Source organism: Streptomyces sp. MAI_2237, assembly GCF_054189285.1.
In genome coordinates this window covers 854217-910612 of record NZ_JAJPGQ010000001.1, presented here as the reverse complement: position 1 = coordinate 910612, position 56396 = coordinate 854217, and the positions used below count along the sequence as shown (strand labels likewise).

56 protein-coding genes and 1 pseudogene (2 of these 57 cut by a window edge) are annotated in these 56396 nt (G+C 72.2%); 28 read left to right on the top strand and 29 right to left on the bottom strand.

Annotated features, from left to right (window positions below; genetic code table 11):
* From LN251_RS04260 to LN251_RS04230, 7 genes are all read right to left on the bottom strand, one after another.
* Positions 1-71: the beginning of a branched-chain amino acid ABC transporter permease gene (locus LN251_RS04260; protein WP_458243149.1), read on the bottom strand. Its footprint begins 1756 nt before the window's first position; only the first 71 of its 1827 coding nucleotides appear in the window; its start codon is at positions 69-71; its stop codon lies beyond the left edge, outside the window.
* A 5-nt stretch (positions 72-76) separates the two neighbouring features.
* Positions 77-1009: a branched-chain amino acid ABC transporter permease gene (locus LN251_RS04255; RefSeq protein WP_385239523.1), complete on the bottom strand. Its 933-nt coding sequence runs from the start codon at positions 1007-1009 to the stop codon at positions 77-79.
* A gap of 116 nt (positions 1010-1125) precedes the next feature.
* The gene (locus tag LN251_RS04250; protein WP_458243148.1) at positions 1126-2355 is read right to left on the bottom strand and encodes a branched-chain amino acid ABC transporter substrate-binding protein; all 1230 of its coding nucleotides are present in this window, start codon (positions 2353-2355) and stop codon (positions 1126-1128) included.
* A gap of 287 nt (positions 2356-2642) precedes the next feature.
* Positions 2643-3263, bottom strand: coding sequence for a Tat pathway signal sequence domain protein (locus LN251_RS04245; protein ID WP_458243147.1), 621 nt, complete (start codon positions 3261-3263; stop codon positions 2643-2645).
* Complete coding sequence (locus tag LN251_RS04240; RefSeq protein ID WP_458243146.1) at positions 3260-3679, bottom strand: hypothetical protein; 420 nt, start codon at positions 3677-3679, stop codon at positions 3260-3262. The genes LN251_RS04245 and LN251_RS04240 overlap by 4 nt, the downstream gene beginning before the upstream one ends.
* Positions 3680-3729: 50 nt before the next feature.
* On the bottom strand, positions 3730-4218 hold the full coding sequence (locus LN251_RS04235) for a PaaI family thioesterase (protein WP_058925934.1): 489 nt from the start codon (positions 4216-4218) through the stop codon (positions 3730-3732).
* Positions 4219-4270: 52 nt separating this feature from the next.
* The gene (locus LN251_RS04230) at positions 4271-6550 is read right to left on the bottom strand and encodes an FdhF/YdeP family oxidoreductase (protein ID WP_458243145.1); all 2280 of its coding nucleotides are present in this window, start codon (positions 6548-6550) and stop codon (positions 4271-4273) included.
* Between the two features lie 130 nt (positions 6551-6680).
* On the opposite strand from LN251_RS04230, the gene polA reads away from it, so the two are divergent.
* Positions 6681-9407 carry a DNA polymerase I gene (gene polA, locus LN251_RS04225; RefSeq protein WP_458243144.1) on the top strand — a complete coding sequence of 909 codons (2727 nt, stop codon included), beginning with the start codon at positions 6681-6683 and terminating at the stop codon, positions 9405-9407.
* A gap of 371 nt (positions 9408-9778) precedes the next feature.
* Entirely contained in the window at positions 9779-10054 is a 276-nt protein-coding gene (locus LN251_RS04220) for a hypothetical protein (RefSeq protein WP_458243143.1), read from the top strand.
* On the opposite strand, the gene LN251_RS04215 is transcribed toward LN251_RS04220, so the two are convergent.
* On the bottom strand, positions 10017-10877 hold the full coding sequence (locus LN251_RS04215) for a DUF4184 family protein (protein ID WP_458243142.1): 861 nt from the start codon (positions 10875-10877) through the stop codon (positions 10017-10019). The two genes, LN251_RS04220 and LN251_RS04215, sit on opposite strands and share 38 nt — an antisense overlap.
* 326 nt (positions 10878-11203) lie before the next feature.
* On the opposite strand from LN251_RS04215, the gene LN251_RS04210 reads away from it, so the two are divergent.
* The 3 genes from LN251_RS04210 (at position 11204) to LN251_RS04200 (ending at position 14254) form a co-directional block, all read left to right on the top strand.
* Entirely contained in the window at positions 11204-12943 is a 1740-nt protein-coding gene (locus LN251_RS04210) for a lytic transglycosylase domain-containing protein (RefSeq protein WP_458243141.1), read from the top strand.
* Positions 12944-13105: 162 nt separating this feature from the next.
* Positions 13106-13240 (top strand): SPW_0924 family protein, encoded by a 135-nt coding sequence (locus LN251_RS04205; RefSeq protein ID WP_249834692.1) that lies wholly within the window; start codon positions 13106-13108, stop codon positions 13238-13240.
* Between the two features lie 21 nt (positions 13241-13261).
* Positions 13262-14254, top strand: a complete 993-nt coding sequence (locus LN251_RS04200) for a DUF3068 domain-containing protein (protein WP_362992627.1) — start codon at positions 13262-13264, stop codon at positions 14252-14254.
* On the opposite strand, the gene hrpB is transcribed toward LN251_RS04200, so the two are convergent.
* Both hrpB and LN251_RS04190 read right to left on the bottom strand, forming a co-directional pair.
* Positions 14244-16871, bottom strand: coding sequence for an ATP-dependent helicase HrpB (gene hrpB, locus LN251_RS04195; protein ID WP_458243140.1), 2628 nt, complete (start codon positions 16869-16871; stop codon positions 14244-14246). The genes LN251_RS04200 and hrpB overlap by 11 nt on opposite strands.
* 4 nt (positions 16872-16875) lie before the next feature.
* Entirely contained in the window at positions 16876-17787 is a 912-nt protein-coding gene (locus LN251_RS04190) for a class I SAM-dependent methyltransferase (RefSeq protein WP_458243139.1), read from the bottom strand.
* 317 nt (positions 17788-18104) lie between these two features.
* Between LN251_RS04190 and rpsA the strand changes: the two genes are divergently transcribed.
* From rpsA to LN251_RS04170, 4 genes are all read left to right on the top strand, one after another.
* The gene (rpsA, locus tag LN251_RS04185) at positions 18105-19601 is read left to right on the top strand and encodes a 30S ribosomal protein S1 (RefSeq protein WP_137300444.1); all 1497 of its coding nucleotides are present in this window, start codon (positions 18105-18107) and stop codon (positions 19599-19601) included.
* Positions 19602-19856: 255 nt separating this feature from the next.
* Positions 19857-20795: a PAC2 family protein gene (locus LN251_RS04180; RefSeq protein ID WP_249834689.1), complete on the top strand. Its 939-nt coding sequence runs from the start codon at positions 19857-19859 to the stop codon at positions 20793-20795.
* A 63-nt stretch (positions 20796-20858) separates the two neighbouring features.
* Positions 20859-21488: a dephospho-CoA kinase gene (gene coaE / locus LN251_RS04175; protein WP_458243138.1), complete on the top strand. Its 630-nt coding sequence runs from the start codon at positions 20859-20861 to the stop codon at positions 21486-21488.
* 50 nt (positions 21489-21538) lie between these two features.
* Positions 21539-21925 (top strand): tetratricopeptide repeat protein, encoded by a 387-nt coding sequence (locus LN251_RS04170; protein ID WP_458243137.1) that lies wholly within the window; start codon positions 21539-21541, stop codon positions 21923-21925.
* Between the two features lie 41 nt (positions 21926-21966).
* On the opposite strand, the gene LN251_RS04165 is transcribed toward LN251_RS04170, so the two are convergent.
* On the bottom strand, positions 21967-22227 hold the full coding sequence (locus tag LN251_RS04165; protein WP_458243136.1) for a DUF6343 family protein: 261 nt from the start codon (positions 22225-22227) through the stop codon (positions 21967-21969).
* A gap of 65 nt (positions 22228-22292) precedes the next feature.
* Here LN251_RS04165 and LN251_RS04160 point away from each other — a divergent pair, with 65 nt between their 5' ends.
* Both LN251_RS04160 and LN251_RS04155 read left to right on the top strand, forming a co-directional pair.
* Positions 22293-23192: an acyltransferase domain-containing protein gene (locus tag LN251_RS04160; RefSeq protein WP_458243135.1), complete on the top strand. Its 900-nt coding sequence runs from the start codon at positions 22293-22295 to the stop codon at positions 23190-23192.
* Between the two features lie 87 nt (positions 23193-23279).
* Positions 23280-23720, top strand: a complete 441-nt coding sequence (locus LN251_RS04155; RefSeq protein ID WP_458243134.1) for a DoxX family protein — start codon at positions 23280-23282, stop codon at positions 23718-23720.
* Positions 23721-23781: 61 nt separating this feature from the next.
* Here LN251_RS04155 and LN251_RS04150 read toward each other — a convergent pair whose 3' ends face one another.
* Entirely contained in the window at positions 23782-24309 is a 528-nt protein-coding gene (locus LN251_RS04150) for an RNA-binding S4 domain-containing protein (protein WP_458243133.1), read from the bottom strand.
* Positions 24310-24384: 75 nt separating this feature from the next.
* Between LN251_RS04150 and LN251_RS04145 the strand changes: the two genes are divergently transcribed.
* Positions 24385-25077 carry a uracil-DNA glycosylase gene (locus tag LN251_RS04145; RefSeq protein ID WP_458243132.1) on the top strand — a complete coding sequence of 231 codons (693 nt, stop codon included), beginning with the start codon at positions 24385-24387 and terminating at the stop codon, positions 25075-25077.
* Positions 25078-25115: 38 nt separating this feature from the next.
* The gene (pip, locus tag LN251_RS04140; protein ID WP_458243131.1) at positions 25116-26078 is read left to right on the top strand and encodes a prolyl aminopeptidase; all 963 of its coding nucleotides are present in this window, start codon (positions 25116-25118) and stop codon (positions 26076-26078) included.
* 18 nt (positions 26079-26096) lie between these two features.
* On the opposite strand, the gene LN251_RS04135 is transcribed toward pip, so the two are convergent.
* Complete coding sequence (locus LN251_RS04135; RefSeq protein WP_458243130.1) at positions 26097-26759, bottom strand: GntR family transcriptional regulator; 663 nt, start codon at positions 26757-26759, stop codon at positions 26097-26099.
* 164 nt (positions 26760-26923) lie between these two features.
* On the opposite strand from LN251_RS04135, the gene LN251_RS04130 reads away from it, so the two are divergent.
* Genes LN251_RS04130 through LN251_RS04120 form a run of 3 tightly spaced genes read left to right on the top strand, consistent with a single transcriptional unit; the run spans position 26924 to position 30107 of the window.
* Entirely contained in the window at positions 26924-28387 is a 1464-nt protein-coding gene (locus LN251_RS04130; RefSeq protein WP_458243129.1) for an NCS1 family nucleobase:cation symporter-1, read from the top strand.
* Positions 28388-28392: 5 nt separating this feature from the next.
* Positions 28393-29133 carry an aspartate/glutamate racemase family protein gene (locus tag LN251_RS04125; protein ID WP_458243128.1) on the top strand — a complete coding sequence of 247 codons (741 nt, stop codon included), beginning with the start codon at positions 28393-28395 and terminating at the stop codon, positions 29131-29133.
* Between the two features lie 5 nt (positions 29134-29138).
* A complete protein-coding gene (locus LN251_RS04120; protein ID WP_458243127.1) occupies positions 29139-30107 on the top strand; it encodes an MBL fold metallo-hydrolase in 969 nt (322 codons plus the stop codon).
* Between the two features lies 1 nt (position 30108).
* On the opposite strand, the gene LN251_RS04115 is transcribed toward LN251_RS04120, so the two are convergent.
* The gene (locus LN251_RS04115) at positions 30109-30573 is read right to left on the bottom strand and encodes an N-acetyltransferase family protein (RefSeq protein WP_458243126.1); all 465 of its coding nucleotides are present in this window, start codon (positions 30571-30573) and stop codon (positions 30109-30111) included.
* Positions 30570-30983 carry a RidA family protein gene (locus LN251_RS04110; RefSeq protein WP_458243125.1) on the bottom strand — a complete coding sequence of 138 codons (414 nt, stop codon included), beginning with the start codon at positions 30981-30983 and terminating at the stop codon, positions 30570-30572. The genes LN251_RS04115 and LN251_RS04110 overlap by 4 nt, the downstream gene beginning before the upstream one ends.
* A 248-nt stretch (positions 30984-31231) precedes the next feature.
* Here LN251_RS04110 and LN251_RS04105 point away from each other — a divergent pair, with 248 nt between their 5' ends.
* Positions 31232-33091 (top strand): FUSC family protein, encoded by a 1860-nt coding sequence (locus LN251_RS04105; RefSeq protein WP_458243124.1) that lies wholly within the window; start codon positions 31232-31234, stop codon positions 33089-33091.
* Between the two features lie 5 nt (positions 33092-33096).
* On the opposite strand, the gene LN251_RS04100 is transcribed toward LN251_RS04105, so the two are convergent.
* Both LN251_RS04100 and LN251_RS04095 read right to left on the bottom strand, forming a co-directional pair.
* Positions 33097-33726, bottom strand: coding sequence for a response regulator (locus tag LN251_RS04100; RefSeq protein ID WP_458243123.1), 630 nt, complete (start codon positions 33724-33726; stop codon positions 33097-33099).
* Positions 33723-35114 carry a sensor histidine kinase gene (locus LN251_RS04095; RefSeq protein ID WP_458243122.1) on the bottom strand — a complete coding sequence of 464 codons (1392 nt, stop codon included), beginning with the start codon at positions 35112-35114 and terminating at the stop codon, positions 33723-33725. The genes LN251_RS04100 and LN251_RS04095 overlap by 4 nt, the downstream gene beginning before the upstream one ends.
* Before the next feature lie 166 nt (positions 35115-35280).
* On the opposite strand from LN251_RS04095, the gene LN251_RS04090 reads away from it, so the two are divergent.
* A complete protein-coding gene (locus LN251_RS04090; protein ID WP_458243121.1) occupies positions 35281-36054 on the top strand; it encodes a class I SAM-dependent methyltransferase in 774 nt (257 codons plus the stop codon).
* Between the two features lie 19 nt (positions 36055-36073).
* Here the strand turns inward: LN251_RS04090 and LN251_RS04085 are convergent, their stop codons facing one another.
* Positions 36074-37027: an endonuclease/exonuclease/phosphatase family protein gene (locus tag LN251_RS04085; RefSeq protein WP_458243120.1), complete on the bottom strand. Its 954-nt coding sequence runs from the start codon at positions 37025-37027 to the stop codon at positions 36074-36076.
* Positions 37028-37427: 400 nt separating this feature from the next.
* Here LN251_RS04085 and LN251_RS04080 point away from each other — a divergent pair, with 400 nt between their 5' ends.
* The gene (locus tag LN251_RS04080; RefSeq protein ID WP_458243119.1) at positions 37428-38117 is read left to right on the top strand and encodes a DUF899 domain-containing protein; all 690 of its coding nucleotides are present in this window, start codon (positions 37428-37430) and stop codon (positions 38115-38117) included.
* A 154-nt stretch (positions 38118-38271) separates the two neighbouring features.
* Complete coding sequence (locus LN251_RS04075; protein WP_200704200.1) at positions 38272-38457, top strand: hypothetical protein; 186 nt, start codon at positions 38272-38274, stop codon at positions 38455-38457.
* Between the two features lie 6 nt (positions 38458-38463).
* On the opposite strand, the pseudogene LN251_RS04070 reads toward LN251_RS04075, so the two are convergent.
* From LN251_RS04070 to LN251_RS04060, 3 genes and pseudogenes are all read right to left on the bottom strand, one after another.
* Positions 38464-40327 (bottom strand): annotated as a pseudogene (locus LN251_RS04070) (ABC transporter ATP-binding protein).
* A gap of 836 nt (positions 40328-41163) precedes the next feature.
* On the bottom strand, positions 41164-41598 hold the full coding sequence (locus LN251_RS04065) for a hypothetical protein (RefSeq protein ID WP_362992594.1): 435 nt from the start codon (positions 41596-41598) through the stop codon (positions 41164-41166).
* Positions 41595-42254 (bottom strand): ATP-binding protein, encoded by a 660-nt coding sequence (locus LN251_RS04060; protein ID WP_458243118.1) that lies wholly within the window; start codon positions 42252-42254, stop codon positions 41595-41597. The genes LN251_RS04065 and LN251_RS04060 overlap by 4 nt, the downstream gene beginning before the upstream one ends.
* A gap of 226 nt (positions 42255-42480) precedes the next feature.
* On the opposite strand from LN251_RS04060, the gene LN251_RS04055 reads away from it, so the two are divergent.
* Positions 42481-43341, top strand: a complete 861-nt coding sequence (locus LN251_RS04055) for a helix-turn-helix domain-containing protein (protein ID WP_458243117.1) — start codon at positions 42481-42483, stop codon at positions 43339-43341.
* The gene (locus LN251_RS04050) at positions 43342-43596 is read left to right on the top strand and encodes a DUF397 domain-containing protein (RefSeq protein WP_058925966.1); all 255 of its coding nucleotides are present in this window, start codon (positions 43342-43344) and stop codon (positions 43594-43596) included. It abuts the gene before it with no gap.
* Between the two features lie 279 nt (positions 43597-43875).
* Here LN251_RS04050 and pdxR read toward each other — a convergent pair whose 3' ends face one another.
* Positions 43876-45333: a MocR-like pyridoxine biosynthesis transcription factor PdxR gene (gene pdxR / locus LN251_RS04045; RefSeq protein WP_458243116.1), complete on the bottom strand. Its 1458-nt coding sequence runs from the start codon at positions 45331-45333 to the stop codon at positions 43876-43878.
* Between the two features lie 47 nt (positions 45334-45380).
* On the opposite strand from pdxR, the gene LN251_RS04040 reads away from it, so the two are divergent.
* Entirely contained in the window at positions 45381-45896 is a 516-nt protein-coding gene (locus LN251_RS04040; RefSeq protein WP_458243115.1) for a carboxymuconolactone decarboxylase family protein, read from the top strand.
* Positions 45897-45972: 76 nt separating this feature from the next.
* Here LN251_RS04040 and LN251_RS04035 read toward each other — a convergent pair whose 3' ends face one another.
* The 3 genes from LN251_RS04035 to LN251_RS04025 all read right to left on the bottom strand — a co-directional run bounded on the left by LN251_RS04035 (position 45973) and on the right by LN251_RS04025 (position 49064).
* Positions 45973-47460 carry a glutamate synthase subunit beta gene (locus LN251_RS04035; protein WP_458243114.1) on the bottom strand — a complete coding sequence of 496 codons (1488 nt, stop codon included), beginning with the start codon at positions 47458-47460 and terminating at the stop codon, positions 45973-45975.
* A gap of 269 nt (positions 47461-47729) precedes the next feature.
* Positions 47730-48209, bottom strand: coding sequence for an anthrone oxygenase family protein (locus LN251_RS04030; protein ID WP_458243113.1), 480 nt, complete (start codon positions 48207-48209; stop codon positions 47730-47732).
* A gap of 153 nt (positions 48210-48362) precedes the next feature.
* Entirely contained in the window at positions 48363-49064 is a 702-nt protein-coding gene (locus LN251_RS04025; protein ID WP_458243112.1) for a DUF2293 domain-containing protein, read from the bottom strand.
* A 181-nt stretch (positions 49065-49245) separates the two neighbouring features.
* On the opposite strand from LN251_RS04025, the gene LN251_RS04020 reads away from it, so the two are divergent.
* From LN251_RS04020 to LN251_RS04010, 3 genes are all read left to right on the top strand, one after another.
* On the top strand, positions 49246-49878 hold the full coding sequence (locus LN251_RS04020) for a uridine kinase (RefSeq protein WP_458243111.1): 633 nt from the start codon (positions 49246-49248) through the stop codon (positions 49876-49878).
* 78 nt (positions 49879-49956) lie between these two features.
* Positions 49957-50370 (top strand): PPOX class F420-dependent oxidoreductase, encoded by a 414-nt coding sequence (locus tag LN251_RS04015; protein ID WP_458243110.1) that lies wholly within the window; start codon positions 49957-49959, stop codon positions 50368-50370.
* A 130-nt stretch (positions 50371-50500) separates the two neighbouring features.
* A complete protein-coding gene (locus LN251_RS04010) occupies positions 50501-50929 on the top strand; it encodes a CBS domain-containing protein (RefSeq protein WP_362992572.1) in 429 nt (142 codons plus the stop codon).
* A 16-nt stretch (positions 50930-50945) separates the two neighbouring features.
* Here LN251_RS04010 and corA read toward each other — a convergent pair whose 3' ends face one another.
* A complete protein-coding gene (gene corA / locus LN251_RS04005; RefSeq protein ID WP_058925974.1) occupies positions 50946-52073 on the bottom strand; it encodes a magnesium/cobalt transporter CorA in 1128 nt (375 codons plus the stop codon).
* A gap of 269 nt (positions 52074-52342) precedes the next feature.
* Between corA and LN251_RS04000 the strand changes: the two genes are divergently transcribed.
* Complete coding sequence (locus tag LN251_RS04000) at positions 52343-53134, top strand: methyltransferase domain-containing protein (protein ID WP_458243109.1); 792 nt, start codon at positions 52343-52345, stop codon at positions 53132-53134.
* Positions 53135-53454: 320 nt separating this feature from the next.
* On the opposite strand, the gene LN251_RS03995 is transcribed toward LN251_RS04000, so the two are convergent.
* The gene (locus tag LN251_RS03995) at positions 53455-54414 is read right to left on the bottom strand and encodes a carbohydrate kinase family protein (RefSeq protein WP_458243108.1); all 960 of its coding nucleotides are present in this window, start codon (positions 54412-54414) and stop codon (positions 53455-53457) included.
* The gene (locus LN251_RS03990; protein ID WP_458243264.1) at positions 54411-55316 is read right to left on the bottom strand and encodes a pseudouridine-5'-phosphate glycosidase; all 906 of its coding nucleotides are present in this window, start codon (positions 55314-55316) and stop codon (positions 54411-54413) included. The genes LN251_RS03995 and LN251_RS03990 overlap by 4 nt, the downstream gene beginning before the upstream one ends.
* Positions 55317-55418: 102 nt before the next feature.
* Here LN251_RS03990 and LN251_RS03985 point away from each other — a divergent pair, with 102 nt between their 5' ends.
* A complete protein-coding gene (locus tag LN251_RS03985; protein WP_458243107.1) occupies positions 55419-55847 on the top strand; it encodes a VOC family protein in 429 nt (142 codons plus the stop codon).
* Between the two features lie 80 nt (positions 55848-55927).
* On the opposite strand, the gene fdhA is transcribed toward LN251_RS03985, so the two are convergent.
* On the bottom strand, positions 55928-56396 hold the 3' portion of the coding sequence (gene fdhA / locus LN251_RS03980) for a formaldehyde dehydrogenase, glutathione-independent (RefSeq protein WP_458243106.1). 758 nt of this gene lie beyond the right edge of the window; the window shows 469 of its 1227 coding nt (coding positions 759-1227); the start codon falls outside the window, past its right edge; it ends in the stop codon at positions 55928-55930.

Sequence of the window (56396 nt, the reverse complement as noted above, 5' to 3'; positions counted from 1 at the left end):
CCGATGAGGCCGGCCGGGGCGGGAGCGGCGGGGGTGCCCGGGGTCTCGGGCGCGGTGGTCTGTGTGGTCATCGGTGTCACGCCCTGTCCGCGACGCGCTCGCCGAGCAGACCCTGTGGCCTGAAGAGGAGCACGAGGATGAGGAGTACGAACGCCCAGACGTCGGCCCAGGACTGGCTGCCGAACTTTTCCATGCCCGGGATGTTGGAGATGTAGGCGGAGGCCAGGGTCTCGGCGATACCGAGGACGATGCCGCCGATCATGGCTCCGTAGATGTTGCCGATGCCGCCGAGCACGGCCGCGGTGAACGCCTTGAGGCCCAGGATGAAGCCCATCCGGAAGTTGACCTCGCCGTACTTCAGGCCGTACGCGACACCGCCGATGGCGGCGAAGGTGGCGCCGAGGGCGAAGGCGATCACGATGATGCGGTCGGTGTTGACACCCATGAGCTTGGCGGTGTCGGGGTCCTGGGCGGTGGCCTGCATACCGCGTCCGGTGCGGGTCTTCATGACGAAGTAGGCGAGGACGGCCATGCTGACGGGCGCGGCGACCAGCAGGAAGATGTCGCCGGTCTGGATGGTGACGTCACCGATGTGGAACGGCCCGCCGTCGATCTGCGGGAACGTCACGGAGGACTTCGCGTCGGGGTACCAGGCCCAGACCGCCTGCTGCAGGGCGAGCGAGAGGCCGATGGCGGTGATGAGCGGGGCGAGACGGGGTGCGTTGCGCAGGGGACGGTAGGCGAACCGTTCCGCTCCGACGGCGACCGTGACGGCGACGATGATGGCGCCGACGATCATCAGCGGCAGGGCGACCGCCATGGAGGTGCCGTCCGGCAGGACGTACAGATAGACCGTCAGAGCGCCGAACGCTCCGGTCATGAAGATCTCGCCGTGGGCGAAGTTGATGAGCTGGACGATGCCATAGACCATCGTGTAGCCGATGGCGACCAGCCCGTACATGGATCCCAGTAGCAGGCCGTTGACCAGCTGCTGCGGCAGTTCGTTCACCGCATGTCCTCCGAGACTATTCGGATGATTTTCGACGGATGGAGCCGGATGCGAGAACGCGCGGGGCGCCAGTGGAACAGCGCCCCGCGCGGCTCGTGAGTGGTGCGGGAGTGGGGTCAGCCGGTGAAGGTACCGGACTTGACGGCCGCCCAGGCACCGTTCTTCACGGCGTAGACGGTGAGCTGCTTGTTGGTGGCGTCACCGAACTCGTCGAAGGAGACCTTGCCGGTCACTCCGTCGAAGGAGACGTTCTGCATGGCGGCGGTGACCTTGGCGCGGGCGTCCGAGGGCAGCTTGCCGTTGTTGGCGTCGACGACCGACTTCACGGCCTGGATGATCGCCCAGGTCGAGTCGTAGGAGTAGCCGCCGTAGGCGCCGTACTCGTCCGAGTAGCCGCCCGCCTTGTAGTCCGCGACGAACTTCTTGGCGGAGGGCAGGGTCTCGACCGGGGCGCCGACCGAGGTGGCGAGGTCGCCGGTGGCCTTCGCGCCGGCCAGCTTGATGAAGGTCGGGTCGAAGATGCCGTCGCCGCCCGCGAGCGGGATGTTGGCACCGGCCGCCTTGATCTGCTTGCTGAGCGGACCGGCCTGCGGGTACTCACCGCCGTAGTAGACGGCCTCGGCGCCGGAGTTCTTCACCTGGGTGGCGACCGAGGAGAAGTCCTTGGTGTCGGGGTTGATGTGCTGGGTGCCGACGACCGTACCGCCGAGCTTCTTGAACTCCTGCGTGAAGGTCGCGGCGAGGCCGGCGCCGTAGGTCTTCTTGTCGTCGATGACGAAGACCTTCTTCTTCTTGGCCGTGTTGTAGATGTACTCGGCGGCGAACGGGCCCTGGATGGCGTCCGTGGTCGCGGTGCGGAAGTACGACTTGAACGGGCGGACCTTCTTGGTCTGCCAGGCGTCGCCCTGGGTGAGCGCGGGGTTGGTGTTGGCCGGGGAGACCTCGACCAGCTTCGCGTCGTCGAACACCTTCTGCATGGACTGCGCCACGGAGGAGTTCAGCGGGCCGACGACGCCCAGGACGCTCTTGTCGGCGACGAAGGCGGAGGCGTTCTGCTGACCGGAGGAGGCCTGCGCCTGGTCGTCCTTGGCGACGAGCTTGAAGGTGACGCCGCTGACGGTCTTGTCCTTGTTGGCCGTCTTGACGGCGAGGTCCGCGGAGTTCTTGATACCCAGGCCCAGCGCGGACAGGTCGCCGGTCAGCGGGGCGTCGACTCCGATGGTGACGGTGGTGCCGCCGCTGCCGGAGCTGCTCTTGTCGCCGCTGTCGCGCGAGCCGCAGGCGGTGAGGGTGAGTGCTCCCGCCGCCAGCGCGGCGGTGATGGCGATGAGCGAACGTTGACGCACGATCAGTCCTTTCCCTGGCACGGCCCTTCCCCGTGGAAGTGACCGAGTCCCTGCGCCGTGCCGAAGTGCTTTTTCGGCTGCACGGTGACTGGCCGTGACTCTAAGCGGGTGGGGGAACTTGCGAGGAGGGTCTGGGGGAGGCTGTGACTCCTTCGTTATGACACGAGGTAATGCAGAGCGGTGCTCTGTGGGCAGTACAGCAGAATTCAGGCCGATTCGCCCAGTCCGCATTCTGAGAACCTGCAGGACTCGCAGGCATCTGTCATGTGCTTCGAGGCTTTTGGTAATTACCTGGAACGGTGCTTGCAGATGCCTTGCAGGGCGATGGAGAGGTTCTGCGCATAGCGCTGCCCGAGGATGTAACTGTGGACTTCTATTGCGCGCTTATTACGCAGAGTTACGTCCAGGAAAGGCAGTCCTGCGCTTTCTGGCGCTTTCCGGCAATCCGTGACGTGCATCGTGATCACGACGTTCCGGGCCCCGCCCGCCCGTGCGGTGAACGGGGCAAGCGGTTCCGAGGTCAGTGAGATCCCCGGGTAGGGCTGGCTGATCGAACGCACGGTGACCGGCGGGCCGGACTCGACACTCAGAGCGACGGCGAAGCTGAAGCTCCGGGGGCGCACGCCCTTGGGGGTGGCCACCGGTTCGACGTAGGTGACGTCCGTGACCTGGGACGGGTACGGCGGCGCCGCCGGTGCCGGAGCGTGCGCGTGCGGCCGGGTCAGGTACACCGAGCCGCCGGTCGCGAGCAGCACGGTTGCCGCGGCCGCGGCGAGGGCGCCACGGCGGTGCCGGTCGTACCACTGCCCGACCCGGCCGCGGCGGCGGGGGAGCAGGGGCGCGTCGTCCTCGGCGAGGTCCCTGGCCCGGGTGCCCTCGCCCGGCTCGACGGGGCCGACGCCGCTCATGACCAGGGCCCGTTGCTCGGCCCGCCGGTGCGGTACCAGTCGCGGCAGCCGGCCCGCGCCTCGCGGCCGATCAGCTCGTCGGCCGCGCGGGCGCCGTGCTTCTTCTTCTCCGCCCGGGCGGAGTCGACGACCTCGCGCAGGATGTCGTACTGCCCGTTGGACAGGCCCATCGTCTGGTAGTCGCCGTAGGTGTGGCTGTCGAGCACCTCGCGGGACCAGTGGGCGACGATGCGGGTGCACAGGTCCTCGGGCGAGGTGGTCGTCGCGGCCGGCGTGGGCGAGGCCGAACGTCCGGCAGACGGTCGGCCCGCGGAGCCCGAGTCCCCGCACCCCGCGCACAGGCCGCCCGTCACCAGCATCAGCGCCACCCCGAAGCCGAACGCGAACCCCGCCCGGGTGGCTCCTCCCGTTCTCATGGCACGACGCTATGGCCTGATCGCCGCGTCGGGCCAGAGGCGAGCCGCCGTCAGCCCGCGGTGCCCGACGGCACCCCGTCGCCCTGCCGCAGGTCCCGCAGCAGGCAGGTCAGCCGTGCGGTGCACACCCGCCGCCCCTCCTCGTCGCTGATCACGATCTCGTACGTCGCCGTCGAGCGCCCCTGGTGCACGGGCGTCGCCACCCCGGTCACCAGCCCGGAACGCACACCCCGGTGGTGGGTGCAGTTCAGATCGACACCGACCGCGATCTTGGAGCTGCCGCCGTGCAGCATCGAACCGACGGAACCGAGGGTCTCGGCGAGGACGGCTGAGGCGCCGCCGTGCAGCAGCCCGTACGGCTGGGTGTTGCCCTCCACCGGCATCGTCCCGACGACGCGGTCCGCCGAGGCCTCCACGATCTGCACGCCCATGCGCGTCCCGAGGTGTCCCGCGGAGAACAGGGCCGGCAGGTCCACGCCGAGGGCGGCGTACTCGTCGATGACCTCCTGCGGGAACCTCACGTGCTGCTGCTCGCCCATGGGCCGTGCTCCGTTCGTCCGTGATCAGCCGTGCAACCTGCTGAGCAAACGCTCAGTCGGTCGACGATTGTTCCAGACGCACGATGACGGACTTGCTGGCCGGGGTGTTGCTGGTGTCAGCGGTGTGATCCAGGGGGACCAGGACGTTGGTCTCCGGGTAGTAGGCGGCCGCGCACCCCCGCGCCGTCGGGTAGTGCACCACCCGGAAGCCCGGCGCGCGCCGCTCCACCCCGTCCCGCCACTCGCCGACGAGATCCACATACGCACCGTCGGCGACACCCAGCCGCCGCGCGTCCTCCGGGTTGACCAGGACCACCCGGCGGCCGTTGCGGATGCCGCGGTAGCGGTCGTCGAGGCCGTAGATCGTGGTGTTGTACTGGTCGTGCGAGCGCAGCGTCTGCAACAGCAGCCGGCCCTCGGGCAGCTCGGGATACTCCACGGGAGCCGCCGTGAAGTTCGCCTTCCCGGTCTTCGTGGGGAAACGGCGCTCGTCGCGCGGGGCGTGCGGGAGCGCGAACCCGCCGGGACGCGCCACGCGCGCGTTGAAGTCCTGGAAGCCGGGGACCACCCGCGCGATGCGGTCGCGGACGGTGGCGTAGTCCTTCTCGAACTCCTCCCACGGCACCGTGCTGCTCTCGCCCAGGACACGGCGGGCCAGACGGCACACGATGGCGGGCTCGGACAGCAGATGCCGGCTCGCCGGCTCCAGGCGCCCGCGGGAGGCGTGCACCATGCCCATGGAGTCCTCGACGGTCACGAACTGCTCGCCGCCGCCCTGCAGATCACGCTCGGTTCGGCCGAGGGTCGGCAGGATCAGCGCACGCGCGCCCGTGACCACGTGCGAACGGTTCAGTTTGGTGGACACGTGCACCGTGAGACGGGCGCGCCGCATGGCGGCCTCCGTGACCTCCGTGTCGGGGGAGGCGGAGACGAAGTTGCCGCCCATGGCGAAGAACACCTTCGCCCGGCCGTCGCGCAGTGCACGGATCGCCTCGACGACGTCGAAGCCGTGCTCCCGCGGCGGCGCGAAGCCGAACTCCTTCTCCAGGGCGTCCAGGAAGGCCGGCGCGGGGCGCTCGAAGATGCCCATGGTGCGGTCGCCCTGCACGTTCGAGTGACCGCGCACCGGGCACACGCCCGCGCCGGGACGGCCGATGTTGCCGCGCAGCAGCAGGAAGTTGACCACCTCGCGGATGGTCGGCACGGAGTGCTTGTGCTGGGTCAGCCCCATCGCCCAGCACACGATGGTGCGCTTCGAGGCGAGCACCATGGCCAGCGCCCGCTCGATCTCCTCGCGCGCGAGACCGGTCGCGGCGAGCGTCTCGTCCCAGTCGGCGGCCTCGGCCGCGGCCGCGAACTCCTCGTAGCCATGGGTGTGTCCGCGGACGAACTCCTCGTCGACCGCGCCCTCGGTCTCGAGGATCAGCTTGTTCAGGAGCCGGAAGAGGGCCTGGTCGCCCCCGATGCGGATCTGCAGGAACAGATCGGTGAGCGCCGCCCCCTTGAGCACACCCTGCGGCGTCTGCGGGTTCTTGAACCGCTCCAGACCGGCCTCGGGCAGCGGGTTGACGGTGATGATCCGGGCGCCGCCCGCCTTGGCCTTCTCCAGCGCGGTGAGCATGCGCGGATGGTTGGTGCCCGGGTTCTGCCCGGCCACGATGATCAGGTCCGCCTTGTACAGGTCCTCCAGCAGGACGCTGCCCTTGCCGATGCCGATCGTCTCCGACAGCGCGGACCCGGACGACTCGTGGCACATGTTCGAGCAGTCCGGCAGGTTGTTGGTGCCGAGCTCGCGCGCGAACAGCTGGTAGAGGAACGCCGCTTCGTTGCTGGTGCGCCCCGAGGTGTAGAAGACCGCCTCGTCCGGGGAGCCGAGCGCGGCGATCTCCTCGGCGACGATGTCGAAGGCCCGCTCCCAGCTCACCGGCTCGTAGCGGTCCCCGCCCTCGGGCAGGTACACGGGATGCGTCAGCCGTCCCTGCTGGCCCAGCCAGTACCCGCTCCTGCCCGCCAGGTCGGCGACGGGGTGCGCGGCGAAGAACTCCGGGGTGACCCGGCGCAGGGTGGCCTCCTCGGCCACCGCCTTCGCGCCGTTCTCGCAGAACTCCGCCGTGTGCCGGTGCTCCGGCTCCGGCCACGCGCAGCCGGGGCAGTCGAAGCCGTCCTTCTGGTTGACGTTCAGCAGCGTCAGCATGGTGCGCCGCACGCCCATCTGCCGCTGAGCCATGCGCAGGGTGTGGCCGATGGCCGGAAGTCCCGCCGCCGCGTGCTGCGGTTCGGCGACCTGCGGCGCGTCCTGAACCGGATCGCTCTTGGGCGGCTTGGTGGCCATGGCGCCATCTCCTTCACCTGCACATGTGGGTACGCCTTCGATCCTCGCACGCGTCGCCGACAGTGCCGCCGAAGGTGCCGCGACCCCTGATGGCGGCCGACTGTCAGTGGCACGTGGCAGGATCGGGTCCGTGGCAGAGACAGCATCGAAGAAGACCGAGACGACCCCCGGCGGCAAGCGGCCCCGCCTCATGCTCATGGACGGGCACTCGCTGGCGTACCGCGCGTTCTTCGCGCTGCCCGCGGAGAACTTCACGACGGCGACGGGCCAGCCGACCAACGCGATCTACGGCTTCGCGTCGATGCTGGCCAACACCCTGCGTGACGAGGAGCCCACGCACTTCGCGGTGGCCTTCGACGTCTCCCGCAAGACCTGGCGCTCCGAGGAGTTCACCGAGTACAAGGCGAACCGCTCCAAGACGCCGGACGAGTTCAGGGGCCAGGTCGAACTCATCGGCGAGCTGCTGGACACGATGCACGTCTCGCGCTTCGCCGTCGACGGCTTCGAGGCGGACGACGTCATCGCCACCCTCGCCACCCAGGCCGAGGCCGAGGGCTTCGAGGTGCTGATCGTCACCGGCGACCGCGACTCCTTCCAGCTGGTCAGCGAGCACACCACCGTGCTGTACCCGACGAAGGGCGTCTCGGAGCTGACCCGATTCACCCCGGAGAAGGTCTTCGAGAAGTACGGCCTGACACCGGCGCAGTACCCGGACTTCGCGGCCCTGCGCGGCGACCCGTCCGACAACCTGCCGGGCATCCCCGGCGTCGGCGAGAAGACGGCCGCGAAGTGGATCAACCAGTTCGGCTCCTTCGCCGACCTGGTCGAGCGCGTCGACGAGGTCAAGGGCAAGGCAGGGCAGAACCTCCGCGACCATCTGGAGGCCGTGAAGCTCAACCGCCGCCTGACCGAGATGGTGCGCACGGTGGAGCTGCCCAAGGCGGTCACCGACCTGGAGCGGGCCCCGTACGACCGCAAGGCCCTCGCGATGGTCCTGGACACCCTGGAGATCAGGAACCCCTCCCTGCGCGAGCGGCTGCTGGCCGTCGACCCGGGCGCCGCCCAGGCCGAGGAGACCCCGGTGATCGCCGACGGCGTGGAGCTGGACGGCACGGTCCTCGGCACCGGCGAGCTCGCCCCCTGGCTCGCCGGGCACGCGGACGCGCCCCTCGGCGTGGCCACCGTCGACACCTGGGCGCTCGGCACCGGCTCGGTCGCCGAGGTCGCCCTCGCCACGGCCGACGGCCCGGCCGCCTGGTTCGACCCGTCCCAGCTGGACGAGGCCGACGAGAGGGCGTGGGTCGCCTGGCTGGCGGACGAGGCGAAGCCCAAGGTTCTCCACAACGTCAAGGGCGCCATGCGCGTGTTCGCCGAGCACGGCTGGAGCGTCGCCGGCGTCTCCATGGACACCGCGCTCGCCGCCTACCTGGTCAAGCCGGGCCGCCGCTCCTTCGACCTGGACGCGCTGTCCCTGGAGTACCTGGGCCGCGAGCTGGCCCCGGCCGCGGCCGCCGACGGGCAGCTGGCCTTCGGCGCGGACGACGGCGCCGAGGCCGAGGCCCTGATGATCCAGGCCCGCGCCGTCCTGGACCTCGGCGAGGCCTTCACCGGCCGCCTGCAGGAGGTGGGCGCCGCCGACCTCCTCCAGGACATGGAGCTGCCCACCTCCGCGCTCCTGGCCCGCATGGAGCGGCACGGCATCGCGGCCGACCGCGCCCACCTCGAGGCAATGGAGCAGATGTTCGCGGGCGCCGTCCAGCAGGCCGTGAAGGAGGCGCACGCGGCGGCCGGACACGAGTTCAACCTGGGCTCGCCCAAGCAGCTCCAGGAAGTCCTCTTCGGCGAACTGGCCCTGCCCAAGACCAAGAAGACGAAGACCGGATACACCACCGACGCGGACGCCCTGGCCTGGCTCGCCACCCAGACGGACAACGAACTGCCGGTGATCATGCTCCGCCACCGCGAGCAGGCGAAGCTCCGCGTCACGGTCGAGGGCCTGATCAAGACCATCGCGGCGGACGGCCGCATCCACACCACCTTCAACCAGACGGTCGCCGCCACCGGCCGTCTCTCCTCCACCGACCCGAACCTGCAGAACATCCCGGTCCGCACGGACGAGGGCCGCGCCATCCGCCGGGGCTTCGTCGTCGGCGAGGGCTTCGAGTCCCTCATGACGGCCGACTACAGCCAGATCGAACTGCGCGTGATGGCCCACCTCTCCGAGGACGCCGGCCTCATCGAGGCCTTCACCTCGGGCGAGGACCTGCACACCACGGCCGCCTCCCAGGTCTTCGCGGTCGAGCAGACCGCGGTCGACGCGGAGATGCGCCGCAAGATCAAGGCGATGTCGTACGGCCTCGCCTACGGCCTGTCGGCCTTCGGCCTCTCCCAGCAGCTGAACATCGAGGCCGGCGAGGCCCGGGCCCTGATGGACGCGTACTTCGAGCGCTTCGGCGGCGTCCGGGACTACCTGCGCCGCGTGGTCGACGAGGCGCGGGCCACCGGCTACACGGCCACCCTGTTCGGCCGCCGCCGCTACCTGCCCGACCTCAACAGCGACAACCGCCAGCGCCGTGAGGCGGCCGAGCGCATGGCCCTGAACGCCCCCATCCAGGGCACGGCGGCCGACATCGTCAAGATCGCCATGCTCCGCGTGGACGGCGCCCTGCGCGAGGCCGACCTCAAGTCCCGGATGCTCCTGCAGGTCCACGACGAAGTCGTCCTGGAGATCGCCCCCGGCGAGCGCACCCGCGTCGAGGAACTGGTCCGCCGCGAAATGTCCGACGCGGTCCACCTCAGGGTCCCCCTGGGCGTCTCGGTGGGCGCGGGCCCGGACTGGGAGTCAGCAGCGCACTGACAAGATCAGGCGTCCCCCCACGCTCCGCATCCGCGCACGCACGGGAGCGGGTCGTGGGGGTGCGGCGCAGCCCGCCGCGTACGCGTCCTGCACACGGTGCGCGTCTCAGCGGACAGACGCGCCGTCGACGGCGGGCTCGCCGCACCCCCACGACACCGCCCTACCCACCGGCCCTGGGCCCCGGCCCCACCACCGGACCCCACCACCCGGCCTCGGCCCACCTGCCCCCGGCCCCGCATACAGGCGCCCCCGCCCGCCCCCCGCCTGTCACCCGCGTGGCCCCCGCGAACACGCCCTCCGCCACCCCCGCCGTCAGGATGCGGGCATGGGTATACGCATGCTCAAGCGCCGCACGGCGACAGCGCAGGCAGATGCCGAACCGGCCCCCGCCGAGCCGTCCACGCCGGTCCCGGTCTTCGCGGGCCGACGCGAGCACCGCCCGCATCCCCACCGACCTGGCGACGGACCTCGCCACGGCCTTGTATAGCGCCGCGGCCCACCCCGCCGACCTGGCGACGAGCCTCGCCACGGCCTTGTATCGCGCCGCGGCCCACCCCGCCGACCTGGCGACGAGCCTCGCCAGGACCCTGCACCGCGCCGCGGCCCACCTCACCGACCGCTTCCGGCACCGCTCCGCCCCACGCTGACCGGCTCCGGGCCGCTGTCCCCGTCCAGTACCGGACGCCATACCCGCACGCCGATCGCGTACAGCAGCACCCCCAGCACCAGCCCCGCCCCCACTCCGAAGCAGAGCGTGGGAATCAGCTCCCAGGGCCGGGCCCGCGCCCCCCATGCCCCCCACCACACGGTGGCCCGCCGCACCCCGGCGACGACGGCACATCCCCCGATCAAGACGGCGGCCCACCACCGATCCCGCCCGCTCAGCACAGGCACCGAGGAACCCGCGGTCACCTCCACCCGCCGCAGAGCCCAGGCCACCCACACCCCGATCACGACGGCCGCCACCGCGGACCCCCCGTACTGCAGGTACCAGTACAGAGGCGACCCCGCGATCCGCGTGCCCAGCTCGGGAAACCACCGCATGCCCCACCGGTCCGCGTGCGTGAACGCGTCCCACACCACATGCGTCAGCGCCCCCAGAACAGCGGACGCGTACCACCGGGCCGCCACGCGCGTCCCCACCGGCGAGCGCGCCGCCCCGCAGTGCGACAGCGCGGCCGGCCGTGCCTGCCGGGCCCGCGGAAGCAACGCCACGAGCGGCTCCCGCACCAGCAGCCACAGCCCGACCAGCACCCAGGCCACGACCACGTCGACCGTGAAAACACCCGGAAAGGAATGGGTGAAGGAGCCGAACTCCATCGCACCGGGCACGGCACTCGCCGCGAAGTAGGTCATGTCGGGGGAGAAGGACCCGGCCACGAGCACTGCCGGAACCAGCCGCCCCCGCCCCCTTCCGTCGCCGCGGACAGCGGGCAGTACGGCCGCCGCATGGCTCAGGGTGAACGGCAACAGAGCTCCTCGGAAGGGACGTCGGCCGGTCTGGCACCGGCCGTAGATGGCCAACTGGTGAATGGCGGGCACGAACGGGTGCCCATGGCAAGCAAGTTGTCGTAGGGTCGCCTGGGTCGCAGCACCGGGCAGCGGACCGCCCGGAGAACGAAAAACCGTAAAACACAACAGAAGCACAGAAGCACAGAAGACCAGCGCCCAGCAGACGAAGAAAAGAAGAAGCAATCGCCCCACAAGGGCAACCAGCCCCGTGGGTCGATCGTCACATCAAGGCGAGCAGGCAGACAGAGAAGGGCGCTCGGGCGTCCACGGGAGGGGTTCACCTTATGGCGGCGCAGTTCGGCAGGAGGATGGCCAAGGGGGCGGCGACCGCCGCCGTGGCGGCGCTGGCGGTCGCGGCCCTGTCCGCGTCGCAGGCGCCCGGAGTCACGGTCGACGGCCACGGCAGACAGACCGCCTCGGACGCCACCCCGTCACCCGACGCGACCGCCGAGGCGGGTTCGGCGACCGGCGACTCTCCGTACTACACGGACCTGCCGCCGCTCCACAGCCCCAATCCCAGCCCCTCGCCGTCCGCGTCCGGCACCCCCGTGGTGCAGGGCAGCGGTGAGGCGGGCATCCCCGCGACCGTCCTCGACGCCTACAAGAAGGCGGAGACGGCCATGCGGGAGGCCAAGCCGGGCTGCAACCTGCCGTGGCAACTCCTCGCCGCCATCGGCAAGGTGGAGTCCGGACAGGCCCGCGGCGGCCGCGTCAGCGCGGACGGCACCACGCTCTCCCCGATCCTCGGCCCGCAGCTCGACGGCAACGGCTTCGCGCTCATCAAGGACACCGACGGCGGCAAGTACGACGGCAACAGCTCCTACGACCAGGCCGTCGGCCCCATGCAGTTCATCCCGTCCACCTGGGCCTGGGCGGGCCGCGACGGCAACGGCGACGGCAAGAAGGACCCCAACAACGTCTACGACGCCGCCCTCGCCGCCGCCCACTACCTGTGCCGAGGCGACTGGGACCTGTCGGACCAGACGGATCTCAACAGCGCGATCCTCAGCTACAACCACTCGCAGGACTACCTGAACACCGTCCTGTCGTGGCTGGAGTACTACCGCAAGGGCACCCACTCCATCCCGGACGGCACCGGCACGGTCCCCTCCCACCGCAGCGACACCGGCGGCGGCAAGAAATCCAAGCCGTCGACCCCCAAGCCGCCGACCACCAAGCCCTCCAAGCCCGCCAAGCCGGGTCCGGGCCCCAGCCCGACGCCGGGCGGCAACGGCGGCGGCAGCCCGAGCCCGTCCACCCCGCCGTCCCCGTCGCCCACGCCCACGCCCACCGACACGGTGGACCACCTGGCGGACGCGGGCACCGCGCAGCTCACCGCGATGGCGGGCGACGAGTTCACCAAGAAGATCAGCACCAAGGCCGTCACCAAGGCGGGCAAGGCCGTCGCCAAGGTCAGGGTCCGCTTCACGATCGTCGGCGACACCGACGCCACCTTCGCCGGCGGCGAGAGCGTGGCCACGGTCGTCACCGCCGGCTCCGGCGTGGCCGTGGCACCCGCGCTGCGGGCCGGCGAGAAGACCGGCGACTTCACCGTCCGCGCGACGGTCGTCGGCCGTACGGTCGCCGGCCTGGACTACCGGGCCACCGTCACCGAGCGCGTCGCCGACACGCTCGTCCGCACCGGCGACACCGCGCTCACCTGCACCCCGGGCGGCGCGTTCGCCGACCAGGTGGAGGTGAAGGCCACCTACAAGAGCGCCGTCGCGGACAAGGTGGCGGTCACCGCCACGCTGATCAAGTCCAAGGACGACGCCACCGAGAACGACAAGGGCCCCTACTTCAAGGACGCGGACGGCAAGACGGTCCGCACCCTCACGGGTCTTGCGACGGACGCCGACGGCAAGCTCCAGCTGCCCAAGATGTACGCGGACGACACCACAGGCACCTTCGTCCTGCGCATCACCACCGCGGGCGGCGCCACGCTCGACGTCCAGCTGACCGTGGCGGTGGCCGACACCTCGGCGAGCCCGTCGCCCAGCCCGTCGGCGAGCGCGAGTTCGTAGGCGACGTCACCACCCCGTCCCCGACGACGACCGACGGCGTCCCTCTTCGGAGGGGCGCCGTAGTCGTGTGCGACCTGTTCTCATCTCGCCCGCCCGTTGCTACGGTGCCGGACCTGACGATGTATCAGTCCAGGTTCCTCTCCAGTCCGTCGGGAGGCAGGCATGCGCGCCCTGATCGCCGCCGCGACCGGTCTCGCCGTCGCGTTCGCGCTGATCCTCACGATCACCGCGATGGGAACCCCGACCGGAAAGACGTCGCCGAAGCCGCTGCTGACGACGGTGCCCGCACACCCGTAGCCGTCCGCCCGGGAGGCCGAGATGCGCCGCAAGGCCAGTCTGGTCCTGCTCGCCTTCGCCGTGTTCTTCGCGGCCCTGTCCCCGCTGCTGCGCTGGTACGCCTTCCCGCGCCTGGCCAAGATCCCGGCCGGCCAGTACCAGGACATGGTCCTGGAGGCGAGGAACGCCACGCTCCTCGACTACGGCACGATGAAGGCGAAGAAGGTCTCCAAGGTCACCATCGTGCAGACCCTGAAGGGCGACGTCGAGGCCGCGAAGAGGATCGGTAAGGCGGCAGGCCGGGACGTGGTCGTCTGGGACGGCCTGTCCTACGTCCAGGGGCCCGACGGCAAGATGGTCTCCGAGATCCCCGAGCGCTACATCTTCGACGCCCACAGCCAGGCCCCGGTCCATGCCACCGGCGAGATGGTCGACGGCGACCCGGTGAGGCGCACCGGCATCGAGTTCAAATGGCCCTTCCTGACGCAGAAACGGGACTACGAGTACTTCGACGCGCAGACCCGCACCACCAACCCCATCCACTACAAGGGCACCCGGGACTTCCGCGGCGTGAAGGTCTACTACTTCGAGCAGACCATCCCCTGGACCAAGGTCGCCTTCCCCAAGACCATGCCCGTCAAGGGCATCACCCCCGAGTCGGTCGCCAAGACCGGCACCACCCGCTGGTACACCACCGTCCGCAGGTTCTGGGTCGAGCCCGTCACCGGTGCCCCCGTCTACGGCGAGGAGATCCACAAGGAGGAGCTGCGCGGCGGCACCCTGCTCGGCGGCCGGGACAAGGTGACGGCCTTCGCCGGCCACGTGAAGATGCGCGAGGACTACATCCGTCACACGGTCGCGCTGGTGAAGTCCAACCGCACCCTCGTCCTGACGATGACGTCGTACCTCCCGTGGGGCTTCCTGGTCCTCGGCACCCTGCTGCTCGCCCTCTCCCTGTGGCTGGAGGCCCGCGGCCGCCGCCCGGCCGACCCGGCACACGCCGAGTCCGCCGCGCCCGAACCCGTCAGCGCCTGAGCCGTGCGTTGGTGTGCCGCGTCGGCTCGGCGGTCGCCGGGTCCTCGGGCCACGGATGCTTCGGATACCGGCCGCGCAGCTCGGCGCGCACACCCTTGTAGCCGTCCTTCCAGAAGGAGGCGAGGTCGGCGGTGACGGCGACGGGCCGCCCGGCGGGGGAGAGGAGATGCACGAGCAACGGCACGCCCGCCACCGCGGGCGACGCGTGCAGACCGAACATCTCCTGCAACTTCACGGCGAGCACGGGCTGTTCGGGATCGCCGTAGTCGATCCGGATCCTGGACCCGCTCGGGACGGTGATGCGCTCGGGCGCCAGCTCGTCGAGCCGCCCGGCCTCCCCGGAGGCCCAGGGCAGCAGCCGGGCCAGCGCCTGCCCCGCGTCGATCCGCCCCAGGTCCGCCCGCCGCCGGGCCCGCCCCAGCTCGGGCTCCAGCCACTCGTCCACACGCGCGTGCAGCGCGTCGTCGCCGACGTCGGGCCACGGCTCCCCGAGGCGCAGCCGCAGAAAGGCGAGCCGCCGGCGCAGTACGACGGCGTCGGGCGACCACCGCAGCAGGCCGAACCCTTCTTCCCGCAGCCCCTCCAGAAGCGCCTCCCGTACGAGGCCGGGGTCGGCGTCCTTCAACGGCCGCACCGCCAGCTCGATCGCCCCCAGCCGCCGCACACGGCGCGCCACGACGTCCCCGTCGGCCCAGTGGACCTCCTGGGCTTCGGAGTACAGGAAACCGGCGGCGCGCCGGGCCAGGTCCTCGTCGATCACCGCCGCGAGCCGCACGCGCGCGTGCCCCTTGCCGACGGGGCGGTCCGCCACGGCGACCGCGATCCACGGCGCCCCACGCAGCGGACTGCCGTCACCGAGCTCGGCCCGGGTGCCGGAGGCCATGAGATACGAACCCCCGTCGGCCTTGGCCACCCGCTCAGGAAACGCGAGAGCGGCCACCAGCCCCACGAGCCGGTCGTCCGCCCCGCCGGCCGCCGCGCTCGTCCTGCCGCGGTCGCCCGCCGTGCCCGCGGTGCCCGCGGTGCCTGCGCGATCGTCGCGGCTCGACCCCGCCCGGTCGTCCATGCCGGGCGCCGGCCTGCCCGCCTCGCCCGCCCGCGTCCGGTCGTCCCCGGCCGCAGTCGGCGCACCCTCCGCGCTCGCCCGCAGCCGCCGCACCTCCGTGCGCCAGCGGGCGGCGTACGCGTCGTTGCCCCGGCGGGCGGCGCGGAGGGCGGCGGTGAGGTCGTCGCCGTACTCGCGGGGTGGTTCCTCCGACAGGAGGGCGACCGCCTCGGCGCCCCGGCCGGAGGTGTCCAGCAGGGCCCGGCCCAGGCGTGGGTGCAGGCCCAGGCGGGCGAGGGCGGTTCCCCGCCGCGTGGCGCGGCCGTCGGCGTCCACCGCGCCCACCGCCGTCAGCACCGCCCGTGCCGCCGCCATCGCGCCGCCCGGCGGCGGGTCCAGCAGTGCCAGCCCCGACGCGTCCGGGTCGCCCCAGCACGCCGTCTGCAGCGCGAACGCCGTCAGGTCGGCCACCTTGATCTCCGGCGCCGGGAAGCGCGGCAGCCGCGCGTCCTCGGCCTCCGCCCAGCAGCGGTACACCGCGCCCGGCGCCTCACGACCGGCCCGCCCCGCCCGCTGCCGCCCGGCCGCCTGCGAGGCCCGTACCGTCGTCAGCGCGCTCAGCCCGCGCGCGTGGTCGACGCGCGGCTCCCGGGCCAGCCCGGAGTCGACGACCACCCGTACGCCTGGAACCGTCAGCGACGACTCCGCCACCGAGGTCGCCAGCACCACCCGGCGCCGGGTGCCGGGGGAGAGCACCGCGTCCTGCACGGCGGCCGGTGCGCGCCCGTGCACCTGGAGCACCTCGGCGCCGCCCGCATCCCCCAACTGCCCGGCAACGCGCGCGATCTCGCCCACGCCCGGCAGGAAGCACAGCACGTCCCCGTCCCGCTCGGCCAGCGCCCGCCGTACCGTCGACGCCACGTGCGCGAGCAGCGCCGGGTCCACCCGCATGCCGTGCGGCGGCCGTACGGGCCGGGCCGGCGGCGCCCAGACGACCTCGACGGGGTGCGAGACGCCCTCCGCCTCGATCACCGGCGCCCCGCCCAGCAGCCGCGCCCACCCTTCCGCGTCCGTGGTCGCCGACGCCGCCAGCAACCGCAGCTCGGGCCGCAGCGTCTCCCGCACGTCCCACAGGAAGGCCGCCGCGGTGTCGGCGTCCAGATGCCGCTCGTGGCACTCGTCGAGGACCACCACGTCCACACCGGCCAGCTCCTGGTCCCGCTGCAGCCGCTGCAGCAGCACACCGGTCGTGACGACCTCCACGCGCGTGTGCCGCCCGACCACCCGCTCGCCGCGCACGGTGTATCCGACGCTCTCGCCCGTCCGCTCGCCCAGCAGCCACGCCATCCGCCGCGCGGCGGCACGGACGGCGATGCGGCGCGGCTCCGCCACGACCACGCGACGGGCCGGGCCCCGCCCGAGCAGCCCGGACAGCTCCAGCGGCACCAGCGTCGTCTTCCCGGTGCCCGGAGGGGCCACCAGAACGGCCGTGCCGTGCCCCTCCAGGGCGTCGTCGAGGGCGGGCAGCGCACCGCGTACGGGCAGCGCGTCCAGGGCGTCGTAACGGATCACACGCTCAGTCTCGTACGCAGACGAAGATCGCAGTCCCCGGGATCAGGTTCCCGCGCAGCGGCGACCAGCCGCCCCACTCCGCGGTGTTCCAGGCCGGCCACTCCGGCTCGACGAGGTCGACGAGCCGGAAGCCGCCCCCCACCACGTCCCGCACCCGGTCGCCGATCGTCCGGTGGTGCTCCACGTAGACCGCGCGGCCCTCCTCGTCCTGCTCGACGTACGGGGTGCGGTCGAAGTAGGAGGCCGACACGCTCAGCCCCTCCGGTCCCGGCTCGTCCGGGAAGGCCCAGCGGATCGGATGGGTCACCGAGAAGACGAACCGCCCGCCCGGGCGCAGCACCCGCCGCACCTCCTTCAGTACCAGGACCGGCTCGGCGACGAAGGGCAGCGCCCCGTACGCCGAGCACGCCAGGTCGAAGGAGGCGTCCGCGAAGGGCAGCGCGCCGGCGTCCGCGCAGATGAGGGGGAACCCGCCGCCGATGCGCAGCGCGTGCTGCAATTGGCGGTGAGAGATGTCCAGGGCCACCGGGCGGGCGCCCTGCGCGGCCAGCCAGCGCGAGCACTGGGCGGCGCCCGCGCCGATCTCCAGGACGTCCTGTCCTTTCAGTTCCTCCATCGGGCCCAGCAGCTCGGCCTCCACCTCGTCGAGGCCCTCCGGGCCCCACACGAACCGGTCGTCGCCGAGGAACGTGCCGTGCTCGACCTGGTACTCGTCGGCGTTGCGGTCCCACCAGCCCCGGTTGGCCCGGGCGCTCTCCGCGACACCGGCCGTGCGCCGGGTGGCCTCGGGCTCGACCTCGTGCCCGGAGTCGTGCCCGGACTCGGGGTCGTACTCGCGCTCGGAAGAAACGGACTCTTGGATGATCGGCTCCCTCGTCGTACTCTTCCCTCCAACCCGACGCCCACGGGGTGTCACGGAAGGGGTGTCGCAGGCCTGCGTGGCCTCGCGAGACAGTTCTTGTGCCGGGTATGGGGCGATCCGCCCCGGGTGTGCGCCTTCGCGCATTGACCCTGCCCGGCTGCCCCCGTATGCTACAAGTTGCGCTGCGGGCCTGCGCACCTCAGACGTAGCAGGCTGCGCTCGCATCTGTTGTATGTCCCCTCGGTTTTCGAGGCGCCATCACCGATTTCGGTGGGGCGCTTCCTTGGCTGTCCGGCTTCTTCAGAGCGAAACGGGCTCCCGGCGTAAGCAGTACCTACGACTTCAATGTCCGTACCGGAGCCCTTTCCCACATGACGAGCAGCACCGAGACCACCGCCACCACCCCGCAGGTAGCGGTCAACGACATCGGTAACGAGGAAGCCTTCCTCGCCGCGATCGACGAGACGATCAAGTACTTCAACGACGGCGACATCGTCGACGGCGTCATCGTGAAGGTCGACCGGGACGAGGTCCTGCTCGACATCGGTTACAAGACCGAAGGCGTTATCCCGAGCCGCGAGCTCTCCATCAAGCACGACGTCGACCCCAACGAGGTCGTCGCCGTCGGTGACGAGATCGAGGCCCTTGTTCTCCAGAAGGAGGACAAGGAAGGCCGCCTGATCCTCTCGAAGAAGCGCGCCCAGTACGAGCGTGCCTGGGGCACCATCGAGAAGATCAAGGAAGAGGACGGGATCGTCACCGGTACCGTCATCGAGGTCGTCAAGGGTGGTCTCATCCTCGACATCGGCCTCCGTGGCTTCCTCCCGGCCTCCCTGGTCGAGATGCGCCGCGTCCGCGACCTCCAGCCCTACGTGGGCAAGGAGCTCGAGGCCAAGATCATCGAGCTGGACAAGAACCGCAACAACGTGGTCCTGTCCCGCCGTGCCTGGCTGGAGCAGACCCAGTCCGAGGTCCGCCAGACGTTCCTCACGACCCTCCAGAAGGGTCAGGTCCGTTCCGGTGTGGTCTCCTCGATCGTCAACTTCGGTGCCTTCGTGGACCTGGGTGGCGTCGACGGTCTGGTCCACGTCTCCGAGCTGTCCTGGAAGCACATCGACCACCCCTCCGAGGTCGTCGAGGTCGGCCAGGAGGTCACGGTCGAGGTCCTCGACGTCGACATGGACCGCGAGCGCGTCTCCCTGTCGCTGAAGGCGACCCAGGAAGACCCGTGGCAGCAGTTCGCCCGCACCCACCAGATCGGCCAGGTCGTGCCCGGCAAGGTCACGAAGCTGGTTCCGTTCGGTGCGTTCGTCCGCGTGGACGAGGGCATCGAGGGTCTGGTCCACATCTCCGAGCTGGCCGAGCGCCACGTGGAGATCCCGGAGCAGGTCGTCCAGGTCAACGACGAGATCTTCGTCAAGGTCATCGACATCGACCTCGAGCGCCGTCGCATCAGCCTCTCGCTGAAGCAGGCCAACGAGTCCTTCGGTTCGGACCCGGCCTCGGTCGAGTTCGACCCGACGCTGTACGGCATGGCCGCGTCGTACGACGACCAGGGCAACTACATCTACCCCGAGGGCTTCGACCCCGAGACCAACGACTGGCTCGAGGGCTACGAGAAGCAGCGCGAGGAGTGGGAGCGCCAGTACGCCGAGGCGCAGACCCGCTTCGAGCAGCACCAGCAGCAGGTCATCAAGAGCCGCGAGGCCGACGCTGCCGCTGCCGCCGAGGGTGGCGACGCCGCCGGTGCGGCTCCGGCCGCGGGTGGCGGTTCGTACTCCTCCGAGGGTGCGGACACCTCCGGTGCGCTGGCTTCCGACGAGGCGCTTGCCGCGCTTCGTGAGAAGCTCGCGGGTGGCCAGAGCTGAACGCTCGCCGCTGAGGCTTAGCCGGTAATCAAGGGGCCGTACCTTTCGAGGTGCGGCCCCTTGGTGTTGCCCGGGCCGGTTGTCCGGTTGCCGGCCGGTGGGGGCTTGGCGCGCAGTTCCTCGCCCCGCTCTGGGGCGCGTTGCAGTGCCCTCGGCCAGGAAAGGCGGTGCGAGAGGGCTGATCAGGGGCGTGGGCGGGAATGACCCTGCTTCAGGGGGCGTTGATGTGTACGAACACGAGGAGGAGCGGTCACTGTGCTTGATCCGCAGGGTTTGTACGCATGGGAGCCGAAGGGCCTGGCAGTCGTCGACATGGCGCTCGCCCAGGAGTCGGCCGGCCTTGTCATGCTCTACCACTTCGACGGATACATCGACGCGGGCGAGACCGGCGACCAGATCGTCGAACGACTGCTGGACTCGCTGCCCCACCAGGTCGTGGCCCGCTTCGACCACGACCGGCTCGTGGACTACCGCGCCCGCCGTCCGCTGCTGACCTTCGAGCGCGACCGGTGGACCGACTACGAGGAGCCGAGCATCGACGTGCGGCTCGTCCAGGACGCCACCGGGGCGCCCTTCCTGCTGCTGTCCGGCCCGGAGCCGGACGTGGAGTGGGAGCGCTTCGCGAAGGCCGTCGAGCAGATCGTGGAGCGGCTCGGCGTCCGCCTGGCCGTGAACTTCCACGGCATCCCGATGGGCGTCCCGCACACCCGTCCCGTCGGCCTGACCCCGCACGGCAACCGCGGCGACCTGGTCCCCGGGCACCGCAGCCCCTTCGACGAGGCGCAGGTCCCCGGCAGCGCCGAGTCTCTCGTCGAGTACCGCCTCATGCAGGCCGGGCACGACGTCCTGGGCGTCGCCGCGCACGTCCCCCACTACATCGCCCGCTCCCCGTACCCGGACGCGGCCCTGACCGTCCTGGAGGCCATCACGGCCGCCACCGGCCTGGTGCTCCCGGCCATCGCGCACGGCCTGCGCACCGAGGCCCACCGCACCCAGACCGAGATCGAACGGCAGATCCGCGAGGGCGACGAGGAGCTCACCACCCTGGTCCAGGGGCTGGAGAACCAGTACGACGCCGTCGCCGGGGCCGCGAGCCGGGGCAACATGCTCGCCGAGCCGGTGGACATCCCCTCCGCCGACGAGATCGGGCAGGAGTTCGAGCGCTTCCTGGCGGAGCGCGAGGGCGACAACTGACCCGGGGGCTGACCCCGAGGGGGCCGGCACGCACGGCCTCAGGCGGGCCGTAAGCTTCGGGGCATGCTGAAGGTGGGCCTGACCGGGGGCATCGGTGCCGGTAAGAGCGAGGTGTCGCGGCTGCTCGTGGAGTGCGGGGCCGTGCTGATCGACGCGGACCGCATCGCGCGCGAGGTCGTCGAGCCGGGAACACCCGGACTGGCCGCCGTCGTCGACGCCTTCGGCTCGGACGTGCTCACCGCCGACGGCACCCTGGACCGTCCCGGGCTCGGCTCGATCGTCTTCGCGGACCCGGAGAAGCTCGCGCTGCTGAACTCGATCGTGCACCCCCTGGTGGGCGCGCGGTCCCGGGAGCTGGAGGAGGCCGCCGCCGAGGGCGCCGTCGTCGTCCACGACGTGCCGCTCCTCGCCGAGAACGGCCTGGCGGGGCTGTACGACGTCGTGATCGTCGTCGACGCGAGCCCTGAGACTCAGCTCGACCGGCTCGTGCGGCTGCGCGGCATGACCGAGCAGGACGCCCGCGCCCGGATGGCCGCCCAGGCGACCCGGGAGAAGCGCCGGGAGATCGCGGACGTCGTGATCGACAACGACGTACCCCTGGAGGAGCTGCGGCGCCGGGTGCGGGACGTGTGGGCCGATCTCGAGCGCCGGGCGCACGCCGCGGGGGGCCCGTCCCGGCAGCCCCGGGAATAGCACGCCCGTCCGGGCGCGTTGAACCCCTCCAGTGAGGGAAGGACTGTGCCGTGCCCGACACCAGCGGTTCGACCGGACGTACTCCGGAGACGCATGTCATCGACTTCCGTGCCGCCGAGCAACTGCTCAGCGCACGGGACCCGCGGGGCGCGGTGAAGCTGCTCGACGGTGTCATCGCCGCGCACCCCGAGAACACCGCCGCCCGTCTGCTGCGCGCGCGTGCCTTCTTCGCCGCCGCGCAACTGCGGCCCGCGGAGCTGGAGTTCACGATCGTCCTGGAGCGCGAGCCGGACAACTCCTTCGCCCACTTCGCGCTCGCCCGCACCTATGAGCGCCAGGGTCGCGGCGACCAGGCCAAGCGCCACTTCCGCCTCGCGGCCGCGCTGGACCCGAACCCGCAGTACCTGAAGGCGGCCCGCTTCGACGAACCGGCCTGAGCCAGGGCCCGCCGTGCGGAACGGCCCGGCCCCGCGGGGCCCTACCGCCTGCCCGGTGGCCGGTACGGCGGGACGTCCGGGCCCGGCTGGTAGTGCGGGCCCTGGCGCATGTGCCGGACGATGAACGTCAGGTCGACGGTGATCACCAGCCACAGCACCCCGCAGGCCGCCGCCCATCCGGGCCGTCCCACCAGCGCGAACGCGGCCGTGCCGAAGACCGCCCAGACCAGCCCCCACACGCTCAGCCAGAACCGCGCCCGCAGGGCACTGCGCGCGGTCATGGGTTCACTGCCGGTACGCATCGACTGATCACCGATCCTTCCTGCAACGTACTCTTCGATGCGGACGTTCACCAAAGGGGGTTCCTGTGCTGCCGGCTGCGGACGAACTGGCCGAGATCCTGCTCGATCTCGCGGTACCCCATGAGGACATCGGCGCACTCGTACGGATGAGCCGGCGGGTCACCGACGACCCGGAGCTGCGGCAGGCGCTGGAGGCGTCCGTGGCCGAGCTCGTGCGGGGCATGGGCGAGATCGGCACCGGCCTCGACCTGCCCGAGCTCGACTGGGCCTCGGGCCCGCTGCAGCGCTGCTTCCCCGTGTACGTGTTCGTGGCGGCACTGCCGTACACGCGCGCCTACCACCGCGGCCGGGGCGTCCCGGACGAGGTGTCCCGGCGGACCCTGGCCGACCTCGGGCGGCACATGGCGGTGCACCGGCGGCGGTACGGCCTGGCGGGCGTGCACGCCGTCTGGTGGTTCGGCCACCACTTCCGGGGCGAGCTGTACCAGCTGGGCAGGCTGCAGTTCGAGCGGGCACGGCTGGGGCGGCGTACGGGCACCGCGCTCGCGGCGGCGGGACTCGACGTCGGTCCGGGCACGCCGTGTCTGAACCTGCACATCCCCGACTTCCTCGGCCCGCTCACGCCGGCCGCCTGCGACCGCTCGCTGGCGCTGGCGGAGGGGTTCTTCGCCCGCTGCTTCCCCGACGAGAAGTACCGGGTCGCGACCTGCCACTCCTGGCTGCTGGACCCGCAGCTGGCGCGCCAGCTGCCGGCCGGCTCCAACATCGTCCGGTTCCAGCAGCGGTTCCGGCTCGCCCGCGAGGACAAGGAACCGGCGGACACCGACCCGGTGGAGTTCGTGTTCGGCGACCCGCATCTGCCGGTGGAGACGCTGCCCCGGCGCAGCGCCCTGGAACGGGCCGTCGGGGACCATCTGCGGGCGGGCGGACACTGGTACCACGGGCACGGCTGGTTCGAGCTGTGAAGAGGGCGCCGGGAGCGATGAGTTCGGGCGGGCGCCCCGGTCTACCCCTGTGACAGCGACACCGACCGCTCACCGCAGGAGAACCCCATGTCCGAGACCACCGTCCCCGTCACCGCCGCCCCCGCCGCTTCCGTGTCCGTCCGCGGCCGCCGCGCCCGGATCGCGCTGCGGACCGTGCAGGTGCTGCTCGCCCTCTTCTACGGCGTCGCGAGCGCCCTGCCGAAGCTGATCGGCAACCAGTACGCCGTCGACGCCTTCGACAAGCTCGGCTGGGGCAGTGTGGGGATGTACACCATCGGCGCGCTCGAACTCGCCGGTGCCGTGGCCCTGCTGATCCCGGTGCTGCAGTCCGTGGCCGCGGTCGCGCTCAGCGCGCTGATGGCGGGCGCGTTCTTCGTCCAGATGATCGTCTTCGGCGGGGAGAACGCCGCGACCCCGCTGATCCTGATCGTGCCGCTCGCCGTGATCGCCTGGGCGCGGCGCGGGTCGAACAGGGATCTGCTGGATCTCGTACGACGACGGGGCTGAGCCCCGGCTACGGAGAGGGGCGTCCGGCCCGCGCCGGACGCCCCTGTCCGTGTGTCCGCAGTCAGTGCCCGTCCGGTCGTGCCGTGCCGCCGCCCAGGAGCCCGCGCAGTCGCTCCAGCTCGCGGCGGTCGCGCTTGGTCGGCCGTCCCGTGCCGCGGTCGCGGATGCCGATGGGGGCGACGGCCTCGCGCGGCGGCGGGGGAGGGGAGTTGTCGACGTAGCACTGGACCGCCACGGGGGCGCCGACCCGCTTGCGGATCAGCCGCTTGACGATCACGATCCGTTCCCGGCCCTCGTGGCGCAGCCGCACCTCGTCGCCGACACGGAGGCTGTGCGAGGGCTTCACGCTCTGGCCGTTCACCCGTACGTGCCCGCCCTTGCAGGCGGCGGCACCGAGCGAACGGGTCTTGATCAGCCGGACGGCCCAGATCCAACTGTCGACGCGCACGCTCTCGCCGCTCGCCGGCCCGGCCGCCTCGGCGGCGGCGATCGCGGCGGCGACCTCGGGGTCGGCGGCCGGCTCGGCGCCGGCCTTCCGGACGGTGTCCTGCGGGCCGTCGGTTTCGTCCTCGTCAGCGTGCGGAGCCATGTCCCCGACCTTAACCCCCTCGCGCCGGGTGCTCCGCGCGGTTTTCCGACGGGACCGGCGACGTACCGTTGCTCCATGGACAGCCTGGTCGAACTCGACTCCCGGATCGCCGGATGCGCCGCGTGTCCTCGGCTCGTGGAGTGGCGGGAGGAGGTCGGGCGGACCAGGCGGGCGGCCTTCCGGGACTGGACGTACTGGGCGCGGCCGGTGCCCGGGTTCGGTCCCTCCGACGCCTCGCTGCTGATCGTCGGCCTCGCCCCCGCCGCGCACGGCGGCAACCGCACCGGCCGCATGTTCACCGGCGACCGCTCCGGGGACGTGCTGTACCAGGCGCTGTACGACGTGGGGCTGGCCTCGCGGCCCACCTCCGTCGCCGTCGACGACGGCCTGGAGCTTCTCGGCGTCCGCGTCACCTCGCCGGTGCACTGCGCCCCGCCCGAGAACAAACCCACCCCCACAGAACGGGACACCTGCCGGCCCTGGCTGGTCCAGGAGCTGCGGCTGCTGCGGCCCACGCTCCGCGCGGTGGTCGTGCTCGGCGCGTTCGGCTGGCAGGCGGCACTGCCCGCGTTCGCCGAGGCCGGCTGGGCGGTTCCCCGGCCGCGGCCCGTGTTCGCGCACGGTGCGCGCGTGCCGCTGGACGGCCTCGACCTCTTCGGCTGCTTCCACGTCAGCCAGCGCAACACCTTCACCGGCAGACTCACCCCGGACATGCTGCGGGACGTGCTGCGCACGGCGGGGGAGGCGGCGGGCCTGCCCGTGAAATGAGCGGGCGGTCACGGCCGTCGCGGGGTTACCGTGCCCGGATGCCCCTCTATCCGGAGATCGAACCGTACGACCACGGCCTGCTCGACGTCGGCGACGGCAACCGCGTGTACTGGGAGACCTGCGGGAATCCGCGGGGCAAGCCCGCCCTGGTGCTGCACGGCGGTCCGGGCTCCGGCTCCAGCCCCTCCTACCGGCGCCTGTTCGACCCGGCCGCCTACCGGATCGTCCTGCTCGACCAGCGCGGCAGCGGGCGGTCGGTGCCGCACGCGAGCGCCTACGACACCGACATGAGCGTCAACACGACCGCTCACCTCATCGCCGATCTGGAGCTGCTGCGGCGGCACTTGGGGATCGGGCGGTGGCTGGTGTGGGGAGTGTCGTTCGGGTCGGTGCTGGGGCTGCGGTACGCGCAGACGCACCCGGGCGCGGTGTCGGAGGTGGTGGTGACCGGGGTCGCGACCGGCTCGAACGCCGAAGTGGCCTTGCTGACCAGGGGAGTCGGCCGGTTCTTCCCCGAGGCGTTCGAGCGGTTCAAGGCCGCCCTGCCCGCCGCTGATCGGGACGGCAACCTCGCCGCCGCCTGCAACCGGCTGCTGGAGTCGCCCGACCCGGAGGTGCGGGCGAGGGCGGCGCGGGCCTGGACCGACTGGGAGACGGCGACGGTTCCCGCGCCACCGCGGTCCGTCCCGCGGTTCGAGGACCCGGAGTTCCGCTACGGCTTCGCCCGCACCGTCACCCACTACTGGGGCAACGACCACTTCCTCGGCGAGGGCAACGACGAAGGCGTCGTCCTGCGCGACGCCGCTGTGCTGAAGGACGTCCCGGGCACCCTCGTCCAGGGCAGCCTCGACTTCGGCAACCTGCTCGGCATCTCCTGGCGGCTCCATCACACCTGGCCCGGCAGCGAGTTGGTGATCGTGGACGACGTCGGCCACAGCGTGGGCGGCCCCGGAATGGCCGAGGCGCTGGTGGCCGCGACGGACAGGTACGCCCGCCGCTGATCCGGTCGTGCCCCGGAATCAGGCGTCCGCGTCGCCGAACAGATGCCGCACCGTGGAGCGGTAGTTGGTGCGCACGTGGGTCAGCGCGTGCGTGCGGGCGCGCTCGGGGTCGCCGGAGGCGATGGCCTCGTACAACTCGCGGTGTTCCACGAGAAGTTGGGGCCACTCCTCGTTTCGCCGGGTCATCCAGCGCAGTCGGCCGGCGACCGGCTCCAGGGCGGCGGTCAGCAGGCTGTTGCCCGCCATCGCCACGATGCGGTCGTGCAGCCGGCTGTTGATGTCCGTGATCAGCTCGGCGTCCCCGGCCTCGGTCGCGGCGGCCGCACGCCGAAGGAGCTCCTCGACCTCGGCCAGGTCCTCCGGGGTGGCGTTCGACGCGGCGAGTCCGGCCGCGTAGACCTCCAGCGCCTCGCGCAGTTCGAACAGTTCCCGGACGTCGTTCGGTGTGAGCCGGCGGACGACCGTGCGGCGCGGTGTCTCGAAGTGCACGAACCCCTCGGCGACCAGTGCCCGGATCGCCTCGCGGACCGGCACCCGGGAGACGCCGTAGCGGTCGGCGAGCTCCCGCTCGACCAGCCGGTCTCCGGGCAGCAGGCGGCCCGCGATGATCTCCTGCCGCAGGTTCGCCAGGACGCGCTCACGGACCGCGCCCAGGGGTTCGGTCTTCGTGGGGGAGCTCATGGAGCCATTGTCCCCGGTGGGGGCGCCCACTCCGGCCCGCGGGGTGTTTTACGGAGCGTTAACGGCGACGACATCGGTCGGAACCCTTGACGGCGGGACTATGACCGCAGTTTGGTATACCAAACGGCCGCACCCGTTCCTCCCTCCCCCGTTCTGGAGGCCCCGTGTCCCTCGCCGACCGCGCCGCAGCCACCGGCGCCCCCGCGTTCGTCCCCGATCCCCGCCTCACCAACGAAGACCTCGCGCCCGCCGGGAAGAGGAACTGGAAGGTCTTCGACCTGTTCGCCATGTGGATGTCCGACGTCCACAACCTCGGCAACTACACCTTCGCCGCCGGCCTGCTGGTCCTCGGCATGAACGTGTGGCAGGTCTTCACCGCCCTGCTCGTCGGCTTCGTGCTCATCTACGTCGGCATGAACTGGATGGGCCGGATCGGCCAGCGGCACGGCGTGCCCTTCCCGGTCGTCAGCCGCATCAGCTTCGGCGTCTGGGGCGCCAACATCCCGGCCCTGATCCGGGCCGTGATCGCCATCATGTGGTACGGCATCCAGACCTATCTGGCCTCCGTCGCCGTCAACGTGATGCTGCTGGCCGCCTTTCCGGAGCTGGTGTCCTGGACGCACCACTCCTTCCTGGGACTCGACGCCCTCGGCTGGTGCTCCTTCGTCGCCCTGTGGCTGGTCCAAGCGCTGATCATCAGTCAGGGAATGGAGTCCGTGCGGAAGTTCCAGGACTTCTGCGGTCCCGCGATCTGGCTGGTGATGATCGCGCTGGCGGTGTGGGTGCTGTGGAAGGCCGACTGGAGCATCTCGCTCACCTCCACCCCGCACCCGGTGCCGGTCGGCGAGCAGTGGCGGCAGTGGTTCGGCGCGATCGGCCTGATCCTCGCGACCTACGGCACGCTGATGCTCAACTTCTGCGACTTCTCGCGCTTCGCACCCGACTACAGGACCGTGCGGCGCGGCAACTTCTGGGGCCTGCCCATCAACTCCACCGCCTTCGTGGTCGTCTCGGTGATCGTCACGGCCGGCTCGCTGGAGGCGTTCGGCACGGCCATCACCGACCCGGCCGAACTCGTCGCCAAGATCGGCAACACCTGGGTGCTGGTCGTCGCGGCCTTCACCTTCGCCGTGGCCACCATGGGCGTCAACATCGTCGCCAACTTCGTCTCACCGGCGTACGACCTGGCCAACGTCTGGCCGCAGAAGATCACGTTCAGGATCGGCGGCATGATCAGCACGGTCGCCGCGCTGGTGGTCACGCCCTGGAACCTCTTCTCCAACCCGACCGTCGTCAACTACTTCCTCGGTGGCCTCGGCGCCTTCCTGGGCCCGCTGTTCGGCGTCATCATGGTCGACTACCACCTGGTCAAGCGCGGCCGCGTGAACGTGGACGAGCTCTTCGACGCCCGCCCCGGCTCCCGCTACTACTACCGCAAGGGCGTCAATCCCAAGGCGCTGTGGGCGTTCCTGCCCTCGGCCGCCGTCGCGGCGGTGCTCGCGCTGGTGAAGTCCTTCAGCGACGTCGCCCCGTACTCCTGGTTCATCGGCACGGCCCTCGCGGCCGGTCTCTACCTGCTGATCTGCCGGACCGAGCGCGCGTCCGAGCCCGCCGCCGTGGAGGTCTGACGAACGTGCGGATCGTCGTCACCAACTGCAACACCACGCAGGAGATGACCGCGGAGATCGTACGAGGTGCCCGGGCCGCCGCAGGCCCGGGCACCACCGTGCGCGGCCTCACCCCCGCCTGGGGGCCGGAGTCCGCCGAGGGCTGGCTCGACAGCCACCTCTCGGCCGCGGCCGTCATCGACCTGCTGCGGACGTACGAGGGCCCGGCGTACGACGCCGTCGTACTGGCCGGCTTCGGCGAGCACGGGCGGGAAGGCGTCCGGGAGTTGGTGGACGTACCCGTCGTCGACATCACCGAGGCCGCGGCCCACCTGGCCTGTCTGCTCGGGCGGCGGTACGGGATCGTCACCACCCTGGAGCGGTCCTGCGGGCAGATCGAGGACAGCCTGGAACTGGCCGGGGTGGGCCGCAACTGCGCCGCCGTCGTCGGAACCGGCCTCGGCGTGCTCGACCTCGGCGACGCCGACCGCACGGAGGCCGCCTTCCTGTCGGCCGCCGAACGGGCGCGCGAGGCCGGGGCCGAGGTGCTGGTGCTGGGCTGCGCGGGGATGACGGGGCTGCAGCGGGCCGTCGGGGAGAAGCTCGGGCTGCCGGTGGTGGACGGCGTCGGCGCGGCGGTGAAACTCGCGGAGTCGCTGGTGGCGCTGGGGCTGACGACGAGCCGGGCGGGAAGCTATGCGAAGCCGGTGCCGAAGCGGCGGGTGTGGGGGCGGGTCCCCGAGGATGATCGTTCTCGCCCACAATGAGCGGCATGAACCTTCCCGACGCACTCACCCCGGTGGCCGACGGCCTCCACCTGTGGGCCCCGCCCCACACGGGCACCTGGGGCTTCGCGAACTGTCTGCTCATCACCTCCGGCGAGCGGGCGGCCCTGGTCGACACGCCCTACGACCGGCCGATGACCGAAGCGATGATCGCCGCCGCCCGCCCGGTCCTGCCGGCCGGCGCGGCGGGGGTCGGGACGATCGTCAACACCCATGTCAACGGCGACCACACCTTCGGCAACGGCCTCTTCCCGGGCGCCGAGATCATCGCCACCAAGGCGAGCGCGGAGCACCTGTGCCGGGAACCCTCGCCCCAGCAGATGCACTTCCTCACCACCGGAACCCCGGCCGACCAGCCCCTGGGCTGGTACGCCCGCGAGCACTTCGGCCGCTACCGGTACGAGGACGTCGAGGCCGTGCCGCCGACGGTCACCTTCAGCGGCCGGTACGACCTCAGGGTCGGCGACATCAGGGCCGAACTGATCGAGGTGGGCCCCGCGCACTCCGCCGGTGACCTCATCGTCCATCTGCCCGAACAGGGGGTGGTCTGCGCCGGGGACGTGCTGTTCGCCGACGACCACCCCGTGCACTGGGACGGACCGCTCGCCCGGATCGCCGCCGCCTGCGAGACGATCCTCGCGCTGGAGCCGGAGACCGTGATCCCGGGGCACGGCCCGGTGATGGGCCCCGAAAACGTCCGGGACTACATCACCTACCTCCGGCGGCTCGAAGCCCTGGTCCACGCCCGCCACGCGGCCGGCGTCCCGGCGGGCGAAGCGGCCGCGGACATCCTGGACAGCGGGTTCTACGACCACCTCGGCCTGCGGGAACGGATCGTCATCCTCACCGCGGTCGAGTACCGGCACCTGAACGGCGAGACGGGCGAACCGGATCTCGTCGGTCTGGCGGCGCAGGCCGCGGCCTGGGCGTTCGGGCGGCGGGAGGCCGCAGCCTGACTCACGGCCGCCAGGCGTAGCGCACGTCCGGCTCCCGCTCCTCGTTGCCGCTGCCGTCCGTGTACTCGACGGCGACGAAGCCGTGCCGCTCGTAGAACCGGTGGGCGGACTTGTTGACCTGGAAGGTCCACAGCTCCAGGCCGCCCGGACTGCGCTCCTTGGCCAGCGCCACGAAACGGTCGCCGATGCCGCGCCCGCGCCAGTCGGGGGAGAGGTAGAGCTGGGAGAGCTCGTCACCGGCGAGCACCATCACTCCCACGACCCGGTCGGCGGCCTCCGCCACCCAGGTCTCGCGCGACGGCACCACCACGTCACGGAAGTAGGCCCGCACCTCGTCGGCGGAGCGCGGGCTGACGACCGTCGGCAGCGCGGCGGCGAAGGAGTCCAGCCAGACGTCGGCGGCGGCGAGCGCATCGGGGGCGGTGGTGGCCCGGCGGAGGACCGCCGGCGGCTGCGACGGACTCATGACGACACCGCCTCGGGCACGACCGCGGTGGCCGTGATCTCGACCAACTGGCCGCTGTAACCCAAGCAGTTCACGCCGAGCAGCGTCGAGGAGTGCGGTCCCAGGCTAAGCCCGGACGCCTCGACGACGTCCCAGACGGCGGACAGCACGGAGGTGTCGCCGCTCACCACGTACACGTCGGTCGCCACGACCCGCGCGAAGTCACTGCCCACGGCGCGCAGTTGCTCCTCCAGATTCACCAGCACCTGCTCGGCCTGCCGTACCGGATCGCCCTCGCCGATCAACTTCCCCTCGGAGTCGAGCGGCACGGCCCCGGCGAGGAACGCGAGCCTGCTCCCGGCCTCGACGACGGAGGCGTGGGAGTAGCGGGGTGGCGGAAAGAGGGAGGGGGAGGTGACACGACGGATCACGGGGGGCGGCTCCTCGGTCGGACACGGGACGGTCACGTCGATGGTCCAGGCCCGACCGCCGGCAGCGCACCCCATTTTCCCGCCCGCCCTTTGCGTTCATAAAGAACCCGGCCCACCGCCCGACCTTCACACCGCCGAAACACCTTTGCGCCGTCCGTCACGGCAACGCCCCGTACTGTGGAGAGCACACCCCAAGCCCGGCCACCGTCGCCCGAAGGCACACCCCGCCCTCGTCCGTCAGGAGCCCCGTGTCCCGCCCCGCCCTCGCGTTCCGTCCTCCGCCCTGGCTCGCCCATGCCCTCCGTGCCCAGCGCGGGCCCGTCTCCTGGAGTGCCGTCACGCGCGGTGCGCTGTCGGCCGGGCCGCTCCTCCTGACCGCCGTGCTCCTCGACCGCACCGCACTCGGCGTCATCGCCGCCATCGCCGCCATGCTCGCCGGGATCAACGACCGCCCGGGCAGCCGGCGGGCATCGGTGAGGCGGCTCGGGCTGCCCGCGCTCGCCGGGGCCGCCGGCCTGCTCGTCGGGACGTACGCCGGGGTGCACGCCCACCCCGTCGCCCTCACCCTCCTCTTCACCGGGATCGGGCTCCTCGCCGGGGGCGTCAGTGCCGTGGGGCCCGTGGCCTCCGGTGCCGGGACGCAGCTGCTCGTCGCCTCGGCCGTCGGGGCCGGGATGCCGGCGCCCGAGGCCGGCTGGGCGCGGGCGCTCGCCTTCGTGCTCGGCGCGGGCTGGCTCCTCGGCCTGCGGCTGCTCCTGCCCACATCCGGCGCCACCGCCGGCGACTTCCGGTTCGACGGGGAGCGGGTCGCCGTGGCCGCGGTGTACGACGCCGTCGCCGACCTGCTCGACGCCGCAGGCACCGAGGCGGCCGTCGCCCGCCGCGTCGCGCTGACCGCCGCCCTCGACCACGCGCAGGACGCCCTCGCCGGACCCCGGCTGCGGCGGTACGCCAGTTCCTCGGCCGAGCGGCGGCTGCACGCGCAGTACGCCGCCGCGCTGCCGCTGGCCGAGGCGGCGACCGCGCTCGCCTGGGCCGGGGAGCCCGTCACCGGGCGGACCTCCGAAGGGCCCCGCCGCCTCGCCGCCGCCGTACGCGAGAACACGCATACCGGGCCGCTGCCCGCACCCCACCGGTCCGTGCCCGCCCTGCGCGCCCTCGACGACGCCCTGCTGCACGCCGCCGACGCCTTCGACCGGGGCAGCGGCGGCGACCTGCACACGCGCAACCGGTCCGTCCGGGACCTGCTCCGGGTCGCCTTCGGGGCGGGCGGACGCGAGTACGGTCTGCGGGTCGCCCTGTGCTTCGGGGCAAGCGCCGCCGTCGCGCAGGCACTGCACCACGCCCGCTGGTACGGGCAGCACACGCACTGGTACTGGCTGCCCGCCACCGCCGTCTTCCTCGTCAAGCCCGACCTCGGACCGCTCGCCTCCAGGGTGCTGAGCCGGGCCGCGGGCACCGTGCTGGGGGCGCTGCTGTTCGCCGGGTTCGCCGCCGTGCTGCCCCGCCCCGAGGGACTCGTCGTCCTCGTCACCCTCTGCGGTGCCCTCATCCCCGTCTCCACCCGGCACTTCGCCGCGCAGACCACCGTCGTCACCGTCCTGGTGCTGGCGCTGGTGATGGTCGGCGGCGAGCCGCAGGCCTCCGTCAGCCGGATCGGCGAGACCCTCCTGGCCTGCGCGATCGTGCTCGTCGTCGGCCATCTGCCGATGCCGGGGCAGCGGGGCGGGGGAGTGCGGGCCCGGCTCGCGGCGGCCGGCGACGCCACGCAGGCGTATCTCGCCCACGTACTGAGCGAGTCGGCGGACCGCGCCACCCGCTGGACACTGCGCCGCGAGGCCTACCGGGCGCTCGCCGAGGCCCGCACCGCGATCGCCCTCACCGCGGCCGAACTGCCCCCGCTCGCCCGGCACTCGGAGGGCGCGGACGAGGTCGTCGCCTCGCTGGAGCGGCTCGCGGACGCCACCACCGCCTGCGCCGTCCACCTCGACGACTCGGGACACCTCTCGGCCCACGACCGGGAGCAGATCGCCGCGCTGCTGGCGGAACTGGCGAAGGACGGCGAGCGCGCCCGGCTACGGCTGCCCGAGGTGCCTTTGGCCGGGTAGCGGTGTCAGCCCAGCAGCCGTCGTTCCTTCGCCACCGCCACCGCGCCCGCCCGGGTCTCCACCCCCAACTTGCCGTAGATACGGCCCAGATGGGTCTTCACCGTCGCTTCGCTGATGAACAGGGCGCGGGCGATCTCCCGGTTGCCCAGGCCGCGGGCCAGCTGGCCGAGGATCTCCCGCTCGCGCGTGGACAGCACCGGGTGCGGGCTGCGCATCCTGGCCAGCAGGCGGTCGGCGACGGGCGCCGACAGCGCCGTACGGCCGCGGGCCGCGCTGTGGACGGCCGCGAACAGCTCCTCCGGGCGCTCGGCCTTCAGCAGGTAACCGGTGGCGCCCGCCTCGATGGCCCGGGTGATGTCGGCGTCGGTGTCGAACATCGTCAACACCAGTACGCGCGGCGGTGACTGACCTGCCGTCAGCTGCCGGATCGCGGCCACTCCGTCCATGCCGTCGCCGAGTTGCAGGTCCATCAGGACCACGTCCGGGCGCAGCCGGGCGGCCAAGGCGAGCGCCTCCTCCCCGCTGCCCGCCTCGCCGACCACCTCGATGCCCTCGGCGCTGGCCATCAGGGCGCGCAGCCCGGCGCGGACCACGGCGTGGTCGTCGCAGAGCAGCAGACGGACGGGCCCGCTCACGCGGCCGGCTCCGGCGTCGGGCCGTACGCCGTCCCCGCTCGTGCCGCCTCCGCCGGAGCCAGCGGGATCGCCGCCGTCACGACCGTCCCCTCGCCCGGCGCCGACTCCACCATGAGGGTGCCGCCCGACTGCCGGGCCCGGATGCGCATGGCCGGCAGCCCGTGGCCGCGGGTCCGTCCCGGGGCGGCGGTCGGCGGGGCGGCCGGGGACACCAGGGTGGCCGGGCGGGTCGGGGCCGGATCGAAGCCCCGTCCGTTGTCGGCGACGTCGAGACAGATCTGCTCGTCCAGGCAGGTCAGGGTGAGCGCGGCCCGGGTCGCGGCGGCGTGTTCCCGTACGTTGGCCAGCGCGCCCTGGGCGATCCGCAGGAGGGCCGCCTCGGTGCGCTCGGGGAGCGGGACGGGCGGGTCGCCGACGAGGTGGAAGCCGACGGTCAGTCCCGGCCCGCTCTCCCGTTCGGCGAGGGCGGCGAGGGCCGCGGGCAGGGACTGGCCGGCCAGGTCGGCGGGGGCGAGGTCGTGGACGAACCGGCGGGCCTCGGCGAGGCTGCGGGCGGTGACGTCGGCCGCCTCACGCACATGCGCCCGGGCCGTCTCCGGGTCCGTCGGCCAGACGCGCTGCGCGGCCTGCAACAGCATCCGCTGGCTGGACAGGCCCTGCGCGAGCGTGTCGTGGATCTCCGCCGAGAGCCGCTGCCGCTCCGCCAGGACGCCCGCGCGCCGCTCCGTCGCCGCCAGGTCGCGGCGCGTGCGGACCAGGTCGTCGATCAGCGCGCGCTGTCGCGCCCCCTGTCGCTGCAGATGGACGAAGACGGCCGTGGCGACCGCGGCGACGGCGATCGGCGCCACGACCATATTGGGGTTCAACGGCCCTTCGGCCGCCCGGACTTCGGAGACCACGACCAGCGCCGTCAGTACGGCGGCCAGCGGCACCGCGATCCGTGGCGGCAGGGCGTACAGGCCGGCGAACAGCAGCGGCATCGCACACCAGGTGGCGCTCGGCGCGACAGCCAGCAGGGCGGCCCAGACCGCCGACACCGAGGCCAGCCAGACCAGGTGACGTGCGCCGGGCGGGGTCCCGGCACGCGGGGGTGGGGCGAGGAGGTGGCCGAGGGCGTACAGCAGGGCGAAGACCGCGAAGAGCCCCGCCACCCAGGCGGTACGGGACCCTCCCTGGTCGCGGGTGAGGAAGCGCGCGAAGGAGGAACCCAGCAACAGCAGGAACGCGGCATGCACCACCACGAGCAGACGCCGCTCGTCCCCGTCGGAGGCACCGGCACGCTCAGCACCGGGACGGCCTGCGTTCCCTCGCGTGTCCGGACTGTCGGCGCTGCCCGTGCCCGGCCCTTCGGCTTCCCTCATGCCCGGCGGCCCTTCGCTGTTCTCCATGGTCCGTGTCTAACGCGGCCCGCCCCGTCCCGCATCAACCGATCGGCTGACATCGTCCTCGTCCGAACCGGCCCGCGGACGTGGGCTGTCGGCCGACCCGGACGTCCCGTCCCCGCCCCGAGGCTTGCAGCAGCCCCTCGCCCCTCCGCCTCGGAAAGGCCGGACCATGCCCGCCAGGAACCTCACCGCCAACCGTGCCGCGCTCGGCCACCGCCTCGGCTACGCACTGCGCCACCCCGACCGGGTGCCCCGCCATCTGGCCCGTGCCGCAAGGGACTTGTGGCTGAGCCACCGACACCCCGACCACGTCGACTACTACCGGGCCGTGATGCGGTCGGACACCCGCGACAGCCCGGACGCGGCCGTCGGCAGCCGCACCCGCGAGCGCTGGCTGGCACTCGGCGCGATGCAGTTCGACTACCTCGTCGGCCACGGGCTGCGCCCCGCGCACCGCATGCTGGAGATCGGCTGCGGCAACCTGCGCGGCGGCTGGCGGTTCATCCGGCACCTGGAGCCCGGGCACTACTACGGCATCGACATCTCACCGGACATCCTGTTCGCCGCGCAGGACACGATCGTGGAGATGGGCCTGGAGAAGCGGCTGCCCACCCTGACCCCGGTGCGCGACCTCACCTTCCGCTCCCTGCCCGACGCGCACTTCGACGTCGTGCACGCCCACAGCGTCTTCTCGCACTCGCCCCTGCACGTCATCGAGGAGTGCCTGGCCCATGTCGGGCGGGTGCTGGCACCCGGCGGCTGGTTCGACTTCACCTTCGATCGCACGGAGGCGGAGGAGCACCACGTGCTGCGGGAGGACTTCTACTACCGGACGCGGACGCTGGTGCAACTGGCCGGAAAGTACGGGCTGCGGGCCCACTTCATGGAGGACTGGGAGGCCCTGCCGCACGGGCAGTCGAAGATCCGGGTGACGGCGAACTGAGGAACCGAGCCCGCCGCCCCTACTGGCCCACCCGTGCCCACACCGGCGCGTGGTCCGACCCGGGCTTGCCGCGCCGCTCCGCGGGGTCCGGGCCCACCGACGGCAGGTGCGGGGTGCCGCCGCCGGGCAGGCCCGTGCCGGCCGCGGTCACCCGGTGGACCAGGCGATGGCTCAGCAGGATGTGGTCGATGAGCTCACGGCGGCCCGAGTTGATGCGGGAGTAGCGCTGCTCGGGCGGGATCAGCGGGGCCACGTCCCACAGCCGCTCGGCGTCGCCCTGGTCCGGGCGGTCGTAGCCGGTCGTGCCGATCTCGGAACCGGGCGGCCCGAGCAGCATCTGCGTGGTCGCCGCCTGCACCTCGTCGTTCATGTCGCCCAGCACGGCGACGTCCCGCGCGCGGCCGTCCCCGTCCAGCAGCTCGTCGGCGAGGGCGCGCAGGGTGGCGGCCTCGGCGGCGCGGCGGTAGAGGGCGTAGGCGCCGTAACGGGCGCGTTCCCCCTCGTCATGGGGGAAGAAACGGTTCCCTGGATACTCCAGCAGCTTCGACTTCAGATGGGCCACGGCCACCCGCAGCGGGCCGGCGTCGGTCGTGACCTCCACGGCCAGGAAGCCGCGCCCCGCCGCCGACAGCTCCGTGCCCGAGTCGTTCACCTGCACGGGGTGCAGCCCCGGCGGGAAGGAGTTGGTGTCGGCCAGCACCCGCAGGGGCGCGCGGCTGACGACGCCGACCCTGATGTGCCGGCCGTCCTCGTGCTTGGAGAGCGCGGTGTGCCAGTCCCCGCCGACCAGGTCCAGCAGGTCCTGCAGCGCGTCCGGGTCGCCGACCTCCTGCACGCCGAGCAGCGCCGGATCGAGCTCCGTGACGACGGCGGCGAGCGCGGCGAGCTTCGTGCGGTACGTCGCCTCGTCCGGGGGCCCGCCGGGGTCGCCGGGACGGAACAGGTTCTCCAGGTTCCAGGTGCCGAGGAGCATGACAGGCCCCTTTCCAGAGCCGTCGGGCGAGCCGGTGAGCCCAGGATCCTCGTCCGGCCGATCGCGCGGTAGAGCGACGACGCGATGCGCGGTCCGGCTCACGCACCCCGACAACCGCGGCATACGTCGACGGGACGACCGAGCCTCCCGCCGTCTCATCATCACCGCATGCGCCACCCCCGCGCACGACGATCAAGGACGGATCGGCCTCGAGGAGCCGCCGTAGGAGTATGCGCCAGGATGCCCGCCGCGTTGGGGTGCCGCTCGGACGGGAGCACGGACGGCGCATCCAGGAGCGGGCGACTTGGCGAAGTGGCGGTGAGAAAGTCCGTGCGGCGGCGATGAGTTCCGCCCCTTCCCTCGGTCACCACACCGGAGGGACCGTTGCGCAGGAGGGGTCATGTCGCTTCCGGAGATCGTTTCGCGTGAGCAGTGGCGCGCGGCGCGCGCCACTTTGCTCGTCCAGGAGAAGGCCGCCACCCGCGCGCGGGACGCGCTCAACGCCGAACGGCGCAGACTGCCCATGGTCGCGGTGGACAAGGAGTACGTCTTCGAGGGCGGCGACGGCAAGGCCACCCTGGACGACCTCTTCGAGGGGCGGCCCCAGCTGATCGTCCACCACTTCATGTTCGCGCCGGAGTGGGACGCCGGCTGCCGCTGCTGCTCCGCGTTCCTGGACCAGATCGGGCATGTGGCCCACTTGGCGGCGCGGGGAACGACGTTCGCGGTCGTCTCCAGGGCGCCGTACACCAGGATCCTTCCGTTCAAGGCGCGGATGGGCTGGAGCCTGCCCTGGTACTCGTCCTCGGGCGGTGACTTCCAGCACGACTTCGAGGCGACCCTGGAGCGGGACGGCGAGCTCGTCGAGCGAGCCGGTGTCAGCTGCTTCCTGCGGGACGGGGAGCGGATCTGCCACACGTACTCGACGTACGGGCGCGGGCTCGACGGCCTCGGGTCGACGACGAGTCTGCTCGACCTGACCGCGCTGGGCCGGCAGGAGGAGTGGGAGGAACCCAAGGGACGTGCGTCGGCTCTTGGGACCCCTGTGAACAGCGCATCCGTTCGCTATCACGATGAGTACGAGGACTGATACGGAAAGCGACTGAGATGATCGCAAAGTTACGGGATCCTCACACTCCGCGCTGAACAAGTGTCAACTACGTCTCAGTCCCGCAACTGAGCGAGGCCTTTCGGCCCCCGAAGGCGTTAACTCCTACAAGCACAACGCTTTCTGGAGGTGCGAGATGGTGAACGGGCGAATGGTGCTCGAACGCTTTCCCGCAGGTGGGCCGCGAGGCTCGTGGCCGGCGGAGGAGTTCGCGCACGCGCGACGACTGGAAGGACTGGCCGCCGAGGTCGTCATGGACCTCGCGACGGACATGTTCCTGGTGATCGTGCGGGGTGACACGGCCGCGGACGCGGTCGCCTGAGACGCGTCAGCCCGCCTCGGGGGCGGGCACCGGCGCGGTGAACTGTTCCGCCTGGAGCGAGTACAGCTCCGCGTAGATGCCGCCACCGGCCAGCAGCTCCTCCGGAGTGCCCGACTCCGCCAGCCGCCCCTGGTCGAGCACGTGCACCAGATCGGCGTGCCGAACGGACGCCAGCCGGTGGGTGATCAGGATCACGGTCTGGCCGGCCGACGCCAGGGCGCGGATCTTGTCGAAGACCTCCAGCTCGGCCCGGGCGTCCAGAGCCGCCGTCGGCTCGTCCACGACCAGGATCCGGCCGCGCCGGTAGGCCGCCCGCGAGATCCCCAGCCGTTGCCACTGACCGCCGGACAGCTCGTGCCCGCCGCTGAACTGCCGGGCGAGCAGGGTGTCCAGGCCGCGCGGCAGACCGGCCACCACACCCTCGGCACCGGCCTCGGCGAGCGCGGAGGCCATGCGCTCCTCCGTCAACGGCGCCGAGGAACGCCCGATCGCCACGTTGACGCGGGCCGTGAACGGCCAGCGCTTGAAGTCCTGGGCGACCATCGCGACCCGCTCGGCCAGCTGGTACCGGTCCGCGGTCGCCGCGTCCACGTCGTCCCACAGGACGCGGCCGCTGTCCGGCCGGTACAGGCCCGCCAGCAGCTTGACCAGGGTGGTCTTGCCGGAGCCGTTCTCGCCGACCAGGGCCACGATCCGGCCGAGCGGAAGGCTCAGGGTGACGTCGTCGAGGGCCGGGCGCGCGGACTCGCCGGGGTAGCTGAAGCTGACATGCTCGAAGCGGATCTCCCGGGGGTCCTCGGGCAGGGCGTCGCCGCCGACGGGGATCGCCCGCTCGGCCGCCTCGACGTACAGCCGCTGCAGGTCGCCCACGAACAGCGCGTCCTCGTGCAGCGAGTTCACCGCCACCACCAGGTTGTCCAGGCTCGACGAGCCCGTCCGGATCGCGATGACCGCCGTGCCCGCCACCGACAGCGCCATCGCCCCGGCCAGCAGCAGCCCGGCGAGCGTCGCGTACGTCGCCACGGTCGTCACGCCCGTCCAGGGCCGACGCGATCACCCCGGTACGCGCCGCCAGCCGTGCCAGCCGCGCCTGCTCCGCCTCCGCGGTCTCCGCCATGGCGCGGTAGTGCCGCAGCAGGAAGGGTCCGACGCCGTGCACCCGGATCTCGGGGGCCGCCTCCGGCTCGGTCAGCAGGCCGCTGACCAGGCGACTCGCCCGGGCGTGCTGCACCCAGGTGTGCCAGGACTCGTAGCGCCGCCGGGCGTTCGTCAGCGCGCCCCAGGCCGTCGGCAGCGTCATCGTCGCCAACAGCGGCAGCAGCACCGGATGCAGCACGGTCAGCACGCTCGCCGCCGCGACCAGCGATATCAGGGCGCTCACCACACGCGTGGCGTACGAGATCATCCGGCGCGCCGATCCGGCGCCGTACTGGGCGGTGTCCAGCAGTTTGTGGAAGGCGTGGTCCTCGATCGCGGCCAGCTCCACGGCGGCCGCCCGCTCCAGGTACAGCTCGGTGGCCACCCGCTCCACCTTGGGCTCCAGGCGCCCGGTCGCCCACGTGGACGCGGCCCGCAGCAGCGCCCCGACCAGGGCCACGGCGCCCATGACCGCCAGCACCGGTACGGCGTCGCGCAGCCGGTCCTCGATCGCGCCGCCGGCGATCAGCCGCCCCAGCACGCTGTTCATGGCCAGCAGGCCGACCGCCTGCGCCACGCCCCGGCCCACCTCGGCCGCGACCACCGCGCGCGCCGCCCGCCGGTCGGCCTGCCAGGCCAGCCGGCAGCTCGCCCCCAGCAGCTCCGGCAGCCGCGTGACCATGGCCCGCAGACTCAGCTCCAGGAAAGCGTCGTTGTGCCGGTTCCAGCCCATGTCGTAACGCAGCGGGCCGCCGAACAGCAACCGCTCCGACTCGGACAACCCGGGCTCGCCCGCACCGGCACGCTTCCGCCTCCGCCCGAGGACCCGCACCCTCCCACGCCGCCCCGAGGGACGGCCCGTCCCGTCCCCGCCGGAGTCCTGCGCGCCCGCGCCGCTGTCCTGGCTCCGGGCGTCCCCGTCCAGGATCGGTCCCCGCTCCTCCGCGCGCCCCGCGTCCTGCGTTCCGTCGGAGTCACGAGTCCCCGCGCCGCTGTGGGGGCTCCGGGCGTCCGCGCCCCGTGTCGGTCCGCGCCGCTTCCCAGGTCCCTCGGAGTGCCGTGTCCCGGCGCCCCCGTCCGGCCCCTGGGCTCCCTCGCGGGCGTCCGCCCCCGGCATCCGTGCCTGCTCCTCCGCGCCCCGCGCGTCCTCCGGTCCGTCCGCGTTCCGCGTCTTCGTCACCGCCGGCTTCCCCCTTCTCCTCGCCGGACGGCCACTATCGCGGGACGGCGTTCGCGGGGGCAGGGCGTGGGTGGGAGAAGGCCGAGCGCGCGGGCGTACGCCCCAGGACGGTGCACGGGTCGCACACAACCGATGTTAGGTCGGCACGGGTGGGGGACCGGGTCCTTATGAGGGTGCATGGTCCGTGCGGCACTGGCACCGGGCCGGCACGGTGGGGAGCGGGTCCCTACGAGGGTGCATGGTCCGTGCGGCACTGGCACCAGGCCGGTTCCGGTGGCCGGTCGGGTCCCCACGACGGTGCATGGTCCGTGCGGAACCGGTACCGGGCCACCGCCGGTGGCAGACGGGGCACCCCGCCCGATGTTTACGCAACCACGGGCCTCAGGCCGTCACGCGATGACGGGGCGGGACCAGGTCGGTGTCGTTCCCGTGACCCGGCACAGGGCCAGGTACAGCGGTATCGGCGGGGTGTAGGGGAGTGTGCCGTCCGGCTTGTGGATCAGGCCGGGGACCGCCGGGGCGTCCGGAACTACCGCCCCGGCGGCGTACAGGGCGGGGGCCGGCCACTCCAGGGCGTAGTCGGAGTCGGACGGGACGAGCCACCACCAGTGCGCCTCATCGGCGTAGACGCACCCCACCCGTGGCAGCCGGGGCATCAGCAACGGGCCGAAGCGGGCGGGTACCGCCACCGCGTCGCAGCCCAGCGGGGCCGTCATCCCCTCGGGTACGGGCAGCCGCCGGGGCCTGCCCGAGCCGTGCAGTCCGCGCTTGAGGCGGACCAACGTGTCCAGGCTCAGCACCTGGCCGCCGGATGCGGCCCTCACTCCCGTCCCCCCTCTCGGAGCCGCCCGGTCGGAGCGGCCCCCACGGCCCCCGTCCCGTGCTGCGCCTCCGCTTCCTCGCCGTCCCCCGAGCCGCCGGCCTGGCCGGGCTTGGGGCGGGCTCCCCAGCCCAGGTCGTTGCAGGGTCCGCAGTCGTGCCACGGCTCGTCGGCCTGGCGCGGCAGCTCCGCCCAGACCAGCAGGCCAGGGCCGTGTTCGTACGCTCCCCACGCGTGACAGAGGGAGTCGATGAGAAGCAGTCCCCTCCCGTGCTCCTCCTCGGGCCGAGCCCGCGACGGGTGGGGCGCACCCGGCGCACAGCCCTCGTCACGCACGGCTATGCGCACCAGGTCCTCGCCGTCGTGCAGCTCGCAGACGATGAGGCTGCTCGCGGTGTGGACGAGGGCGTTGGTGACCAGCTCGGTGACCACCAGGGCGGCGGTGTCGCAGATGTCCTCGCACACCGACCAGCCGTTCAGCCGCGCCCGGGTCATGCGTCTGGCCTGCGCGGGAGAGCCCGGATGGGCGGCCAGCTCGAATCGGAACCGGCGCTCGGCAGCGACCCTTGCGGGGTCTGCTCCCGGGGCGGCACCGAGGCTGTGGGGGTGGCCTGCGGCGGCGTCTGTTCCTAAGGGCGCGGACGGAATCACGCTTGCCACTATCGCCCCGGCGTGAACACTTGGCAAGTGTCACTCTGAAAATTGCAGAGTGCGGTGTGACGTTGTGGAACGGCGTGGCACACTGCTCGCAACAGCACGTCGAGCGGCGCCAGTTGAGATCAGCGTGGATCGGTACCGAACCGTACAGATCTTCGAATAGGTCTTCGAATGGCGCCGTATGGCTGTCAGCATGCTGGTGGATTCCCAGGGGTCGAGGAGGTGGAGGGTGAGCGAGCCGCGGTCGGCGCCGACGGTCGGTCAGGTCGTCCTCGGCAGACGCCTGCTGGACCTGCGGGAACGCGCCGGGCTCAAGCGCGAGGAGGCCGCAAAGGTCCTGCGCGTCGCCCCCGCCACGGTCCGCCGCATGGAGATGGCCGAGGTCGGCCTCAAAATCCCGTACCTGCAGCTGCTGCTGAAGTCCTACGGCATCTCCGACGAGGAGGCCGAGACCTTCGTGCAGCTGGCCGAGGAGGCCAACAAGCCCGGCTGGTGGCAGCGGTTCCACGACATCCTGCCCGGCTGGTTCTCCATGTACGTCAGCCTGGAGGGCGCGGCCTCCCTCATCCGCTCCTACGATCCGCACTTCGTCCCCGGCCTGCTGCAGACCGAGGACTACGCGCGCGGTGTGCTGAAATCGGGCGCCATCGGCCAGACCCGCCCCGAGGACATCGAGCGCCACGTCGCGTTGCGCATACAACGCCAGGAACTGCTCACCCGCACGGACGCGCCCCGCTTCTGGGCCGTGTTCGACGAAACCGCGCTGCGCCGCCCCGTCGGCGGCCCGGAGGTGATGCGTGCCCAGATCGACAAGCTGCTCGACGCCACGAAGCTGCCCAACGTCACGCTGCAGGTCGCCCCGTTCCTGAGCGGCCCGCACCCCGGTACGTTCGGGCCCTTCGTGCTGTTCCGATTTGCCATGTCAGAACTGCCGGACATGGTCTACAGCGAGTACCTGACCGGCGCCGTCTATCTGGACGCGCGCTCCGAGGTGGCGACCCACCTCGAGGTCATGGACCGCATGGCGGCGCAGGCCGCTACGGCACATCGCACGAAGGAGATCCTCCAGGATCTCCGCAAGGAGCTGTGAATGGATCGCATCAAGCCGCGCAAACACGTCTACAACGGCATGCCCGCACGGGAGTTGGGCAGCGAGGGCTGGCACAAGCCCTGGAGCGGCGGCAACGGCGGCAACTGCCTGGAAGCGATGAAACTCGCCGACGGCCGGATCGCCGTTCGCCAGTCCACCGACCCGGACGGCCCGGCGCTGATCTACACCACCGACGAGATGACGGCGTTCATCGAGGGTGCCAAGGCGGGGGAGGCGGACTTCCTGCTGTCGTGACGCGATGGTCCGGCGCTCGATCGAACTTTCCTTTCGTGATGATGAAGTGATGGGTAAGCAGTCCATGGTGGAGATCGACCTCAGGAAGTGGGGACGGGCCGGCAGATGCCGGTCCCGGGCCTCCGCGTGCCGTGCGTGGCACGTGTCAACCGAGCCCTCAAGCACGCCGACCGAGCCCTCCCGCACACGGGCTGAGTCCTCCCCTGCCGGGATCTGACGAAGTCCGCGCAGGCCGACCTCCGGTCCTGGACGTCGGCCTGCGCGGCGCGGGGGCCCATGTCAGATCGCGCCGGGCAACCCCCGGCACAGGGCCTCCAACGCCGCCTCGTACGCGTGCTCCGGGGGTGTCGCGTACCCCACGACCAGGCCGTCGACGGCTTCCATGTCCGTCTCCGGATGCCGGAACGCGGCCAGCCCGTCCAGCGCGACGCCCTGCCGGGCCGCGGCCTTGACGACGGACCGCTCGGTGCCGGGCGGCAGTCGCAGCACCGCGTGCAACCCCGCCGCCACCCCGGTCACCTCGAGGTGCGGTGCCTGCGCGGCGAGTGCGGCCACGAGCCGGTCGCGCCGGCTCCGGTACCGCTGCCGCATCCGCCGTACATGACGGTCGTAGGACCCGCTCGCGAGGAAGTCGGCGAGGCTCAGCTGGTCGAGGACGCTCGCCCACGCCTCGCGCTCGCCCTTGGCCGCCAGCACGCCCTCGACGTACCGCTCGGGCAGCACCATCCACCCCAGCCGCACGGCCGGTGACAGGCTCTTGCTGACCGAACCGAGCAGGATCACCCGCTCGGAGTCGAGTCCCTGGACGGCGCCGACGGGCTTGCGGTCGTAGCGGAACTCCCCGTCGTAGTCGTCCTCCAGCACCACGCCGCCGCGTGCCCGGGCCCAGTCGATCACGGCCGACCGGCGCTCGGCGTGCAGCGGCCCACCCGTCGGGAACTGGTGCGCGGGCGTCAGCAGCACGGCCCGCTCCGGCCCCAACCGGTCCACCCGCGCCCCGTGTTCGTCGAGGGGCAGCGGTACGGTGCGCACGCCCGCGTCCGCGAGCAGGTCCCGGTGGAAGGGCAGCCCGTACGCCTCCACGGCTAGCGGCCCGCGCAGCACCCCGCCGCCGAACAGCAGCCGCAGGGCGTGCGCGAAACCGGAGCAGACCACGATCCGGTCCGCGTCGGTCCGCACGCCACGCGCGCGTGCCAGATACTCCGCGAGCGCCTCCCGCAACTCGACGCGTCCGGCCGGGTCGCCGGGCCCGAACACCTCGTTGGGGGCCTGCTGGAGAGCCCGCCGATAGGAGGTCAGCCAGGCCGCGCGGGGGAACGCGGAGGCGTCCGGGGTGCCCTGACGCAGGTCGTGCGGCGGGGTGCGGAGCGCGGTGGGTGCGGTGGGCGCGGCCGGCGTGGAGGCACGCGCGCGCGGGGGCGCCTTCGCGGACCCCCGCCGGGTGCGCGGCAGCGGTGCGGTGCGGTCCGCGACCCGGGTGCCCGAACCCTGCCGGGCGGTCAGCCAGCCCTCCGCGACGAGTTCCGCGTAAGCGTCGGCCACCGTGTTGCGGGCGACGCCCAGGTCGGCGGCGAGCGAACGGTAGGGCGGCAGCCGGGTGCCGGGCGCGAGCCGCCCGTCGCGCACGGCCTCGCGGAGTGCGGCGCTGAGCGCGGCCCGCTGTCCGCCCGTCCCGGACAGCTCCAGGTGCAGATCGGCCCCGTCCCGCTCGGCGGAATTGACCCACGATTTCGCCATGGAAATGCACCCTACTGTGGGTCTTTCGGCTCCGTAGGGTCGAGCACATGACGACGCACGCGACGCACCCCGCCTCCACGACCGTTTCCGCCGGCCCCGCAGCCGCTTCCCCTCGCCCGCGCCTGGACTTCGCGCAGTCCGCCCCCAAGGTCTTCCGTGCCCTCGTCGGCTTCGACGCCGCCGCCCGCGAGGGTCTCGACCCGGCCCTCGTCGAACTGGTCCAGATCCGTTCCTCGCTCCTCAACCACTGCGCGTACTGCCTGCACATGCACACCAACGACGCCCGTAAGGCGGGTGAGAGCGAGGACCGGCTGCACATGGTCGCCGTCTGGCGCGAGGCCCGCCACTTCTTCACCGACAAGGAGCAGGCCGCCCTCGCCCTGACGGAGGCGGTGACACTGGTGTCCGACGGCGGCGTCCCCGACGACGTCTACGCCGAGGCCGCGGCCCGTTTCGACGAGGAGGAACTCGCCCATGTGCTGGCCCTGATCCTCGCCATCAACACGTGGAACAGGGTGGCGCTGTCGACGGGCAAGGTGGCGGGGACGGACGAGCGCCGCTGAGGCACCGCTCCGCTCGCCGCACGGGGGTCGCCGCCGCTGAGGCAACCCCGTTCGCCGCAGTGTCCGCCGCCGCCCGCTACACCATCATCGGCCGGTCGAACGGACCGATCGGAGCCGGGAGCTGTGAACTCCCCGTCAGGTGCCGGTCCACGGCCGCCGCCACCGCCCGTCCCTCCGCGATCGCCCACACGATCAACGACTGCCCGCGCGCGGCGTCCCCGGCGGCGAACACGCCCGGCACACTCGTCGCGAACCCGACGTCCCGCCTGATCGTCCCACGCGGCTCCATCCGAATCCCCAGCTGGTCGATCAACCCGTCGGCCCGGTCCGGTCCGGAGAAGCCGAGCGCCAGCAGCACCAGGTCGGCGGGCAGCGCCCGCCCGGTGCCCGGCAAGGGACGCCGGGCCGCGTCGACCTCGACCAGCTGCAGCGACCGCACATGCCCGTCCTCGTCCCCGGTGAAGCGCAGTGTGGATGCCGCGAACAGCCGCGCGTCCGCGCTCGCCGCCGGCGCCGTCCGAAGATCACGCGCCTCCTCGTGGGCGGCCGACAGCCGGTAGATCTTCGGGTACGTCGGCCACGGCTCGGCGTCCTCGTCGCGCTCGGCGCCCGGCTGAGCGTAGATGTCCAACTGGGTCACCGAGGCGGCCCGTTGGCGCACCGCCGTCCCCAGGCAGTCGGCGCCCGTGTCCCCGCCGCCGACGATGACGACATGCTTCCCGGCGGCCGACACGGGGGAGTTCTCCAGGTCCCCCTCGCACACCCGGTTGGCCAGCGGAAGGTACTCCATGGCCTGATGTATGCCGTCCAACTCACGCCCCGGCACGGGCAGTTCGCGCCACGCCGTCGCCCCGGTGGCGATCACCACGGCGTCGTAGCGCGTGCGCAGCTCGGCCGCCCCGACATCCCGGCCGACGGCCGTCGACGTACGGAACTTCGTCCCCTCCGCCCGCATCTGCTCGATCCGCCGCTCGAGATGGTGCTTCTCCATCTTGAACTCCGGGATGCCGTACCGCATCAGCCCGCCGAGCCGGTCGTCCCTCTCGTACACCGCGACCGTGTGCCCGGCCCGTGTCAGCTGCTGTGCCGCCGCCAGCCCGGTCGGCCCCGAGCCGATCACCGCGACGGTCCGTCCGGAGAGCCGCTCCGGCGGCCGCGGCGGCGCCAGCCCCAGTTCCCAGGCTCGGTCGGCGATCGCGGCCTCGACGTTCTTGATGGTCACCGCGGGCTGGTTGATGGCCAGCACACACCCCGCCTCGCACGGCGCGGGACACAACCGCCCGGTGAACTCCGGGAAGTTGTTGGTCGCGTGCAGCCGGTCGGCCGCCTGCCGCCAGCCGTCCCGGCTGACCAGGTCGTTCCACTCGGGGATCAGATTGCCGAGCGGACAGGCTTCGTGGCAGAACGGTACGCCGCAGTCCATGCACCGGTCGGCCTGCTCGGTGACGAGGGGCAGCAACGCCCCGGGGACGTAGACCTCGTTCCAGTCCCGGACGCGCTCCTCGACCGGTCGGCGGGGCCAGTCCTGCCGGGGCGTGGTCATGAAACCCTTGGGATCGGCCATGGCCGGTTTCCTTGCGTACGGGTGCGGCGGCCGTGCGTCAGCGGGCGGCACTCTTCCGGCCACGATACGACGGGTCGGGCACCAGCGCAGAGTGGGCCGACAGCGCTTGCCGGCCGGCCTTCCCAGGGGTCCCACAGCCCACCCCCGCAACCTCTCAGGGCCCCCTCAGTCCGCACCCAGGCCTCTCACGGCCCGCGTGGTCCGCACCCAGACCTCTTACGGCACCCGGCTCCGCCCTCTGGACCTCGTGGGACGCCGGAGAGCCGCCCTCAGGTGATCGCCAGCACATAGGCCACCGCCGCCCCGGCCGAGGCCACCGTCCGGACGTGGTTCCAGAACGTCCACTCGCGCACGTACGCCGGCCAGTACGCCGCCGCCTCGGAGGTACCCGGGTCCAGCCTGGCCAGGGTCTCGTTGCGGGGGACGTTCGCCACCATGGTCACTCCGAAACACCCGAACAGATACAGCGCGCTGCCCACCAGCAGCTCCACCGTCCCGCTCTCGGGCCACAGCACGAACGTCACCACACCGATCACCGCGCACAGCACCGCCGACCCCACGAACACGATCATGAACGCCGGCATCACCGCCGTCACGTTGATCGCGTTCATCGCCGCCACTCCCTGCGCGGGCGGCAGCGTGGCCAGCGCCCGCATCACGAACGTCGAGAACCCGCAGAACACCCCGGCCACCAGACCGGTCCCGAGCACTCCCAGCACCGTCAGCCAGAAGTACGGCCCATCGATCACCACAACGTCAACTCCCCGTGTCGGCCGGGACATCGCCCGGCGCCCCCGTCACCACCAGTCGAACCCCGCCCGAGCACCGAGGCCATGGCCGATAAACGCGGGTGCATGCGCGAGCGTCCACGCCCACGACGCGAGCCACCGGTCCCCGGGCCCTCAGCCGGCCTCCGCACCCGTGCCCGCCGTCCGCCAGCTCCGCAGCACCGTCTCCACGCCCGCCCTGATCCGCCGGCGAGCCTCGTGCCGCGGCACCCCGCTCATCAGCAGCTGGTCGTACGGCGTCTCCAGATGCCGCACGGACGCCGCCACCGCCGCGACGACCGCCTCCTCCGACAACGCCCTCCCCGCCGCGCTCCGGCCCACCCGCCCACTGCCGCGCACCGACGCGTGACCGGCGACGGCCCGCGCCCGCTCCTGCGGGCACCCGGGAAACAGCCGCCGTATCTCCGCCGCGAACGCCTCCGCGAACCGCACGTCCTCGGTGGCCCGCCGCCGCGTGTCCCGAGCCCGGCGCCGGCGCCGGGCCTCCGCGTCCGCCAGGCACCGCTCCTCGGCCCGGGCCAGCCCCGCCTCCTCGACCAGGACACCCTGCCGCTCGTAGCGCGACTTGCGCCGGTTGAACCGCACGACGACCGCCGACAGCGTGCTTTCCTCCCGCGACCGCCGCGTCAACGCCGTGTCACCGCGCGGCAGGAACACGAGATGCCCCAGGTCGGCGCAGTCCAGACAGCGCGGCACCCCCTCTTCGAGCACGAGCATCGCCAGCGGCCCCGCGAGGCAGTCCGCGCAATGGCGTCTCTTGAGCGGCTGGATGACGAGAAGTCCGGTGCGGTGCGGAGGAGTCGCGAGGTGCGCCATACATGTTTCCTTCCCCTGCCTCATCCGCGGAGCACTCCGAATCCCGCCCTTCGCGCCCCCGTGGCAGCCGCCCCGGCCGGACGCGACGCCCGCGGGTCCTGGCGGCCTCGGTCCGCCGCGTCGCCGCTGGAGCCCGAGGCCCGGACGCATGCCGACCGGCCCCTGACGCATCATGGGCCCTGTGCGACTCGAAGCGATCACCTGGGACCGGCTCGGCGACCTCCTGGCCGAGCGCCTGCTCGACCTGAAGCCGGCCGACGGCAGTCCCTGGCCCCGCGTCGCCGTCGACGGAGCCCCGGCGGCCCGCCCGCAGGACCTCGCCGAACGCGTCGCCGACTCCCTGCGCACACGCGGCCGCCCCTCGCTGGTCGTCGGCGCGCAAGGCTTCCTGCGCCCGGCCTCCGTCCGCCTCGAATACGGCCGCCAGGACCTGGAGGCCTACTACAACGGCTGGTTCGACACCGGCGCGCTGTGGCGCGAGGTCTTCGGCCCCCTCGAACCCGGCGCCGACGGCCGTGTCCTGCCCGACCTGTGGGACCCGGCCACCGACCGTGCCACCCGCAGCGACTATGTCCAACTCCCGCCGGGTGGAATCCTGTTGCTCCACGGCCCCCTCCTGCTGCGCCACTGGTTCCCCTTCGACCTGACCGTTCACGTCCTCCTCTCGCCCGGCGCCCTGCGCCGCCGCACCCCCGAGGCCGACCACTGGACCCTCCTCGCCTACGAGCGCTACGAAGCCGAGACCGACCCGGCCGCCACGGCCGACGTGCTCGTACGCGCGGACGACCCTCGCCATCCGGCGTGGAGCGGGTGATGGGGGCCAGGGGGGGGCGGCATGGATGGGTCCGGCACACCTCTTTTCTATGCACGTGCATTTAACTATCCTGTCCGCATGACGACCTCCTCCACGGATCCCGTCTCCCTCGACGCGTCCGTCCGTGCCCTCCTCGACGGCAAGAACTTCGCCAGCGTCGCCACGCTCGGTCCCGACGGGGCCCCGCACAACTCGGTCGTGTGGATCAAGCGCGAAGGCGACACCGTGCTCTTCTCCTCGACCGCCGGCCGCCAGAAGGTGCGCAACCTCCGCCGCGACCCCCGTGTCAGCCTCACGGTCTTCGACCTCGCCGACCCCTACACCTCGGTCGAGATCCGCGGCACCGCCGAGATCCTCCCCGACGAGGGCAAGCGCCTGCCGCACGACCTCTCGCACAAGTACCTCGGCATCGACCCGCCCGCGGAGAAGGACGACGAGGTCCGCGTGATCCTCCGTGTCACACCGCGGAGGATCGTGGGCTTCTCCGCCTGACCGCTCCCCGTCGCCGTCGGGCGCCCCCGGTTCCGGATGCGTCCGTCATGTCGCGCGGCGAGAATGTAGGGCGCCGGTTTCCGCGGTGCGTCCCGTGCCGCGCCGGCCGCCCGGCATCGGGAGGTACTCCATGACCACCGCCGGAGACATCATGCACCGGGGCGCCCAGTGGATCCCCGCTCACGAGACCCTGGACCGCGCCGCCCAGCTCATGCGCGAGCTGAACGTCGGAGCCCTGCCCATCAGCGACGAGGACGAGCGGCTGTGCGGCATCCTCACCGACCGCGACATCGTCGTCGGCTGTGTGGCCATGGGCCACGACCCGGCCAAGGTGACCGCCGGCGAGATGGCCAAGGGCACCCCGCGCTGGATCGACGCGGACGCCGATGTCGGCGACGTTCTGCGGGAGATGCGCGACCACCAGATCCGTCGGCTTCCCGTCATCGACAACAAGCGGCTGGTCGGCATGATCAGCGAGGCCGACCTCGCCCAGCACCTGACGGAGGACCAGATCGCCGACTTCGCCCATGGCGTCTACGCCAGGACGACGACCGGCTGACCCTCGTACCCGGAGCTCACAGCCAGCCGTTGCGCCGGAACCCGCGGTAGAGGACCAGGCACGCCGCCGAGATCACGGCTATCACCAGGGGGTAGCCGAACCTCCAGTGCAGCTCCGGCATGTACTGGAAGTTCATGCCGTACACCCCGCAGACCATCGTCGGTACGGCGATCACCGCGGCCCAGGCGGTGATCTTCCGCATGTCCTCGTTCTGCGCGACGGTGACCTGCGCCAGGTGGGCCTGCAGGATGGAGTTGAGCAGCTCGTCGAACGAGGCGATCTGCTCCTTCACCCGCGTGAGGTGGTCGAGGACATCGCGGAAGTACGCCTGTATCTCCGGGTCGACCACCCGGATCGGCCGTGTCGCGAGATCCTCGACCGGGCGGGCGAGCGGCACCACGGCCCGCTTCAGCTCCAGGAGTTCGCGCTTGAGCTGGTAGATCCGCCCGGGGTCGGTCCGCGCGCCGCTCTCCGCGAACACGTCCGTCTCCACCTGGTCGATGTCCGCCTGCACCGAGTCCGTGACGTTGAGGTAGTCGTCGACCACGTGGTCCGCGATCGCGTGCAGCACCGCCGCCGGCCCCTTGCCCAACTGCTGCGGATCGGCCTCCAGCTCCTCGCGCAGCGGGCCGAGGGAGCCGTGCATGCCGTGCCGGACGGTGATCACGAAGTCCTCGCCCACGAACACCATGATCTCGCCGGTGTTCACCACCTCGCTGGTCGCCGTCAGCTGCTCGTGCTCGACGTAGCAGACCGTCTTGAACACCGCGAACAGCGTCTCGCCGTACCGCTCCAGCTTCGGACGCTGATGTGCCTCGACCGCGTCCTCCACCGCCAGCGGGTGCAGGTCGAACAGCTCGGCGATGCCCGCGAACTCCTGGTCCGTCGGCTCGTGCAGACCGAGCCAGACGAAGCCGTCCCGGTGCTTGCGCACACGCTCCACCGTGTCGACCAGATCGCTGCCTTCCGGCACCCGCACACCGTCGCGGTAGCTCACGCAGTTCACCACCGAGGAGCCCAGAGGGGACCGGGCCGGATGGCTCAGGTCGACGCGCGGGCGCCGTCGAGCCAGCCGTGCCACCTTGCGGAGGCCGCCGGCCCTGCCGAGGCTCGTGACCTTCCGCAGATTCCCTGCCATGGACATCTGGATCTCCTCGCGTGGATCTCCTCGTGCGTGACGCGCCGTTCGCGTCGGGAGCCCCTCAGCTCCTCCTGCTCGTTCGCGCTGCGCCGCATTCCTGCGTCGTGGCGCGCCAGTCTGCCAGGTCTTCGTAAGCGCCGGGTGAGCCTGTGGGAGCAGCTGATTCCGCTTTGTTCCCGGCTGTGGACGACGGGGCTCACCCCTCCAACTTGGACGTCGAGGTCGTCGCGTCGACCGCTCGCCGCAAGCGGGGCAACTGGGATGATCGCGGCATGACGCGATCCGACGGGTATCTCCTCGACAACCGGCAGAGCGAGGCGGCCGAGCGTTTCAACGCCTTCGCCACGCTCTTCGACCCCACGACCTTCCGGCACCTCGAAGGATTCGGCGTCGGCCCCGGCTGGCGCTGCTGGGAGGTCGGCGCCGGCGGCACCTCCGTCGTGTCCTGGCTGGCCAAGAAGGTCGGACCGACCGGAAAGGTCGTCGCCACCGACATCGACACCTCCCTCCTGGCCGCCGCCCGCCCACCGGTGGACGTCCGCGTCCACGACGTCGGCGCAGAGGAACCGCCGGGGGAGGGCTTCGACCTGGTGCACGCCCGGCTCGTCCTCGTCCACGTCCCCGACCGCGAACGGGCGTTGCGGTCGATGATCAAGGCCCTGCGTCCCGGTGGCCGGCTCCTGATCGAGGACGCCGACCCGGCCCTCCAGCCTCTCGTCTGCCCCGACGAGCACGGCCCCGAGCAGCGCCTCGCCAACCGCCTGCGCAACGGCTTCCGTCGGCTTCTCGCCGACCACGGCGCCGACCTCGCCTACGGCCGCCGCCTGCCCCGCCTGCTGCGGGAGGCGGGCCTGCGGAACGTGGCGGCCGACGTCTACTTCCCGCTCGCCTCACCCGCCTGCGCGGCCCTGGAATCCGCCACGATCCGCCAGATCCGCGGTCGGCTCGTCGAGGCCGGCCTCGCCACGGACCAGGACATCGATACCCACCTCGCGAACGTCGCCGTCGGCGGAATGGACCTGGCCACGGCCCCGATGATCTCCGCGTGGGGCCGCAGGGCGTAGACGCGCCGGGGGTCGGGACACGACAGGTGCGTCACCGCGCGATCCATCACGACGTCCACTCAGCGCTTCCGTCGACTCCGGCCCCCGCCCAGCCCTTCCGCCTGGCCACGGGCCCCGCCCAGCTGTTCCGAGACCACGGACCCCTACCCAGCCGCTCTCCGACCACGGGCCTCACCCGCCCTTCCACCTGACCACGGGCCCCCGCCCAGCGCTTCCACCCGACCACGGGGCCCTCGCCAAGCCCTTCCTCCCGACCACGGACCCCAGCTCAGTCCTTCCCGGCGTCTGCTCAGCCCTTCCTCCCGACCACGGCCCCCGGCTCAGCCCCTCCCTGGCGGCCTCCCACCCACCCGCTCGACGGCCTGCGCCCCGGCCCTGCAGCCTTCCCGTGCCGCGTCCTCCGGTTCGGCGCCGGCGACCAGCGCGGCGAGGAAGGCGCCGGTGAAGGCGTCACCGGCCCCTGTGGTGTCGGTCGGCGTCGCCGGTACGGCGGGGACGCGGGCGGACACCGCACCGGAGCGGGCCACCAACGCCCCGTCCCGGCCCTGCTTGGCCACCACCAGCGGCACGTGCAGGCTCAGTTTCGCGGCCGCGTCCGACGCGTCGGGGAGCCCGGTGAGCAGGCACGCCTCGTCCCGGCTCGGCAGCAGCAGGTCCAGACCGTCGACGAGTTCCAGGTAACGGTCCACCCCGAGCCGCGTGAGGAAACCCGCCGACGCGGGGTCGAGGCTCACCGGCACACCACGCGCGCGTGCCGCCCTCAGCGCCACCGTGACCAGCGCGCGGCTGGGCTCGGAGAACAGCAGGTAGCCCGACAGGTGCAGCCGGGCCACCCCGTCCAGCAGCGCGTCGGACCAGTCACCGGGCTCCAGGCGCAGGGACGCCCCGCTGTCGGTGAGGAACGTCCGCTCGGCTGCGTCGCCCGTGTCGACCAGGCAGATCACCGTCCCCGTGGCCGCCTGCGGATCGACGACGAGCCGGGGCCGCACCCCGCAGGCGGCCAGCTCCCGCTCGTGCCAGTTTGCCGCGTCCGCGCCGACCCGCCCCAGCAGCCGTACCTCCGGGCAGCCCCAATACGCGGCCCAGCAGGCCACATTGGCGCCGGCGCCGCCCGGCACCGTGCGGATCGCGGCAGCCGTGTCCGTCCCCGGTGCCAGCGGCCCCTGATGCCGGGCCACGACGTCCGTGATCACGTCACCGACGACGAGCAGGGCACCGGCCTCCGAGGCCGCCGCCGCCCGCGCGTCGCCGCCCCCCGCCCCCTGCGGCGTCGTCGTCACGCCCCGGTCCAGGCCGCCGCGATCCGCGCCGCGAGCCTCACGTTGCCGCGTACCGCCGCCAGGTTGGCGCTCAGCGAGGCGCCGTCGGTGTGCCGCACCAGGTAGTCGAGCAGGAACGGCGTGACGGCCTGCCCGGTGACCCCCTCCGCCTCGCAGGCGTGCAGCGCGTCGGCCAGCACGCGTGCGTGCAGCTCGGGATCGAGCTGCTCCTCCTCGGGCACCGGGTTGGCGACGATCAGCGCCGACTCGGGTCCGTCGAGCGCGTCCTGCGCCCGCATGACGTCCGCCACCTGCCCGGGGCTGTCCACCGTCCACTCCACCGGATGTCCCGAGTCGGACAGGTAGAAGCCGGGGAAGCGGTCCGTACCGTATCCGGCCACCGCGACGCCCAGCGTCTCCAGACGCTGCAACGTCGCCGGCACGTCCAGGATCGACTTCACCCCCGCGCACACCACGGTGATCCGCGTCCGCGCCAGCAGTCCCAGGTCGGCCGACTCGTCCTGCGTCACCGTCCACTCCCGGTGCACCCCGCCGAGCCCGCCCGTGGCGAACACCCGCACCCCTGCAAGCGCCGCCAGCAGCGCCGTCGCCGACACGGTGGTCGCCCCGCTGACCCCCGACGCCACCGCGAGCGGCAGGTCGCGGTGGCCCAGTTTGCGGATGCCGTCCTCGTTCGCGACCCGCTCCAACTGCTCCTTGTCGAGGCCGACATGGGGCCGCCCGTCCAGCACGGCGATCGTCGCCGGAACGGCGCCCTCGCGTCGTACGACGTCCTCCAGCTCCAGCGCGACCTGCAGGTTCCGCGGACGCGGCAGCCCGTGCGCGATGATCGTCGACTCCAGGGCCACCACGGGTCGACGCGCGTCGACCGCCTCGCGTACTTCCTCCGCCACCACCAGCACCACGAGCCCGCCTCCTGTCGTTCGTTCTTCCCTCATCTCTGGCGAGCGGCGTGCCCCGTCAAACCCTTGCGGTGCGTGGGGGACGACACCAGCCTGGGGTGCATGAAGGACAACAAGGCACGTCTCGACCACGTCGTCCTCTGGGTACGCGATCCGGTGGCGTCGGCCGGCTTCTACGAGAAGACCGTCGGCCTGGAAACGCTTCGGCTCACCGACTTCGCCGCGGGCGAAGCGCCCTTTCCCTCGGTACGGCTCAACGAGGAGACCATCCTCGATCTCATGCCGCTCACCATGGTGGAGCGGATGCGGATGCTCCCGGGGGCCGCCGACAGCTCGGGCCACCCGGTCAACCACGTCTGCCTGGCCATGCCCGCCGAGGACTTCGAGGAACTGCGCGGCCGACTCCAGGAGAGCTCGGTGCCCGTGTCGGACATCGACCAGGATTCCTTCGGCGCCCGCGGAAAGGCCAGGCGCAGCTTCTACTTCCGTGACCCCGACGGCAACGTCTTCGAGGCCCGGCACTACGACTAGCGGATCGCGACCGGTGGAGCGGAGGGGGATGCCCACGCGCGCGTGGCCGTGCACGTGGGCACCGTCCCTCGCGCCGGGCCTCAGACGGGCTGCAGTCCGTCCAGTGCCCCGTGGGGATTCAGCACGTACTTGCGGCTGGCGCCCTGGTCGAACTCGGCGTAGCCGCGCGGCGCGTCCTCGATGCCGATGACGGTCGCGTTGACCGCCTTGGCGATGTGCACGCGATCGTGCAGGATCGCCCGCATCAGATTCCGGTGGTACTTCATCACCGGGCACTGCCCGGTCGTGAAGCGGTGGCTCTTGGCCCAGCCCAGGCCCAGCCGCACCTTCAGCGTCCCCGACTTCGCGTCCTCGTCGACCCCGCCGGGGTCGTCCGTGACGTAGAGACCCGGGATGCCCAGGGCGCCGCCCGCGTGGGTGATCGACATCAGCGAGTTGAGGACCGTGGCGGGCGCCTCCTGGGCGTCCGGGCCGTGGGCCCGGGCCTCGAAGCCGACGGCGTCGACCGCCGCGTCCACCTCGGGCTCCCCGAGGATCTGCTCGATCTGC

Coding starts and splice junctions, on each gene's coding strand:
- LN251_RS04245 (WP_458243147.1), bottom strand. CDS start 3,263: ATGAGCGGCGTCGGCCCCGTCGAGCCGGGCGAGGGCACCCGGGCCAGG.
- LN251_RS04240 (WP_458243146.1), bottom strand. CDS start 3,679: ATGAGAACGGGAGGAGCCACCCGGGCGGGGTTCGCGTTCGGCTTCGGG.
- LN251_RS04235 (WP_058925934.1), bottom strand. CDS start 4,218: ATGGGCGAGCAGCAGCACGTGAGGTTCCCGCAGGAGGTCATCGACGAG.
- LN251_RS04230 (WP_458243145.1), bottom strand. CDS start 6,550: ATGGCCACCAAGCCGCCCAAGAGCGATCCGGTTCAGGACGCGCCGCAG.
- LN251_RS04220 (WP_458243143.1), top strand. CDS start 9,779: ATGCCGAACCGGCCCCCGCCGAGCCGTCCACGCCGGTCCCGGTCTTCG.
- LN251_RS04210 (WP_458243141.1), top strand. CDS start 11,204: ATGGCGGCGCAGTTCGGCAGGAGGATGGCCAAGGGGGCGGCGACCGCC.
- LN251_RS04205 (WP_249834692.1), top strand. CDS start 13,106: ATGCGCGCCCTGATCGCCGCCGCGACCGGTCTCGCCGTCGCGTTCGCG.
- LN251_RS04200 (WP_362992627.1), top strand. CDS start 13,262: ATGCGCCGCAAGGCCAGTCTGGTCCTGCTCGCCTTCGCCGTGTTCTTC.
- rpsA (WP_137300444.1), top strand. CDS start 18,105: ATGACGAGCAGCACCGAGACCACCGCCACCACCCCGCAGGTAGCGGTC.
- coaE (WP_458243138.1), top strand. CDS start 20,859: ATGCTGAAGGTGGGCCTGACCGGGGGCATCGGTGCCGGTAAGAGCGAG.
- LN251_RS04165 (WP_458243136.1), bottom strand. CDS start 22,227: ATGCGTACCGGCAGTGAACCCATGACCGCGCGCAGTGCCCTGCGGGCG.
- LN251_RS04155 (WP_458243134.1), top strand. CDS start 23,280: ATGTCCGAGACCACCGTCCCCGTCACCGCCGCCCCCGCCGCTTCCGTG.
- LN251_RS04150 (WP_458243133.1), bottom strand. CDS start 24,309: ATGGCTCCGCACGCTGACGAGGACGAAACCGACGGCCCGCAGGACACC.
- LN251_RS04145 (WP_458243132.1), top strand. CDS start 24,385: ATGGACAGCCTGGTCGAACTCGACTCCCGGATCGCCGGATGCGCCGCG.
- pip (WP_458243131.1), top strand. CDS start 25,116: ATGCCCCTCTATCCGGAGATCGAACCGTACGACCACGGCCTGCTCGAC.
- LN251_RS04135 (WP_458243130.1), bottom strand. CDS start 26,759: ATGAGCTCCCCCACGAAGACCGAACCCCTGGGCGCGGTCCGTGAGCGC.
- LN251_RS04120 (WP_458243127.1), top strand. CDS start 29,139: ATGAACCTTCCCGACGCACTCACCCCGGTGGCCGACGGCCTCCACCTG.
- LN251_RS04115 (WP_458243126.1), bottom strand. CDS start 30,573: ATGAGTCCGTCGCAGCCGCCGGCGGTCCTCCGCCGGGCCACCACCGCC.
- LN251_RS04095 (WP_458243122.1), bottom strand. CDS start 35,114: ATGGAGAACAGCGAAGGGCCGCCGGGCATGAGGGAAGCCGAAGGGCCG.
- LN251_RS04090 (WP_458243121.1), top strand. CDS start 35,281: ATGCCCGCCAGGAACCTCACCGCCAACCGTGCCGCGCTCGGCCACCGC.
- LN251_RS04085 (WP_458243120.1), bottom strand. CDS start 37,027: ATGCTCCTCGGCACCTGGAACCTGGAGAACCTGTTCCGTCCCGGCGAC.
- LN251_RS04080 (WP_458243119.1), top strand. CDS start 37,428: ATGTCGCTTCCGGAGATCGTTTCGCGTGAGCAGTGGCGCGCGGCGCGC.
- LN251_RS04075 (WP_200704200.1), top strand. CDS start 38,272: ATGGTGAACGGGCGAATGGTGCTCGAACGCTTTCCCGCAGGTGGGCCG.
- LN251_RS04050 (WP_058925966.1), top strand. CDS start 43,342: ATGGATCGCATCAAGCCGCGCAAACACGTCTACAACGGCATGCCCGCA.
- pdxR (WP_458243116.1), bottom strand. CDS start 45,333: ATGGCGAAATCGTGGGTCAATTCCGCCGAGCGGGACGGGGCCGATCTG.
- LN251_RS04040 (WP_458243115.1), top strand. CDS start 45,381: ATGACGACGCACGCGACGCACCCCGCCTCCACGACCGTTTCCGCCGGC.
- LN251_RS04035 (WP_458243114.1), bottom strand. CDS start 47,460: ATGGCCGATCCCAAGGGTTTCATGACCACGCCCCGGCAGGACTGGCCC.
- LN251_RS04025 (WP_458243112.1), bottom strand. CDS start 49,064: ATGGCGCACCTCGCGACTCCTCCGCACCGCACCGGACTTCTCGTCATC.
- LN251_RS04015 (WP_458243110.1), top strand. CDS start 49,957: ATGACGACCTCCTCCACGGATCCCGTCTCCCTCGACGCGTCCGTCCGT.
- LN251_RS04010 (WP_362992572.1), top strand. CDS start 50,501: ATGACCACCGCCGGAGACATCATGCACCGGGGCGCCCAGTGGATCCCC.
- corA (WP_058925974.1), bottom strand. CDS start 52,073: ATGTCCATGGCAGGGAATCTGCGGAAGGTCACGAGCCTCGGCAGGGCC.
- LN251_RS04000 (WP_458243109.1), top strand. CDS start 52,343: ATGACGCGATCCGACGGGTATCTCCTCGACAACCGGCAGAGCGAGGCG.
- LN251_RS03985 (WP_458243107.1), top strand. CDS start 55,419: ATGAAGGACAACAAGGCACGTCTCGACCACGTCGTCCTCTGGGTACGC.